Source organism: uncultured Gilvimarinus sp. (assembly GCF_963972205.1).
Taxonomy (GTDB): domain Bacteria; phylum Pseudomonadota; class Gammaproteobacteria; order Pseudomonadales; family Cellvibrionaceae; genus Gilvimarinus; species Gilvimarinus japonicus.
Map to the genome: position 1 here is coordinate 171720 of NZ_CAXAUC010000004.1, position 57671 is coordinate 229390.

The 57671-nt window shown below is 53.7% G+C and carries 45 protein-coding genes (2 of these 45 cut by a window edge); 28 read left to right on the forward strand and 17 right to left on the reverse strand.

All coding sequences use genetic code 11. The features are described 5' to 3' along the window. Positions 1–2269 carry the 3' portion of a DNA polymerase II gene (locus tag AACY82_RS09195; protein ID WP_339616499.1) on the forward strand. 83 nt of this gene lie to the left of the window's left edge, so only the last 2269 of its 2352 coding nucleotides appear in the window; its start codon lies beyond the left edge, outside the window; the stop codon is at positions 2267–2269. A gap of 15 nt (positions 2270–2284) precedes the next feature. Here the strand turns inward: AACY82_RS09195 and AACY82_RS09200 are convergent, their stop codons facing one another. Then, positions 2285–3385, reverse strand: coding sequence for a CAP domain-containing protein (locus AACY82_RS09200; protein WP_339616500.1), 1101 nt, complete (start codon positions 3383–3385; stop codon positions 2285–2287). A 1-nt stretch (position 3386) separates the two neighbouring features. On the opposite strand from AACY82_RS09200, the gene AACY82_RS09205 reads away from it, so the two are divergent. Both AACY82_RS09205 and AACY82_RS09210 read left to right on the forward strand, forming a co-directional pair. Further along, complete coding sequence (locus tag AACY82_RS09205) at positions 3387–3794, forward strand: hypothetical protein (RefSeq protein WP_339616501.1); 408 nt, start codon at positions 3387–3389, stop codon at positions 3792–3794. Positions 3795–3946: 152 nt separating this feature from the next. Then, positions 3947–4348: an SMI1/KNR4 family protein gene (locus tag AACY82_RS09210; protein ID WP_339616502.1), complete on the forward strand. Its 402-nt coding sequence runs from the start codon at positions 3947–3949 to the stop codon at positions 4346–4348. A gap of 90 nt (positions 4349–4438) precedes the next feature. Here AACY82_RS09210 and AACY82_RS09215 read toward each other — a convergent pair whose 3' ends face one another. The 6 genes from AACY82_RS09215 to AACY82_RS09240 form a co-directional block, all read right to left on the reverse strand. Next, positions 4439–6529: a histidine kinase gene (locus AACY82_RS09215; RefSeq protein ID WP_339616503.1), complete on the reverse strand. Its 2091-nt coding sequence runs from the start codon at positions 6527–6529 to the stop codon at positions 4439–4441. Between the two features lie 254 nt (positions 6530–6783). After that, positions 6784–8619, reverse strand: coding sequence for a hypothetical protein (locus AACY82_RS09220; RefSeq protein ID WP_339616504.1), 1836 nt, complete (start codon positions 8617–8619; stop codon positions 6784–6786). Between the two features lie 99 nt (positions 8620–8718). Further along, positions 8719–9279, reverse strand: a complete 561-nt coding sequence (locus tag AACY82_RS09225; protein ID WP_339616505.1) for a PA14 domain-containing protein — start codon at positions 9277–9279, stop codon at positions 8719–8721. Beyond that, positions 9279–10772 (reverse strand): phospholipid carrier-dependent glycosyltransferase, encoded by a 1494-nt coding sequence (locus tag AACY82_RS09230; protein WP_339616506.1) that lies wholly within the window; start codon positions 10770–10772, stop codon positions 9279–9281. Before AACY82_RS09230 ends, AACY82_RS09225 begins: the two co-directional genes overlap by 1 nt. 208 nt (positions 10773–10980) lie before the next feature. Continuing rightward, positions 10981–12150, reverse strand: coding sequence for an FAD-dependent oxidoreductase (locus AACY82_RS09235; RefSeq protein WP_339616507.1), 1170 nt, complete (start codon positions 12148–12150; stop codon positions 10981–10983). A 183-nt stretch (positions 12151–12333) separates the two neighbouring features. Continuing rightward, complete coding sequence (locus tag AACY82_RS09240; RefSeq protein WP_339616508.1) at positions 12334–12660, reverse strand: DUF1820 family protein; 327 nt, start codon at positions 12658–12660, stop codon at positions 12334–12336. 190 nt (positions 12661–12850) lie between these two features. On the opposite strand from AACY82_RS09240, the gene miaB reads away from it, so the two are divergent. The 5 genes from miaB (at position 12851) to lnt (ending at position 18331) form a co-directional block, all read left to right on the forward strand. Beyond that, positions 12851–14209, forward strand: coding sequence for a tRNA (N6-isopentenyl adenosine(37)-C2)-methylthiotransferase MiaB (miaB, locus tag AACY82_RS09245; protein WP_339616509.1), 1359 nt, complete (start codon positions 12851–12853; stop codon positions 14207–14209). Between the two features lie 166 nt (positions 14210–14375). Next, on the forward strand, positions 14376–15410 hold the full coding sequence (locus AACY82_RS09250; protein ID WP_339616586.1) for a PhoH family protein: 1035 nt from the start codon (positions 14376–14378) through the stop codon (positions 15408–15410). After that, the gene (gene ybeY, locus AACY82_RS09255; protein ID WP_339616510.1) at positions 15376–15939 is read left to right on the forward strand and encodes an rRNA maturation RNase YbeY; all 564 of its coding nucleotides are present in this window, start codon (positions 15376–15378) and stop codon (positions 15937–15939) included. Before AACY82_RS09250 ends, ybeY begins: the two co-directional genes overlap by 35 nt. Then, positions 15936–16796 (forward strand): transporter associated domain-containing protein, encoded by an 861-nt coding sequence (locus AACY82_RS09260; protein ID WP_339616511.1) that lies wholly within the window; start codon positions 15936–15938, stop codon positions 16794–16796. The genes ybeY and AACY82_RS09260 overlap by 4 nt, the downstream gene beginning before the upstream one ends. Then, entirely contained in the window at positions 16793–18331 is a 1539-nt protein-coding gene (lnt, locus tag AACY82_RS09265; RefSeq protein ID WP_339616512.1) for an apolipoprotein N-acyltransferase, read from the forward strand. The genes AACY82_RS09260 and lnt overlap by 4 nt, the downstream gene beginning before the upstream one ends. Positions 18332–18349: 18 nt before the next feature. Here the strand turns inward: lnt and AACY82_RS09270 are convergent, their stop codons facing one another. Beyond that, entirely contained in the window at positions 18350–19246 is an 897-nt protein-coding gene (locus AACY82_RS09270; protein WP_339616514.1) for a DUF2971 domain-containing protein, read from the reverse strand. A gap of 249 nt (positions 19247–19495) precedes the next feature. On the opposite strand from AACY82_RS09270, the gene AACY82_RS09275 reads away from it, so the two are divergent. After that, positions 19496–20512, forward strand: coding sequence for an aspartate carbamoyltransferase (locus tag AACY82_RS09275; RefSeq protein ID WP_339616515.1), 1017 nt, complete (start codon positions 19496–19498; stop codon positions 20510–20512). A 9-nt stretch (positions 20513–20521) separates the two neighbouring features. Here the strand turns inward: AACY82_RS09275 and AACY82_RS09280 are convergent, their stop codons facing one another. Together AACY82_RS09280 and AACY82_RS09285 are read right to left on the reverse strand one after the other, a co-directional pair. Next, positions 20522–21793: a diguanylate cyclase gene (locus AACY82_RS09280; protein ID WP_339616516.1), complete on the reverse strand. Its 1272-nt coding sequence runs from the start codon at positions 21791–21793 to the stop codon at positions 20522–20524. 144 nt (positions 21794–21937) lie between these two features. After that, positions 21938–22342: a YchJ family metal-binding protein gene (locus AACY82_RS09285; RefSeq protein ID WP_339616517.1), complete on the reverse strand. Its 405-nt coding sequence runs from the start codon at positions 22340–22342 to the stop codon at positions 21938–21940. A gap of 190 nt (positions 22343–22532) precedes the next feature. Between AACY82_RS09285 and AACY82_RS09290 the strand changes: the two genes are divergently transcribed. The 5 genes from AACY82_RS09290 to AACY82_RS09310 all read left to right on the forward strand — a co-directional run bounded on the left by AACY82_RS09290 (position 22533) and on the right by AACY82_RS09310 (position 27395). Beyond that, the gene (locus tag AACY82_RS09290; RefSeq protein ID WP_339616518.1) at positions 22533–23696 is read left to right on the forward strand and encodes a 1-acyl-sn-glycerol-3-phosphate acyltransferase; all 1164 of its coding nucleotides are present in this window, start codon (positions 22533–22535) and stop codon (positions 23694–23696) included. Positions 23697–23701: 5 nt separating this feature from the next. Continuing rightward, positions 23702–25837 (forward strand): ATP-dependent DNA helicase DinG, encoded by a 2136-nt coding sequence (gene dinG / locus AACY82_RS09295; RefSeq protein ID WP_339616519.1) that lies wholly within the window; start codon positions 23702–23704, stop codon positions 25835–25837. An 11-nt stretch (positions 25838–25848) separates the two neighbouring features. Further along, entirely contained in the window at positions 25849–26169 is a 321-nt protein-coding gene (locus AACY82_RS09300; protein WP_339616520.1) for a YqcC family protein, read from the forward strand. A 123-nt stretch (positions 26170–26292) separates the two neighbouring features. Next, positions 26293–26973 carry a DUF3313 family protein gene (locus AACY82_RS09305; protein WP_339616521.1) on the forward strand — a complete coding sequence of 227 codons (681 nt, stop codon included), beginning with the start codon at positions 26293–26295 and terminating at the stop codon, positions 26971–26973. A 65-nt stretch (positions 26974–27038) separates the two neighbouring features. Then, positions 27039–27395 (forward strand): DUF202 domain-containing protein, encoded by a 357-nt coding sequence (locus AACY82_RS09310; protein WP_339616522.1) that lies wholly within the window; start codon positions 27039–27041, stop codon positions 27393–27395. A 9-nt stretch (positions 27396–27404) separates the two neighbouring features. Here the strand turns inward: AACY82_RS09310 and AACY82_RS09315 are convergent, their stop codons facing one another. Continuing rightward, positions 27405–28835 carry a multidrug effflux MFS transporter gene (locus AACY82_RS09315; RefSeq protein WP_339616523.1) on the reverse strand — a complete coding sequence of 477 codons (1431 nt, stop codon included), beginning with the start codon at positions 28833–28835 and terminating at the stop codon, positions 27405–27407. Positions 28836–28863: 28 nt separating this feature from the next. Here AACY82_RS09315 and AACY82_RS09320 point away from each other — a divergent pair, with 28 nt between their 5' ends. The 6 genes from AACY82_RS09320 (at position 28864) to AACY82_RS09345 (ending at position 39623) form a co-directional block, all read left to right on the forward strand. Further along, positions 28864–29892, forward strand: a complete 1029-nt coding sequence (locus tag AACY82_RS09320; protein WP_339616524.1) for a GGDEF domain-containing protein — start codon at positions 28864–28866, stop codon at positions 29890–29892. Positions 29893–30288: 396 nt separating this feature from the next. Then, positions 30289–31875, forward strand: a complete 1587-nt coding sequence (locus AACY82_RS09325; RefSeq protein ID WP_339616525.1) for a glycosyl hydrolase family 18 protein — start codon at positions 30289–30291, stop codon at positions 31873–31875. 165 nt (positions 31876–32040) lie between these two features. Next, entirely contained in the window at positions 32041–33180 is a 1140-nt protein-coding gene (locus AACY82_RS09330) for an aldose epimerase family protein (RefSeq protein ID WP_339616527.1), read from the forward strand. Between the two features lie 325 nt (positions 33181–33505). Then, positions 33506–35011 (forward strand): glycosyl hydrolase 53 family protein, encoded by a 1506-nt coding sequence (locus AACY82_RS09335; protein WP_339616528.1) that lies wholly within the window; start codon positions 33506–33508, stop codon positions 35009–35011. Between the two features lie 122 nt (positions 35012–35133). Continuing rightward, entirely contained in the window at positions 35134–38016 is a 2883-nt protein-coding gene (locus AACY82_RS09340) for a TonB-dependent receptor (protein WP_339616529.1), read from the forward strand. Between the two features lie 101 nt (positions 38017–38117). Next, the gene (locus tag AACY82_RS09345; protein ID WP_339616530.1) at positions 38118–39623 is read left to right on the forward strand and encodes a tryptophan halogenase family protein; all 1506 of its coding nucleotides are present in this window, start codon (positions 38118–38120) and stop codon (positions 39621–39623) included. 50 nt (positions 39624–39673) lie between these two features. Here the strand turns inward: AACY82_RS09345 and AACY82_RS09350 are convergent, their stop codons facing one another. From AACY82_RS09350 to AACY82_RS09360, 3 genes are all read right to left on the reverse strand, one after another. Then, a complete protein-coding gene (locus tag AACY82_RS09350; protein WP_339616531.1) occupies positions 39674–42046 on the reverse strand; it encodes a glycoside hydrolase family 2 TIM barrel-domain containing protein in 2373 nt (790 codons plus the stop codon). A gap of 13 nt (positions 42047–42059) precedes the next feature. Further along, positions 42060–43262 (reverse strand): arabinogalactan endo-1,4-beta-galactosidase, encoded by a 1203-nt coding sequence (locus AACY82_RS09355; protein WP_339616532.1) that lies wholly within the window; start codon positions 43260–43262, stop codon positions 42060–42062. Positions 43263–43363: 101 nt separating this feature from the next. Then, on the reverse strand, positions 43364–46096 hold the full coding sequence (locus AACY82_RS09360) for a TonB-dependent receptor (protein ID WP_339616533.1): 2733 nt from the start codon (positions 46094–46096) through the stop codon (positions 43364–43366). A gap of 387 nt (positions 46097–46483) precedes the next feature. On the opposite strand from AACY82_RS09360, the gene galE reads away from it, so the two are divergent. Genes galE through galK form a run of 4 tightly spaced genes read left to right on the forward strand, consistent with a single transcriptional unit; the run spans position 46484 to position 51384 of the window. Then, positions 46484–47536 (forward strand): UDP-glucose 4-epimerase GalE, encoded by a 1053-nt coding sequence (gene galE / locus AACY82_RS09365; RefSeq protein WP_339616534.1) that lies wholly within the window; start codon positions 46484–46486, stop codon positions 47534–47536. A gap of 48 nt (positions 47537–47584) precedes the next feature. Then, a complete protein-coding gene (locus AACY82_RS09370) occupies positions 47585–49141 on the forward strand; it encodes a sodium/sugar symporter (RefSeq protein WP_339616535.1) in 1557 nt (518 codons plus the stop codon). A gap of 21 nt (positions 49142–49162) precedes the next feature. After that, on the forward strand, positions 49163–50221 hold the full coding sequence (locus AACY82_RS09375) for a UDP-glucose--hexose-1-phosphate uridylyltransferase (RefSeq protein WP_339616536.1): 1059 nt from the start codon (positions 49163–49165) through the stop codon (positions 50219–50221). 17 nt (positions 50222–50238) lie between these two features. Further along, entirely contained in the window at positions 50239–51384 is a 1146-nt protein-coding gene (gene galK, locus AACY82_RS09380; protein ID WP_339616537.1) for a galactokinase, read from the forward strand. A gap of 210 nt (positions 51385–51594) precedes the next feature. On the opposite strand, the gene argS is transcribed toward galK, so the two are convergent. Beyond that, positions 51595–53328, reverse strand: a complete 1734-nt coding sequence (gene argS, locus AACY82_RS09385) for an arginine--tRNA ligase (protein ID WP_339616587.1) — start codon at positions 53326–53328, stop codon at positions 51595–51597. A 175-nt stretch (positions 53329–53503) separates the two neighbouring features. Between argS and AACY82_RS09390 the strand changes: the two genes are divergently transcribed. From AACY82_RS09390 to AACY82_RS09405, 4 genes are all read left to right on the forward strand, one after another. Next, entirely contained in the window at positions 53504–54286 is a 783-nt protein-coding gene (locus AACY82_RS09390) for an enoyl-CoA hydratase (protein WP_339616538.1), read from the forward strand. Between the two features lie 11 nt (positions 54287–54297). Beyond that, positions 54298–55110 carry an SDR family oxidoreductase gene (locus tag AACY82_RS09395; protein WP_339616539.1) on the forward strand — a complete coding sequence of 271 codons (813 nt, stop codon included), beginning with the start codon at positions 54298–54300 and terminating at the stop codon, positions 55108–55110. A 168-nt stretch (positions 55111–55278) separates the two neighbouring features. Beyond that, a complete protein-coding gene (locus tag AACY82_RS09400) occupies positions 55279–56013 on the forward strand; it encodes a cytochrome b/b6 domain-containing protein (RefSeq protein WP_339616540.1) in 735 nt (244 codons plus the stop codon). Beyond that, positions 56006–56785, forward strand: coding sequence for a molybdopterin-binding protein (locus AACY82_RS09405; RefSeq protein ID WP_339616541.1), 780 nt, complete (start codon positions 56006–56008; stop codon positions 56783–56785). The genes AACY82_RS09400 and AACY82_RS09405 overlap by 8 nt, the downstream gene beginning before the upstream one ends. Positions 56786–56933: 148 nt before the next feature. Here the strand turns inward: AACY82_RS09405 and AACY82_RS09410 are convergent, their stop codons facing one another. Together AACY82_RS09410 and AACY82_RS09415 are read right to left on the reverse strand one after the other, a co-directional pair. Beyond that, positions 56934–57293: a VanZ family protein gene (locus tag AACY82_RS09410; protein WP_339616542.1), complete on the reverse strand. Its 360-nt coding sequence runs from the start codon at positions 57291–57293 to the stop codon at positions 56934–56936. Next, a protein-coding gene (locus tag AACY82_RS09415) for a universal stress protein (protein WP_339616543.1) crosses the window boundary here: on the reverse strand, positions 57293–57671 show its final stretch. The gene runs 476 nt beyond the window's last position; the window shows 379 of its 855 coding nt (coding positions 477–855); its start codon lies beyond the right edge, outside the window; it ends in the stop codon at positions 57293–57295. Before AACY82_RS09415 ends, AACY82_RS09410 begins: the two co-directional genes overlap by 1 nt.

Genomic DNA, 57671 nt, shown 5'->3' on the forward strand with positions numbered 1-57671 from the left:
GGGTGCGGTGTGCACCCGCTTTACTGAGCAAGAAGCCGTTTTTTTTATCGCTACCCGCAAGCTCTCGCAGGCGTTAGAGATCTTGCAACCATTGAGCGGTTGGCGCCACCGAGATTTACCCCTGAAAACCCGTGACGGCAAAGCGGTTTCCGCACTTTATTTTCGTACTATGGGGGGCGCCCGCGAAGCCGAAAAGCGTTTAACCTCGCACACTATCCCTTGCTGGGAGGCCGATATTCGCCCGCCCGAGCGTTTTTTGATGGAGCGTTTTATAACCGCGGCCGCTTGTATAGATGCGGTGCCCGGTAAGCCTCGCACATTGTTTAACCCCAAGCTCGCGCCCGCTGATTTTCGACCCAAGTTACGTTTGGCCTCCATTGATATCGAAACCACGATGGATGCCAAAACACTGTATTCCATCGGTGTTTATTCTGCGCAAACCCGCTGTGTGTTTATGGTGGCGGAGCAGACATCTACCCAGGTGCTAGACGATGGCACCAGCTTAATCGGGTGCGTGGATGAAAAGGCTTGTTTGCAAAAATTTCTCGCTTGGTTAAAGGAGGAAGATCCCGATGGCCTGATCGGATGGAATGTTGTGCAGTTTGATTTGTGGGTACTGTGCGACATTGCCGCACGCCTTAAGTTGGTGCTTGATATAGGGCGCGGTGGGGCGCGTCCATTTTGGCGGCAGGAAAAAGGTGAGGGCGGGCGCCGATTTGTGTCGATACCGGGGCGCGTCGTGCTCGACGGTATTGAGCTTTTAAAGCAGGCCAATTATCAGTTTGATAGTTTTGCGTTAAATAATGTTGCCGCCGAGTTGTTGGGTGAGGGTAAGTTGTTACACGGTGCTGATCGCGGCGAGGATATCACTCGGTTGTTTCATGCGGATAAGTCGGCGCTGGCGCGCTACAACCTAAAAGATTGTCAGCTCGTATGGGATATTTTTGCTCAGCAAGAGCTGCTGGAATTTGCGATAGAGCGCAGTCAGCTTACCGGCTTATTGCTTGATCGGATTGGCGGCTCGGTGGCGGCGTTTGAATACAGCTATTTGCCACGACTGCATCGCAACGGTTTTATTGCCCCTAACCTCGGAGAGCTGCGCTCGGACATTGTCAGCCCCGGTGGTTTTGTGATGGACTCCGACCCGGGAATATACCAACATGTTTTAGTGTTGGACTTTAAAAGCCTGTACCCAAGTATTATTCGTACGTTTTATATCGACCCCTGTGCTTTTTGGTGCGCCGAGCAATCGACGACTAAACGACACTTGGTGGCGGGATTTAACGGGGCATCGTTTGATCGCGATAAAGCAATTCTGCCGGATATGATTGAGTCTCTGTGGCAGGCGCGAGATCGGGCGAAAGCGCTCAACAATACGCCGTTATCTTACGCGATAAAAATTATTATGAACTCGTTTTACGGTGTGCTGGGCTCTACCGGCTGCCGCTTTTTTGACCCGCGGGTGGCCAGCTCTATTACTCTACGCGGGCACGATATTATTCAATCGAGTAAGCGCTGGATTGAGACTCAGGGTTATAAAGTGATTTATGGGGATACCGACTCGGTGTTTGTCTGGCTGTGTACAGATGCTCCGATGCCCGACGAGGAAGCCGCCGGCGTAGGTCGACATTTGGCCGAAGGATTAAATGTTTGGTGGCAAGAAAAGCTCCAGGATGAGTTTGGTATTGAAAGCGCTTTAGAAATTGAATTTGAAACTCACTATAAAAAGTTTTTAATGCCTACTGTGCGCGGCTCCGATGAGGGTAGCAAAAAACGTTATGCCGGGTTGGTGGGTAAGGCCGGTGCCGAAACGCTGGTGTTTAAAGGGTTGGAATCGGTGCGCACCGACTGGACATTGTTGGCGCGTGAGTTTCAACATGAACTGTACCGCCGGGTATTTGCCGACGAGCCCTATCAAGCTTATGTGCAGCAGTGTGTGCGCGCTTTGATGCTGGGCGAGAGTGACGATAAGCTGGTGTACAAAAAACGTTTGCGCCGACGCTTAAGCGATTATCAAAAAAATGTGCCGCCCCATGTGCAAGCTGCGCGCAAACAAAAAGAGTGGGGGCTGGGGGAGTTAAAGCGCGGCGATTGGGTCAGTTACGTGATTACCCTACAGGGCCCCGAGCCGGTCCCGGGGCGGCGCAGCGAGCTCGACTACGAGCACTACCGAACTCGGCAACTGGCCCCGGTGGCCGATTCTATTTTGTATTTTTTGAATGACTCGCTGGCAGCGATTACCGATCGGCAAATGTCGCTGTTCGGTTAATCGCCGCGGTTAGTGTTACCACACGGTTAGCTGGGCGTTTGTCCCGTTGATGATGATATCGAGCTTCTTGTTGCGATTATTCAGCGTGACTGAGTCGGTTGTCAGGCCGATATCGTCACCAAATGCGGCAACGTTGTAGGTGCCTTTGGTGCGCGCGATAGTGTATGCACCCGCAGCGCCGCTGGTCGTGCTGGCGTCGCCAACGCTTACGGTAACCCCTTCAACTCCTTCGCCGGCGCTGTAGCGGCCGTTGTTGTCGCTATCGCGATAGACCACCCCCGAGACAAAATAATCGCTGCCGTGACGCGCAAAATTTTGGCTGATCATCGAGCTGGGAAATGCGCCGGAGCTAAACGTAAACTCACCCGAACGCTGCCCAACGCCCAGCTCGCGGTAGCTTGCATTGAGAATATTTACCCGGTGACCGGGCGACTTGAATAGCCCTTGATGCTGACTAATGACCGCATTCACTGGGTCTGGGCGGCGGGATGCGCCGGATACGGAAATATTTTCGCCGGCGGTCCAGCTGCCGCTTAACGTATAGCCTTCGGCAGCAATGCGATCCGTTACGCTGCTGTTAGCTGCCCCGCTGTGAGAGAAAGTGTCGGTGTCGAGCATCCACTGGCTGTGGGTGCGTGCGGCGAACATCAATAGTTCGTTGTAGGCCAATGGTGGTCGCCGTTCGTTAGAGAGCGTGCCGGGCGTGAGGCCTTCGTTCAGGTCAATGCCAAAACGTGTGGCTTCGGCGCTGGGATTAAAGCGCGCTCGGTTGATCAGCTCGACCATTAAAGTTTCGGCGGCACTGACGCTAAGAGGAGCACTGGGCCGAGACGGGGTGGCGCTGACTCGCGCACTCGCATCGCTTTCCTTACCTGATCGCACCGCGGTTATGACAAAGTAATAAGTCGTGCCGTTATCCAGCCCGCTTACTGTAAAAGGTGGTTGCTCGGCTTGTTGCCAGTCGCCATCGCGATAGGCGCCAATATTGAGAGGGTCGAGGTTCGCCTCGGAGGCGAAAAAAACCAGATAACGATCGGCGTTATCGACCGCTTGCCAGTCCAATCGTACTTCGCGGTTGCCGGCACCTGCCTTGAGGTTGTCAGGGGCAGAGATCACATTGTCAGAACTAGAACTAGAACTAGAACTAGAACTAGAACTAGAACTAGAACTAGAACTAGAACTCGGCACGCTGCTGATTGGCGACGATGAGCTTGCCACGCTGGAGCTGCTAGGGGCAATTGATGAGCTTGACGAGGGTACGGTACTTGAAGTGCTGCTAGAGGTTACGCTAGACGTTTCGGAGCTTGCCTCGGATGCGGAGCTGCTGGTGTCGGTATCGTTGCTGCTACTTGAGTCGCTGTGGTCAAAGCTGCTGGAGCTGCTGTTAAGCTCTGGGGTGCTACTTTGCGAGCTGGCGTTATTGTCGCTCGGGCTGTTATCGCTTGCGCCCCCTGCTGAGCCGCCACAGGCGCTCAGCAGGCTAACAAGTAACGTAAGGGTAATGAGTTTCACGGGCTACACCTGATGGATAGAAGCTGTTTAGCGGCCTAGATTAGCGCTTTGGAAGACGCTAGACGTTTAACGAGCACGCAAAATTAGCCATTGACGCGGTGCTTGTTTGCCAGAGGTGACGGCGGTAGCATTGCTTACCTGCTGATTCGCAAAAATGAGATAACGATGGAAGACGTTTTAGATGAACTGCGCGAGCAGAATATCTCCGTTCCGGTACCGCTAGAGTTGCCTGATGAGGATAGCCTTGTGGTCGTGGAGGAGGAGTTATTGCTGTCGCTACCGAGAGATTTGCGCGACTACTTACTGCAAGCCAGTGATGTGGTCTACGGCTCGCTGGAGCCTGTAACGGCGGCCGATCCCTATGCTCATACCTATTTGCCCGAGGTGGCGGCGGTAGCATGGTCGCGCGGTATGCCGCGGCACTTGGTGCCGCTTTGTGAAGTGAACGGCCACTATTACTGTGTCGAGCCTGAGGGTGAGGTGCAATTTTGGCGCGATGGCGATGTCACTGATGAAACTTGGCCTTCGGTATGGCATTGGGTAAGGGATGTGTGGCTGGAGAGTTGACAAATAGCACGCTATTTACGCGAGCGACCTTTGCCCATAAAAAAACCGAGCCTGGCTCGGTTTTTTTATGGCGTGGATGAATACTTTGCGTTAGTAGAGACGCACAGCACCGGCGGCATCGGCCGTATTGTCGCTGGAGTCGGCCTCGGTACCTGTGCCGGCACCTGCCTCGCGATAAGCGCTGGCGGCTAAACGAGCGCCATCACCCGAGAGCGACAGAGCACGTCCCAGCCGATCCTGCGCGTCGCTTTCGGAAGCTTTAACATAGCTGCGTTGCGCCCATTCACCTGCCGAATCTCGACCGAACAGGTAAAGCGCGCCGCTGTTTTCGGCATTGTTGTCGGACTCGTCGCCATTGATACCGAGAGCGGCACTGTCTTCAAGGTAGGCGCCCACGGCTAAATAGCGGCCGTCGCCTGACAGCCGAACGGTGGTGCCGAAGGCGTCCTTTGGCCCTGGGTTGGAGGCTTTGATGTAGGTGGTTTGTTCCCAACCGTCGGTTAAGTTTTCAAAAATATAGGCAGCACCCGACTCTATAAAAGATACCATGTCGCTGGAAGCGTCGGAATCTAACTCGGTATAATCGGCCGGGTCGCCATTGACGCCTGTGGCTCGGCTACCGTCGCCAGGTGCCCCTACGGCTAGGCGCTTACCGTCGCTCGACAAGCTTACGCTGGTGCCAAAATATAAGTAACTGACGTAGCCCTCCTGTGAAAGAAGGCGCACAGAGTAGCCAGGTTTAATGTAAGCCGACTGCTCCCATTCAGTACCGCTGCGCGCAAAAGTAAATACCGCGCCTGAGTCGCCTTTGGGATTAACGTCAGTGGGAATTTCTTGGTTGACGCCATTGCCGGCAAAATCTTCACCCCGAGCGCCTACCGCTAGCGTATTACCGCTGTAGTCTAGGGCGACCGAGTAACCAAATCGATCGCCGGCGCTGGGTGTTTCGGCTTTAATATAAGCTTGCTGTGTCCAGTTGTTCTCGCTTTTGGTGAAAACGTAGACCGCGCCGGATGACGCTGTGCTAGGAGCATCAATGCTCTCGTCGCCATTGATACCCCCAGAACTGCTGTCTTCTCCAATAGCGCCTACCGCGAGGGTCTTGCCATCGCCGGAGAGGTTAAGGCTGTGACCGAAGCGATCACCCACAGTGGTACCAGAAACCGAACTGCTACTTGACGAGCTGCTGGAGCTGGACGAAGAGCTGCTGCTGGATGCTGTCTCTTCCTGCGGGGTGTTGGAGGCCTTCACGTAGGCGGCTTGTGACCAGTTGTTGTCGGTGCGTTCAAATAAATAAACGGCACCCGCATCCGATGCCGCGTTATTATCGCCATCACCGTTTATCCCAGTGGCGTTGCTGTCCTCGCGTAATGCGCCCACGGCGAGAGTGTTGCCGTCGTCGGACAGTGAAACTGAGTAACCAAAGCGGTCGTTGCGGAAGAGAAATTCGTTGCCGTCTTCGTCCTCGAAGGGTGCCTCAGTGTTAGAGGCTTTGAGGTAAGCTTGCTGTTGCCAGCTGCCGTCGACTTGAGTGAATACATACACAGCCCCCGCGGCGAAGGTGGTGTTGTCGGCTTGGTCGCCATTAATACCCTGTGCCATTGAGTCCTCTTGTGGTGTGCCCACGGCGAGGGTGGTGCCGTCGTTTGATAGGTCTAGGCTCCAGCCAAACCAATCGCTCGTTTCCGTATTAGAGGCTTTGAGGTAACCGATGGTGCTCAGCATGGCGTCTATCGCGACGGCCTCATTGGAGTTACTGCAATCCGAGGCGCTGCTGCAGGCTTCAACCATATAACGCGCTTCTGGCCAGTTGGCGAGATGAACGCTGACGTGGTCAAAAGCCTCAGGGCTGGTTAGGTCGCCCCCTACTTGACTAAAGCCGCTGGCGCCGTCTGGATCTTTGTACAAACGGTAAAAGCTGGTGTCTGCGACTTCGTCCCAGTAAATGCGCAACGTCCCGGTACCTGTACCTTCAATATTAATGTCGGGCCATTCGCTGGCAGAGCTAGAGGATGAGCTACTGCTGCTAGAACTGCTGGATGAGCTGCTCAATACACTGCTGGAGCTGGAGGACTGGTCGTTATCATCATCGTCGCTACCACAGCCGACCAGCGTTAAAGTCGCCATCAGACAGGGTAATAGGCTAAGTTTTTTAACCGCGTGCAGAAGCTCGTAACTCATTCAATAGATCCTGAAGTTTATCGTGTGCGGGGATTCTGTCCGGCCCTGACAGGTGTGTCAATGCAAAGGCGGAAATTAAGCGATGTGCCAATCTTGTTAGTATCCCATAAAAAGCGGCTGTTTTGACCATCAGGATAGTCGCCGGTTCCTCGAGTGCAGTGATACTCGTTATCTGCTGGGGCGTACAACGCTAAAAGCTGTGCAAGAGCCTGCGAGGGCTTTTGCACAGCTTTTGAACGCGCGGCTCCAGCGATCTAGTAAAGGTATACAGCACCGCTGTCGGTGACGCTGTTGTCGCTGCTATCGCCGGTAGTATCAGTGCCCTTGCCGTCTTCACCGGAGGCGGTGACTGCGAGGGTTTGGCCGTCCCGGGTTAATACCAAGGTTCGGCCAAAGGTATCGTTGGCATCGGTATTACTGGATTTTATATAATTACCCAGCTGCCAACTGCTGCCATTGTGCTGGTAGAGGTATGCCGCACCAGCGCTGGGGGCGAGGTTGTTGTCCCAGTCAGTGCCGATCGCTTGCGCGTCAGAGTCGTCCCGCGGTGCACCGGCGGCTAACACAGTGCCGTCGCCGGATAAGGCCACCTGCCAACCGAACAGATTGTCCTCGTCGTTGGCCTCAGCTTTTATGTAGGCCTGTTGTTGCCAGCTGCCGTCAAACGCAAACAGGTAGGCGGCGCCAGAATCGGCCTCACCAATAGTCGTGGCGTCGGCATCAAGCCCGGATCCAGCGCCATCTTCATAGGGGGCGCCAACCGCAAGGCGGCTGCCATCGGCCGAGAGGGCAAGGCTTAAACCGAACTCGTCGTTCATGCCGGGAGTGGCGGCTTTAATGTAATCGGTATGGCCCCAGCCTGCATCGGTATAGCGCAAAATATGCACGGCGCCAGAGCTGCGGGCTTTGAAGTCTTCCTCGTCGCCATTAATACCACCACTGCTGGAGTTATCGCCCGGAGAGCCCACTGCTAATAGGTTACCCTCGTCGGCAAAGGCTAGTGCGTAACCGAAACGTGAAGGGGTAGTTTCGTAGCACTCAATGCTTGGCGGACGCGGGTCAAAGCACGGTGAGTCGTGCCAGGATTTGGTGCTGGGTTTGATGTAGGCTTGCTGGTTCCAGTCCTCGTCCGAAAGGTCGAACACATAAACGGCGCCAGCCAAGTCGACACTATTATCATCCTGGTTGCCATTTACACCGGCGGCGTTACTGTCTTCGTAGGGTGCGCTGGCTGCGAGTCGTGAGCCGTCAGCTGACAGTGCCACTCGCACCCCAAAGAAGTCTTGTTTTTCGGCGTTGGATGCCTTGATGAGTGCTTGCTGCTGCCAGTTGCTATTGGTGTTTTGATAGACATAGACGGCACCCGAATCGGCGAGAGAGTTGTCCTCTGCCGCCGCACCTTTAGCGCTGTCTTCATAAGGGGCGCCAACAGCGAGTGTCGCCCCATCGTCTGACAACCCCAGCGAGTAGCCAAACAGGTCATCCTCGCCCATATCGGGTGATGGGTTGTTCAGGGTTTGGCTTAGTTGCCAGCCCGAATCGCTGGCTTGAAATATAAATACGGCGCCACTGTTGGTGCCAGCGTCTTCGGCGATGTCAAACCGGGGGGCGCCCACGGCGAGTGTTGTGCCGTCGGCAGAGGCTGCCATGGCAAAGCCAAAAGTGGCTTTCTGTTGTGGCGCGCCCGCTTTTAGATAACCGATGGCACCGGCTACTTGGTCGTCTAGGTAAATGTCTTCGCTGGCGGTGCAGCCTTGACTGTTACAGGCCTCGACAATAAAACGTCCGTCTGTCCAGTTGGTGAGATGGGCCGCGAGAGGCGCGGTAAATTCTGTGCCGTTTACTTGTCCGCTAATATCGCTAAAACCAGTATTGCCGTCAGGGTCTTGTGACACTTTGTAGTAATCGGCCCCGCTCACGCTATTCCAGCTGAGTGTCAGCGCCTTTGGCGCAACACTGGCGCTAGCGGTAGGTGCCTCTGGGGCTTGGCCGTGATCGTCATGGTCGTCGCTACCACCGCAGCCTGCCGCGAGTAATGCGCCACCGATGCTCAGCCATAAAGCCGTGCGGGGAAAAAGTTGCTTGGACATGCTTCACTCCGGTCGTTATCAGTTTCATTGTGTCACTTTAAGGTAACCAGAGGGTCGGCCTTGTACCAGCTGTAATTTGTTAAAAATATTTACCCCTTGTTACTTTGTTGGTGGGTGATAGCTAATACCTTTAATGTCCTCGCCCCAAAACCTCAGTTTGCTGACACCCTCCGGCGCGGCTTTGAAGGTTAGCCCGGCATTACCGTAACCCTGAAAGTAGCGCAGGGTTAACTGATGCTGACCAGCGTTAAGTGGTTGCATGCAGGTGTTGCGCTGAAACGGGCGGTCGCGCTTGTGCTCGCAGATGATGTTGCCATCGATTTCCAGTTGATAACCGTCATCGCTGCCGACTTCAAAGCGATAGCGGGATGCCTTTGTCACCTCAAACTGGGTGTTAATATCGGCATAGAAGTACTCACTCCAGCCTAAGATACCTAGAGTTGGGTGTTTAAAGTGGTTGTCGGCATTGAACTCGACGCGGTCAATCAAGTGGGTGCGGGTATAGGATATGTGACGCGCCTGATCAATCCGGTTGATTTGGCCGTTACTTTTGCTCAGTACCATCGTCAATACTGGGTCAACAGATGGCGGAATGAGCTTGTTGACCGTGAGAGCTATAAGCAATGCGAGCGCCACAGAGAAAACCGTATTCTTAAGCATTAGCGCACCACCTGTAACTTCCAGTAAGCAAACCAGTTTCTTGTTTCAAACTGAGCTTCGGTTAACTCCCAACTGTAGGTAAAAGGGGCAAATACAAAGAACACACCCACCACAAATGCGACCAGTACGGTTAGATTAATATAGGTGTGGCGACTTGATGCCATCAGTTGTTCGCGGAAGATATAACTAAACACCAACGCCAAATTAATAATGCCAAACAGCAGCGGTACTAAATAGTGGTACATGTACATCACCCGCTCGATCTGCAAAATAGCGATCATGTAGCTGACGTATAAACCGGAAAACGTACAAATCCAATAAAACAAGGCGTTGTCTTTGACGGGGTTATTGTAAATAAAACGGCTAATTACTAGTCCGATAGACAAAATGACACCGACCAGCACGCTAAACCACACCACAGGGTTGGCTACTAGGTTGTGATAGCGAACATAGGTTGTGCCATCGAGGGTGCGTTTTGACCAGCGGTAATTGATGGTTTTGGTGGCCAGAGGCCAGCCGATGGCAGCACTGCCGTTTTCACCATCTTTACACACATCCAGCCTCGGTACGCCATCGGCGTAGTTGGACATATATTTAAGATTGTCCTGCATGGCGATGACGAACGTACTTGGGGCCCATGTGTTGCCCGCTTTTATTTGTGCCTGATATTCACTGCTGGCACTGTAATTTTTGTGGGGCGGTATTTTTTGGCCCAAGCCGATGTGAATGTAAAAAATCGCCAAAAATGTCAGTGCGAGCGGTATTACCCCGGCGGGTACGGTGGTGGCTAAACGTTTGAGCAAGGCGACAAGATCAAAGGCTTTAATGGCGTGCCATTGGTCGACGCCGTAAACCAATACAAACAATAGCAACAATACTAGGGCGTTAACTTTAACCGCCACCGCCAGACCGATCAAAACCCCCAGTAGCGCGTATTGCGTAAGCTTGGGGCCCTTTTCTAACGTTACAATACGCACCGCGTAATAAATCGCGGCTAGAATAAAAAATAGCTGGATGCCTTCGAGCATCGCTGAGCGGGCGTGTATCACCAGCGCATTATCAAAAATCAAAAAGCAGCAAAAGGCTAACGCTACATGAGAGTTGTGGGTGGTGCGCCGAATAATGCCAAACATAAACAGTACCGACAGCGCCATCAATACCGTAGAGGGGAGGCGAAAGCCGTAGTAGCTGATGCCGCCGTCAGGCATATGGTTATCGCGGACGTAATCGGTGCGGGTGAATTTTGTCTTGTCTTTATCCGCGTTAGCCCCCAACAGTTTTTCGCTGGCGGCCATCAGCAATTTGCCTAGCGGTGGGTGGGGCTCCATGTACATGACGCCTTCGATGTACTTCTCGGCGGAGGAAATATGGTAATTCTCATCCCAAAAAAGTGCGTTCGGCTGACCGTAACCCGTGAGGTAAACCGCTCCCGATACGATCAGCAGTAGCAATAAATAAAGGCGATTAAGGTGGTGTTTGACGAATGAGCGCATAACAGAAACTTAAACCGTTGTTGATATTCTGCGTTATTGAAAATTTATTTTTATGGTCTCAGGCTGCGTGCCCGTTAATCGGTACGGCGGCATTTGCGAGCCAATCATACCGCAATGCGTCACGTCTGTCTGGCACCCGGACACACTTTGCGCGCGGATACGCAGAGGGCCTTGTTGGCATCTATGGCTCGCGCTGTTTTATTGCCTGTTAATGGATTGGTGTTAGCGCAAGATCTCGGGTGTCTGCTTGTCGTGTGCGTGTTGGGAGCCGCGGCGTTATTTGCTTGAGCACTTGCTCCGCGGTCGCGCGGTAGGTTGTCAGTTTGCCGCCCATTAGAGTGAACACACGATTATGTGGCTCAGGCCCCAGCTCCATAATGGATTCACGGCTGCGACCAAAAGCTTGGCCGGTGGTGCGTGGCAGCACCCGCAAACCAGCAAAACTCTCGGCGCTGCTGGGCAGTAGGTGCTGCTCGGGAAAGTAGTGTTTCAGAACATTTAGCAGGTAGTGCATTTCACTGGGATGACAGTGGGCCTCGGCCGGGTCGCCAGTGTGAGGTGTTTCGGTGGTGCCGATTAGCAATTTACCTTGCCAGGGCAGGGCAAACACGGCGCGGCCATCGCTGGGCGATTCCAGATAGTAGTGGTGCTGCAAGACTGGTGGCAATAGTAAGTGGGCCCCCTGAATTAGCTCCACCTCGGGCAAGGTGGGGGTGGGGGTGATTCGCCGGTTAACCTCGCTCGCCCAGGGGCCTGCGCAGTTGACCAGCATTGCTACCCGCGCTTGCTGTTCGCGACCATTTAGCAGGTAACGTAGGTCGCAGTGCTCAGGTGTTGTTTCGGCGCCCACAAACGTGGCGGGCATGGCGAGCTCTGCCCCCAATTGCTGGGCCGACTGCACCACTGCTGCGGTGAGCGCGCGGTCATCGGTTTGCGCCTCTTGGTAGCGGAACACGGCTTTTAGACCGTCGGGTTTGATACCGTCAAGCTCGGGCCACTGGCTTTTGTGAAGGCGCGAGAACTGTGTGGTCTGATCAAAACCGCTGAGCAGTCGGTACAGGCTTAGGCCTGCCATGATCGTCAAGGGCGAGCGCTGCGAGTCGCGATACACAGGTATATGCAGTGGTGCCAGCTTGACCAGATCGGGTGCCAATTTTAAAAGTAACGCGCGCTCTTGCAGAGATTCTCGCACCAGTGAGAATTGCGCACTCTCTAAGTAGCGTAAGCCGCCGTGGATCAGCTTGCTAGAGCTGCGCGAGGTAGCGCAAGCGATGGCCGTTTGCTCTAGTAGCAAAACTTTGTAACCGGCGGCCGCCGCCGCTTGCGCCACGCCAGCGCCGCTGATACCAGCACCTATTATTGCAATATCATAATCCATTGAGCGCCCCTAATGATGCGTTATGGGCGACCGACGGCCGCGCCAAGGTTGTGCGTTAAGCGTAAGCTAAAGGGGGTGGCGAGTAAATCGTGGTAAAAGAAGGTGCCGCCGAGCGCGCCTGCAAAAGGTGGCGGGTGTTTTGGCCCCTTAGCGGCGATGTTGGAGCTCGACCAAGGACTTGGGCTAGTCGCCGCTGGGTATCATGCCGCCGTAAGGGAAGGGTGTCACGGTAGCGCCTTTGGACTCGCGCACTTTGGCTTCACCTTCTTTTTCGACTTCGTCGATACGAATAATAGAGTGCATAGGGATATACGAGCGCTTAACGCCGGCAAATTCGCCTTTTAGCTTTTCTTCACCCGGATCTACCAGTAATTGGCTGCGCTCGCCAAAGACAAACTCTTCTACCTCAATAAAGCCGTACATGTCGCTTTGATAAATGGCGCGTGCAAAGACCTCAAAAATTTGATCTTGGTTGTGGAAGATGACCTTGTAGATGGGTTTGCCGATCATAGTGCCTCGATGGTGTGACGTTGCTGCGATTCCGGCGGTTACCGGGGGCGCGAAGAATAGCATATTCTGGCTAAATGCCAACAAAATTGCACAAAAAATAGCCGCTTTTTGCGGTTAAGCTCTGTGAATTGCGAGGTGAGATGGCTATAATGCGCTCCCAAATTTATCGTCCCGCAAAGGTTTTCAGCGAATGTCAGCAACCGAGACACCGGTTAAAAAGCTCTATATCAAGACCCACGGCTGCCAGATGAATGAGTATGATTCATCGCGTATGCGCGACTTACTGGGTGATTCCCACCAGATGGTGGCGACCGAGAACCCGGAAGAGGCCGACGTCCTGCTGATCAACACCTGCTCGATTCGCGAGAAAGCCGCCGACAAGCTGTTTCATCAGCTGGGCCGCTGGAAGCAGCTTAAAGAGAAGAACCCCGATATGATTATCGGTGTGGGCGGCTGTGTGGCGAGCCAAGAGGGTGCGGCCATCGCCGAGCGCGCGCCGTTTGTCGATTTGATTTTTGGCCCGCAAACCTTGCACCGCTTGCCCGAGATGATCGAGCAACCCCGTGACAACGGCGCTGTGGTGGTGGATATCAGCTTTCCCGAGATTGAAAAGTTCGACCGCTTGCCGCAGCCCGATGCCGATGGCGTGAGCGCGTTTGTCTCGATTATGGAAGGCTGCTCAAAGTACTGCACCTTTTGCGTGGTGCCTTACACACGCGGTGAAGAGGTCAGCCGGCCAATGGCCGACGTGATGGCCGAGGTGGTTCACCTGGCCGGCCAAGGTGTGCGGGAAATTAACCTGCTGGGGCAAAACGTTAACGCCTATCGCGGTGAGTCTGACGATGGCATTGTCGATTTGGCCGAATTGATCACTTATGTGGCGGCGGTGGATGGCATTGACCGCATTCGTTTTACCACCTCGCATCCGGTGGAGTTTTCAGACTCACTGATTGACGTTTACGCCGAAGTGCCCGAGCTGGTGAGTCATTTGCACTTGCCGGTGCAAAGCGGTTCCGATCGCATCTTGATGGCAATGAAGCGCGGCCACACGGCGCTCGAGTACAAATCTAAAATGCGTCGTATACGTGCGCATCGGCCTAACATCAGCTTTTCGTCTGACTTTATTATCGGTTTTCCCGGTGAGACCGAAGACGACTTTGAAAAAACCATGAAGCTGATTGCCGACATTGGTTTTGATATGTCTTTTAGCTTTATTTACAGTGCGCGGCCCGGCACTCCAGCGGCTGATTTGACCGATGACACCCCGATGGAGACCAAAAAGCAGCGCCTGAAAATTCTACAGGATCGCATCACCCAGCAATCGCAGCAGATTAGCCGCCATATGGTGGGTAATACCGAGCGAGTGTTGGTCAGTGGTTACAGTAAAAAAGATCCCGGTCAGTTGTCGGGCCGCACAGAAAACAACCGCGTGGTGAATTTTCGCGCCGATAACCCGGCGCTGATTGGTAAGTTTGCCGATATTCGCATCGACGTCGCGCTGCCCAACTCGCTGTTGGGCACCCTTATCAGCTCTGAGCTGGATGAGTAGTCGGGCAATTGCGCGGTCGCCGAGGTAGGTATAACCGGCAGTTTTTTAACTGACTTTGCTAATAAGCAAATGACCGGTTACTTGCCTTCCCTCGGCGGCGCGAATGGTTTACGCTTTGTTTAATGAACGCGAGAAGAGTGCTGACACATCCTTGAATAAACACGTCATCCCCGATTCCTCTCAGGTTACCTGTGAGGTCACCTTGGAGCCCAACGATAACCGTCGTCTCGCCAGCCTGTGTGGTCAGTTTGATCAACATCTGCGTCAGATCGAAAATCGTCTTGATATCGACATTCGCAATCGTGGCAACCAGTTTGCACTGGTGGGTGATCGCGGTGTCACGGCGGCTGCCGCAGCGGTACTGCGCCAGCTGTACCGCGAGACTGACAACGGTGAGCTCACCCCCGATGAAATTCACCTCGCCCTGCAAAGCGCGGGCATAGAGGAACTTATGCAAGAACAAAGTTTGTCCGATACGTTAGTCGACGAAGAGGACGACGGTCAGCCAGTTCCGGCTGGCACCGTGCTGATCCGCACCAAAAAAGCCACTATCAAACCTCGTGGCGCCAACCAGCAGCGCTATGTGCGTGCCGTGCAAACCCACGATATTAACTTTGGCGTGGGCCCAGCTGGCACCGGTAAAACCTATTTGGCGGTAGCGTGCGCGGTCGAGTCACTGCTGCGTGACGATGTCGAACGCATTTTGTTGGTGCGTCCGGCGGTCGAGGCCGGCGAAAAACTCGGCTTTTTACCAGGCGACTTGGCGCAAAAGGTCGATCCTTACTTGCGCCCCTTGTACGATGCGCTGTTTGAAATGCTCGGCTTTGAAACCGTAGGCAAGTTGTTGGAGCGCGGTGTTATTGAAGTGGCGCCGCTCGCGTATATGCGCGGTCGCACACTGAACAACTCGTTTGTGATTTTGGACGAAAGCCAAAATACCACCTGCGAACAAATGAAGATGTTTTTGACCCGTCTTGGGTTTGGCTCGACAGCGGTGATTACCGGCGATCCGTCGCAGATCGATTTGCCGCGCGGGCAAAAATCTGGCCTGAAGCATGTTATCGAGGTGTTAGACGGCGTAGAGGGCATTAGCTTCACTCACTTTGGTGCTAAAGACGTGGTGCGTCACCCATTAGTGCAAAGAATCGTGCAGGCGTACGATGTCTATGAGCAAGCCAACCCGTCGGATGATAGGCGCTAATCAGATGAGCAGCGTTCAGGTAGATGTCGATATACAAGTCGACGCTGAGGCCGTCCCCGGCGAAGACGAGGTACACCGATGGGTCACGGCTGCTTTGCGCGATGAGCGCGAGGTAGCCGAAGTCAGTGTTTGTATCGTCGATGCGGCCACCAGTGCCGATCTCAATCACCGCTATCGCGGTAAAAATTACCCCACCAACGTCTTGTCCTTTCCCGCCGACTTACCTGCCGAACTGGGTCTGCCTTTACTGGGCGACTTGGTTGTATGCGCGGAGGTCGTCGCGCGCGAAGCGGCCGAGCAGGGTAAGGCCGCCAACGCCCATTGGGCCCATATGCTTGTGCACGGCACCTTGCATTTGCTAGGTTACGATCACCAGGACGATCAAGAGGCCGAGGCTATGGAGGCGCTGGAAACCGACATTGTGACAACCCTTGGTTTTGCGGCGCCCTACACCGAAATCAGTCAGGGCAACTCTCAGTCGCCCACCCCAAAATCTATATCGCCCACACAGGAATCAACAGTGCCATGACGGACGACCCATCGAGTAGCAGCGTTACACGCACGCAAGAGCGCTCTTGGTTAGAACGATTACTACATTCGTTTTCTACTGAGCCCAAGTCGCGCGATGATTTGCTCGAAATCATTAAAGACGCGGCCGAGAATAAATTGTTGGATCAAGAGGCGCTTAACATTATTGAGGGCGCACTGGACGTATCCAGCCTGCAAGCGCGCGAAATTATGATCCCGCGCACGCAAATTGTGGCCGTTAAGCTCGACGATACTCCGCAAGAATTTCTGCCTAAAATCATCGAGTCCGGCCACTCGCGGTTTCCGGTGATCGGCGATTCGATCGACGATATTAAAGGTATTTTGCTGGCTAAAGATTTGCTGCGCATGATGCTGGAAGGAACCACCGATTTTAGCCTAGATAGTATTATCCGCACGGCCAACATCGTTCCCGAGAGCAAACGCGTCAATGTCCTGTTGCGCGAGTTTCGCGAGCAGCGTTATCACATGGCGCTGGTGATTGATGAATACGGTGGTATTTCGGGCCTGATTACCATTGAAGATATTCTTGAAGAAATCGTCGGAAATATTGAAGATGAGACTGACGAGGAAGTTAGCGATGAGCTGATAAAGCGTGTTAGTGATACCGATTATGTGATTAAAGCACTGACACCGATTGATGATTTTAACGATTACTTTAATGCCGGCTTAAGTGATGAAGACTTCGATACCATGGGTGGTATTTTAATGCAGTCGTTTGGGCACTTGCCTAAACGCAATGAAGTTACCGAGATCGACGGTTTTACCTTTCGCGTGCTCTACGCCGATAACCGACAAATTCATTTAGTCCGTTTAACCGTTGGCGCCTCTGACACTTGATCAGCACTGAAACGATTATAACCGGCCAGGTAAGGCGCGGGCTCAACCGGTTGCGCAGCTACAATGCTGCCGCCGCCGCACTGGTGGCCGGTGCTTTACAGCCACTGGCGCTGGCGCCTTTCAACCTGTGGCCGCTGGCGCTGGTTGGTCTGGGTATATTCTCCCTGTTGTTATTTAAAGTCACGCGCCGCCGCGCCGCTTTGGTGGCGGGGAGTTTTGGCGTCGGCTTATACGGCGTGGGAGTGTCGTGGATTTACGTCGCCATCCATCAGTTTGGCGGTGCGTCTATGCTGTTGGCGGGCTTGCTTACCCTTGTGTTTGTGCTGGCGATGGCGGCGATTTACGCGGCGCCGTTTATTTTAAGTTACAAAATTCTAGGTTACGGGCGTCTTGGTATCCTTATGGTGTTTCCCGCCTGCTGTTTGCTGGGCGAGTGGTTGCGCTCTTGGTTGTTGACGGGCTTTCCTTGGTTGTACACCGGTTACGGACATATCGATACCCCGCTGTCGGGTTGGGCCCCTTTGTTGGGGGTGATGGGGGTTGGCTATCTCGCGACTTTTAGTGCCGCCACGGTAGCGGGTTGGTGTTTCTTTGTTAGACCCTCGGGCAATTTAATCGTCGCCACTGTTATGGTGGTGGGCATTTGGTTTACCGGCTGGCAGCTGCAAGGTGTGCAGTGGGCGCGCGTGAATCACGATGCCCCCATTTCCGTGGCGATGGTTCAGCCCAATATTGCCCAAGAAGTAAAGTGGGATCCAGCCCACGCCCAGCCGACCCTTGAGCGGTTGCAACACTTAAGCGAGCCGCTCTGGGGCGCCGACTGGTTGATCTGGCCCGAAGCGGCGGTGCCGTTAACCTATCATCGGGCGCTGGATTTTTTAAATACCGTTAGCCGGCGCGCGAGCGAAACCGATACCGGCTTGATTACCGGCATTATCTACGATGATCAGCAACAACGGCGCTATTACAACTCACTGGTGGGGTTGGGGGACGCGCTGGGTATTTATCACAAGCGTCGTTTAGTGCCGTTTGGTGAGTATGTGCCACTGGAGCAATGGCTGCGCGGTTCTATCGAGTTTTTTGACCTGCCGACCTCCTACATTAACATTGGCCCCGATCATCAAAGTGGGTTGGCGGTTAATGGCATTGCCATCGCCCCGACCATTTGCTACGAGGTGGTGTATCCATCGCTGGTGGCGAAAAGTGCCCACAACAGCAATGTGTTAATGACGGTGAGTAACGATGCTTGGTTTGCCGACTCGATCGGTCCGCTACAACACTTGCAGATGGCACAAATGCGCGCACTGGAAACCGGTCGTTATATGATTCGCAGTACCAACAATGGTGTGAGTGCGATTGTCGACCCCAGCGGAGACGTCGTGGCGAAAACCCGGCAGTTTGTGGCGACTACTCTGGCGGGCACTGTTTATCCGGCTTATGGCCAGACGCCTTTTATGCGCTGGGGCAGTGGCCCTTCGGTGATTTTAGCGTTGTTGTTATTGATTGGCGTGTACAGCGCCCGGCGGCGTTTTTAATGACCCAAGGTGATGGCGTTATACGCGGGTAAACTCCACCTCGTACTTCCCGGCCACGGGCAACGCCTGAAATACTTTGGTATCGGGGTTATGTTTTTTGACCGCATCGAGTAAGGCTTTTTTGTCCGATACCGGCATAAAGGCGCCGAGGTAGACGGATTTAAGTTCATCCTGTGCAAACGGCCGGTCGATATACCAATGTTGTTCGTTGTTGTCTCGCAAACCGTCTTCGTCGCCTGCCTCGGTAAAGCAGCGCCACTCTTTTTCGCCTTTGGCGGTGGGCGGCTTACTCAAAAATTTATCTTCAAAGGTGTCCTGTGGGCGCAGCTGCTCGTTGTGCAACACCGCATTAAGTTGGTCTTTTAAGCTGGAAATCTCGGGCCGTATCGGGTTGTAGTTAACGGCTTTAGGGTGCGCGAGTGAGGTGTTCTCGCCACAGGCAAATTTGAGCACCGCCCCGCGATGACAATCGGCGTAATATTGCCAAGCGGTTAGGTTGTCGGCTTTGGTGCTGAACGAGCAAATACGCAGTGCGCGGGTGTACTGGCGCCACTCGCTCATCATTTCATCGATGGCGCTCTGGCGTTGGTCCACCATCCGTGCCATTAATTCGTGCAGAGCTTCCTCGGCCTCCTCGGGCGAGGCGAAGCGCTCTTCGTCGCGCCAGCGGCGAATCACCGTCGACAGCGGTGAGTTACCTCGGGGCTCATCGCGCGCAAAGATCATCCCGCAGGCGGCGCGAATCACACTGTCGAGCAGCGAGTGTGGGTCAAACGCGAGCGTGGTGCGGTGATTCAGCTCAAACGGATCGGCGAAGAGCGCGGGAGCACTCCAGCGCAATGCCTGGCTCTCGACAATCGCGAGTGCCGTTTGGGTGGGGCAGTATTTTGCCAATGTATCGGGATGATCGGGCACAGTTTGTCCTTATTCTTGCTGCCGGGCGGTGGACTCACGCCCGTCGATTCCTGATGTAATAATAGTTAAGGTATAACCATTATCGGCCGCGGGACGATTTTATAAAGCCTTTTTAACATCGGTTCAAGGCGCGTGAATCATTTTTTGCAAAATCTCTTGGTTTTGTCGTTTGCCATCGCCGCGAGGGGCGTTAAAATAGCCGCGGCAATCTTCTCTCACCCACCTGCGGCCCCGCCCTGAGGATTCAACGTGATATTTACCGGCTCCCACATTCTCTCTATTGCTCAGTTTGATCGCGCCGATATACAGCGCATATTTGAGGTGGCGGACGCCATGGCGCCCTATGCCCTGCGTCGTCGGGTAACCCGTGTGTTAGAGGGCGCTATTCTGGGTAATATGTTTTTTGAGCCGAGTACCCGCACCCGCATTAGCTTTGGTTGCGCGTTTAATTTGTTGGGTGGTGAAGTGCGCGAGACTACCGGTTTTGAAAGCTCGGCTATCACCAAGGGGGAGTCTCTGTACGATACCGCGCGGGTGTTGTCGGGTTTCTCTGATGTGATCTGTATGCGCCACCCACAAGAGGGGTCGGTGGCCGAGTTTGCCGATGCCAGCCGCGTGCCGGTGTTAAACGGCGGCGATGGCGCAAACGAGCACCCCAGCCAAGCATTGCTAGACTTGTACACCATTCGCAAAGAGCTGGCCTCCAAGGGGCGTGAGATAGATGGGTTGCGGATCGCGCTGATTGGCGATTTAAAATACGGTCGCACAGTACACTCGTTGTGTAAGTTGTTGAGCTTGTTCAAGAATATTCATATTACGCTGGTGTCGCCGGTGGAGCTGGCGATGCCCGAGTCGATTGTCGAGCAAATGCGCGAGGCCGGGCACACCGTGGTGGTCACGGATGATTTACCTCAGAGTATTTCCAGTGTCGATATCGCCTACTCCACGCGAATTCAGGAGGAGCGTTTTGCCACGAAAGAAGAGGCGGATATGTATCGCGGCCGGTTTCGGTTGAATCAGGCCATTTACACCCAGTACTGTGAGCCCAATACCGTCATTATGCATCCGCTGCCGCGCGATTCTAGGGCGGGCGCCAACGAGTTGGACAACGATTTAAATCACAACCCCAATCTCGCGATTTTTCGTCAGGCCGACAATGGCGTATTGGTGCGGATGGCGCTGTTTGCACTGGTGTTGGATGTGGTGGATCAGGTGGATAAGTACGCGCGCGACGTTAATTGGTATAACTCGGCGCGCACCTTGTAGCGGGTTGGGTTAAGTACCGTCAATGAGACGGGCGGCCATGGCGGGCAGTCGGGCTCGCTCGCTGGGTAGCGATAGCGATGAGGTGCCGGGCGGGGTATCAAAGATACTGTCGTCGCTCAGTATAAACAGCAGCGGAGTTGTCTGAGTCCGTGCGGCCTGGGCCAATCGCTCGGTTAACGTTCGGCCTTTTACGTCCGTCATCGCCGGGCTGAGTACCACTAAATCGGGGCGAATATTCAGCGATAGCTCCAACGCCTCGTCGGTGTTATCGGCGGTGATTAAATTGTAGTGAGGTTGCAGTGCTTCGCAGGCTTGCAGCTGGATCTCGGCGTCAGGGTACGCCACCACGACCGTGCGGTGGGCGGTCATCTCATCGATCTCAAAGCAATCGCGGCCCGAATGCTTTGCGCGATACAGTGCTCGGTCAGCGGCTTTTATCACCTCTTCTAGCGAGTAGCCCGCCGTTTGCGAGCAGCTGGCACCGCCAATCGACACAGTGACATGAGCGCTGGTGGGCGATGCCTCGTGGGGTACCGCCTGATTGGCGACGGCGCGGCGGATCGACTCCCCCACTCGTGTGGCGCCACTGACGTCGGTGTCGGGCAGTAGCACAACAAACTCCTCCCCCCCGTAACGGCCCAGCAAATCGTAAGGACGTTTTAGGCAGCTTTTTATGGCGTTACCCACTTGCACCAAACAGCGGTCCCCAGCGGGGTGGCCATAGTGGTCGTTGTAGAGCTTAAAGTGGTCAACATCAAGCATCAGCACACAGGTGTGGGTGAGCTGGCGCCCGGCCAGTAGCCACTGCTTTTGCGCGTACTCGTTAAAAGTGCGGCGGTTGAGCAGCTGCGTCAGGCTGTCTAATTGGCTGAGCTCTTCCAGCTCGTTGTTGAGCTTGCTGAGTTGATCGCGCATATCGGCGATCCGCTCCATCGCGCGGATCTTGGCGTTGATGATCATCTTGCTGACGGGTTTGATGAGGTAGTCATCGCCGCCCGCCTCAATACCTTGACGGTAATCCTCGTCGTCACTCATGCCGGTGACAAAAATGATGGGAATCCAGTGGCTGCCGAGCCACTCGCGAATCAGCGCGGTTGTTTCAAAACCGTTTAAGCCGGGCATCTCGACGTCCATGATAATCATGTCCACCGGGGTATCTTCCAGCAGCTGCAACGCGGCCTCACCACTGTCGGCCACCAGCGGGGTGTGGCCGGCTTCAGTGATGTACTGGCTCATCGCGTGGCGCAGTGTAGCGCTGTCTTCAACCAACAAAATTTTCATTCAGTAACCCAGAGTGCCCTTGTGCCCTATGTGGCACCCGAAGTATAAAGTGTAACGACTTTTGGCGCCGAAAACATCATTACGTGTCACAGAATTTGGTTGATTTATCGGCCAGTAGGCTGTTTTAACGCACTTCTTGAGCGGCTATGGCGCGTGATCAAGGTAGCGCCACACGCCATTTTCACGCCGAAATAGCGACTTCTCTAAGTGTTGCTGCTCCCGCCCCGCCAGCCGGTAATGGGCACAAAAGGTTACCGTGCCCTCATCATCCCCAAGACCACCGCGCTCACAGGCGAGGATCTCAAGCCCTAGCCACTCGCAGCTGCTGGCCCACTCGCGGATCGCCTCGGGTGAGCTGTGCCCCCGTACCGAGGGGCTCCAAGTGTGCCAGAGGTAGTCTACCGCTAACAAAACGTGTGCGCTGTAGCGCGAGCGCATTAATTGCTCGGCGGTTTGCGGGTTGCCACCGTGCAATATAAAAGGGTTACAGCAGTCCATAGGGCGTTTGCCCGAGCCACAAGGGCAGGTTTTACTCGCTGTGAGTGGCATTTTGCACCTCTTTTGGGTATGTTGTGCGCCTTATTTACGTGCAAGTTTTATGCGCTAATTTTGCCTGCCGTAGAGTCGGGCCAAGCCTTACCGATAATCGCGGTTTAGGCTACCTAGTTCGCTGATGTTTGCAAGCGACTAACGATTTCTACTGACTTCTTTATGATGACTAACCGTTAGATATTTGCCCATGACTGATTTTGACGATATCCGCCCTTACAATGACGATGAAGTTCGCCCGGTACTCGACCGGATTTTAGCTGACCGGGAGCTGGCCGATGCGGTGATGCGCTTAAAGTTTCCGCGCCTGGCCGGGCCTTTAGGCTTCATCTTACGCCCGCTGGTGGCTCGGGTTATGCGTCGCGAACTGGTGGGGGTGGACAGCGTCGATAAGTTTCAGCTGGTGGTCGAGAAGTACATGCGCCATATGATTGAAAGCACCACGACTGAAATCACCCACTCGGGGCTGGATAAACTCGACCCGAACCGCGCTTATTTGTTTGTCAGCAACCATCGTGATATCGCCATGGACCCTGCGTTTGTCAATTGGAGCTTGTACCACGCAGGTTTTAAAACCTTGCGAATTGCCATTGGCGATAACTTGCTTACCAAAGAGTATGTGTCGGATTTAATGCGCCTGAATAAGAGCTTTATCGTCAATCGCTCGGCCAAGGCGCCACGGGAGAAGTTAAAAGCGGCGAAAAAGCTTTCGGCCTATATTTACCATTCGTTAACCGCCGAGAACGCCAATATCTGGATTGCCCAGCGCGAGGGTCGTGCTAAAGACGGCAATGACCTGACGAACTCGGCCGTGGTGGGTATGCTGACGCTCAATCGTCCGAAAACGGAAGACTATGCCGATTACGTGCGCGAGCTATCGATTGTGCCTGTGTCTATCTCTTATGAGTTGGACCCGTGCGATGAGGCAAAAGCCCATGAGTTGCACCAGCAGCGTACCTCGGGCGCTTATCAAAAAGGCGATCAAGAAGATGTGCAAAGTATTGCCCGTGGCATTGCCGGGCAAAAGGGTCATGTGCACGTTGCGTTTGGTGACGTGCTCAGTGGCGACTTTGCCGATACCGATGCGGTAACCGCCGAAATTGATCGTCAAATTTGGAGTAATTACGTCCTGCACTCAAGCAACTGTATGGCGTTTGACCAAGTGGGCGAAGAGGCCCGCTCGCTGCCTTACTCGGACAAAAGCCTGTCTTACGAGCCGAGCAATGTCAGTGACGAACGCGCCAGTTTTGATTTGCGTTTACAAGCGGTGCCGTCGGATTATCGCGATATTGTTCAGGCCATGTACGCCAACCCGGTGCGCAATAAGTTGGCGGCCACCGGCGGCGGTCAGTAACGCGAATGTTAACCGATGAGTTAAAGCAAAAAATCCAGCAAACCTACTCGGCGTTTTTGCAAAGCCGCGAGTTGGGGCCGCGCCACGGCCAAAAACTGATGATTGCCGAGATTGCCCGCACCCTCGGCGCGATTGGCACTGACGCCGAGGGCGTGCGCAACACCGGGGGCCATGTGTGCGTGGTCGAGGCCGGGACCGGTACCGGTAAAACCATTGCGTACCTTTTGCCCGCCATTATTATTGCCAAAGCGCTGGGTAAAAAGTTGGTGGTATCTACCGCTACCGTCGCGTTGCAAGAGCAAATCGTGCACAAAGACTTACCCGAGCTGCGCAACCACACAGACTTATCGTTTAGTTTTGCCCTGGCCAAAGGTCGCGGCCGCTATGTGTGTCTGTCTAAGCTCGACAATTTGATGAGCGAATTTGCATCGGCGGTTGATCCGACCCGGGCACTCTACGAGGACGAATTACCCAGCGTTGATGCCGAAGGGGTAAAGTTGTACGAGTCCATGATGGATGCGTTGGCAGGCAATAAATGGGATGGCGAGCGAGACTCGTGGCCGACCCGGTTAGAGCCTAACGACTGGGCGCGAGTCACGACCGATCACCGTCAGTGCACCGGTCGGCGCTGTTCCAATGTGTCTGCCTGTAGCTTTTTTAAAGCCCGCGATGCGCTGCATACCGCCGATTGTATTGTCACCAATCACGATATGGTGTTGGCTGATTTGGCGCTGGGTGGTGGCGCGATCTTACCCGACCCGGAAGAGACGATTTACGTCTTTGACGAGGGGCATCATCTTCCCGACAAAGCGCTTAATCACTTCGCCCACCACAGTCGTATGCTCTCGACCAGTCGCTGGTTGGAGCAATGCAATAAAGGCTTGGGGACAATCCTCGGGCAGATCAGCGGTGCCGGTCGTGTTGATGATTACGCCGAGCAATTGCCTGGCCAGCTCATTGAGTGTAAACGTGAGCTGGATATGTTGTATCCGGTGCTGGATGAGCGCATCCAATCGTTAGAGGACAGTTCGCGCGATTGGAAAACCAACCACTACCGGTTTGTCGGAGGGGTGGTGCCCGATAATATCGTCGCGCAAGCCGAGCAATTGCATTCAAGCTTTGATCGTTTAACCGACCTGTTAAGTAAAGTTGCCGCCGAGTTAAACGAGGCGATGGAGGATGCCCATTGCCGCGTGCCTAAAGTTGACTTGGAAACCAATTACCCAATCATCGGTGCCTGGCATGCGCGTGCTGAGGCCAATGCGGGTTTATGGTTAAGTTACGCGCGCAGCGATGGCGATAAAAGTATTCCCAAAGCGCGCTGGCTAACGCTGATAGACTTTAACGGCAATTACGATATCGAGGTTTGCTCAAGCCCCATTTTGGCGGCCCGTACCTTAGAGTTTAGTTTGTGGAATCGCGCCTATGGTGCGGTGCTAACCTCGGCGACCTTAACCGCGCTGGGTAAGTTTGATCGCCTGCAGATGCGCACCGGCACCCCCGATGACAGCCGCTATGCGGTGGTGCCCAGCCCGTTTGACTTTGCCAAAGGTATTTTGCATGTTCCTAAAGACGCGGTTGATGCCGGTGACAGTCGCGCCCACACCGCCGCGTTGGTACAGCAACTGCCCGAGCTGCTGCAACCGACTGAAGGCTCGCTGGTGTTGTTTTCATCCCGCCGGCAAATGCTTGATGTTTACGATGAGCTGCCCGCGCTTTGGCAGAGCAAAATTTTGTTGCAAGGCGAAAGCTCTAAGCAAGAAATGTTGGTGGCTCATCGCAAAAAAGTTGATAAAGGCGAGGGCAGTGTGCTGTTTGGCTTGGCAAGCTTTGCCGAAGGGGTCGACTTGCCCGGCGATTACTGTGCCCATGTGATAATTGCTAAATTGCCGTTTGCGGTGCCCGACGACCCGATTGAAGCGTCTGTTGCCGAGTGGGTCGAGCAGCGTGGCGGCAACCCTTTTATGCAAATTACTATCCCCGACGCCTCGTTAAAATTGATTCAGGCCTGTGGCCGCTTGCTGCGCACCGAAGGTGATACCGGCCGTATTACTTTACTGGACCGGCGCGTGGTCACCAAGCGCTACGGCAAGGCTATTTTAGATTCGTTGCCGCCTTTTACCCGACACATTGAAGCGTAAGCCCGTCCCGTATGAGTGATAAACACATAGCCGTCGCCGATATCTTGATTGACTTAGAGGTGGCGTTACGCGAGCTAAATTTATGGCATAGCGAGTCACCCTCGGCCGAGGCGCTCGCTAGTACCGCGCCCTTTGCGGTAGATACCCTAACGTTTACCCAGTGGCTGCAATTTATGTTTTTGCCGCAGATGCAAGAGCTGGTTAAGCATCGTGGCCCCCTTCCGGCGAACTGCGCTATTGCCCCTATGGCCGAGGAGTACTTTCGCCCGCAAGTGATCGACGGCGCCGCCGTGGTATTGCAGCTGCGCCGAGTGGATACATTGTTGAGCTAGTGTTGTCTAACGAGCCATGAGGCCTTGCCGCCTTAGGCGGTGTGGACTACATTTAATCCGTTAACGTACGTCGAGACGCGGCACTGTTGCCGATGTCTATACCCACTGGATGATGGAGGTTTTATGGCTGTACATAGGGTTTATTCGTTGCTGGCTGCCGGCGCCGCTAGTTTACTACTGCTTGGCGGCTGTGCCACACCGCCACCGGCTGTGTCTCACGATGGCTTGCACTTAGTGCCGCAAAAATCACTTGATCAGATGTATATAAAGCCCGAGGTGTCGTTATCGCAGTATACGGCTATCCGTCTCGAGCCTTGTACCGTGGCATTTAGAGCCGACTGGATGCGCAACCAAAATATGAGTCGCACCGTGGGGCGAGACCGAATTACCGAAGAGGATATGCAAGTCATCTCCGATCGTTTGGCGCGCTCTTGCGATGAGCACTTTTTAGAGGCCTTAGAGAGTGAGCCGGCCTACAAAATCGTCGGTGAAGATGCCAGCGGTGAGACGGTGCTGGAGGTGCGCCCCAGCATTATCGATCTGGATGTCACCGCCCCTGACACCAATGATGTGGGAATAACCCGCACTTATACCACCTCATCGGGGGAGATGACCTTGTTTCTCGAGGCCTACGATAGTGCGAGCGGTGAGATTATCGCTCGGGTTGTGGATGAGAAAGAAGACTTTGATGACATGCAGCTAGAGTGGACTAACCGCGCCACCAACATGGCCGACGCCAATCGTTACTTGCGCAGCTGGACCAAGTCTTTGCGCGAGAGTTTGGATGCGGCCCGCGCTCAGTAGTGGCTTATGAGTCTATAGGTGCGGCGCAATCGTTTGGTTGCGCCGTTTTTTTATAGGTTATTGATATGCAAGACCCCCGAGTGTTACTCGCCGCCGAACGCACCTTGCTGGCTTGGAGCCGAACGGCGCTGGGATTAATTGGCTTTGGCTTTGTTTTAGAGCGTGCCGGCTTGCTGATGGGCGCCTTCGGTCTGGCGCCAGCGGCGGATGAATCCCTGACGGCTGCCCTTGGGCTCGCTTTTATTTTTTTGGGCGTGGTTGCCGCGGTAGGCGCCTCGGTGCGGCACGCACGTTATGTGCGCTATCTGATTGACCGAGACGGTCCGGTCGATTATCGCTCGCTCTACAGCGTAGCTTTGACTATGGCGCTGGGCTTACTTGGTTTGGCGTTATTGGCGGTGTTGCTATTTATTGGGCATTAATCCTACTGTTTATTTCTCTTGGTGTTCCAGTGCTGATGCCTCACTCTGATGTAAAGGACGCAACGTTAGCAGCAGCGCCATACTGATCGCCACCGAGATTAACATAACCGCCAGTACAGGCTTTAAGGTCCCATCGTAAAACACGCTTCCCAACGCGCCCATTCCAGAGCCCAGTGCGAACATTGCTACTGTCTGTATCGCCGCCGCACTGCCGCCGCGATGGGGCGGGAACATCGCCATAAAGCGAGTCATTCCCGCCGGGTTGCTGATGCCGACGCAACCAACGCTTAAAATAACCAGCGGCACCGCCAGCCCTAAGGTTAAGGTGTTGCTCCACGTCAGTAGCGCCATTACTACCACCAGAACGGCTTGAATAATGACACTGATGCAGAATAGCCGCATCGGGTTCATGACGCTCAGTAATCTGGCGCTTAGCGAGTTTGCGGCAATTAAACCGATCGCATTTAAACCAAATAAAATAGAAAAGGTCGTCTCGCTCACGCCAAAATACGTCATGTACATAAACGACGAGTGAGTGACAAAAATAAGCAATACACCAGCGGCGGAGCCGATACACAAAGCAAAGCGCAGAGCGAGCAACCGGCCCTGATGCCGGTGTAATAAAATGGCGTTGTACTGCGAGACAATGCGCCCAAGAGATAAGCGCTGACGTGGCTCGGTTAGCGTCTCGGGAATCATACGTAACATAATGGCGAGCATAGTCACGGCGTACAGTACCTGAAATATAAAGATACTGCGCCAGCCAAACTGTAATAGCCCCGTGCCGATCAGTGGTGCCACCACCGGGGCGATCATCATCACCATCATTACCGTGGCAAAACGCCGGCCAATCTCTTCGGCGGGGTAGGAGTCGCGCACTTGTGCCATGGCAGTAATAGTGGCAAAACCGCCGCCAAATGCTTGCAGTAATCGCCACAAATTAATGACGCTCGCCGAGTCTGATAGCGCGATAGCGCTACTGGCGATGACAAACAAACCAGTTCCGACAACGCATACCGTTTTGCGGCCCACTTGGTCAGAGATTGGCCCGCCCATTAGCTGGCCCAAGGCAAAACCCACCAAAAAAGTACTGATTGACGCGTTGAGCGTAGCAATAGGAACATTGAGCGCGTCGGCCATCGACGGTAATGCCGGCAGGTAGGCGTCCATCGCTACCGGGCCCAGCGCAACCAGTGCGCCGAGGTACAGTAAAAAATAGCGTGGCAATGCCGTTGTTTGCATTGAGTTTTGATTGTTCATACAGCGCGAGCGAGTCAGTTGCGGGATTTTGTAAGTGTAACGCACCCACGTTAATAGTGGGGGAACAATAGCGTTAATGGTCCCAAATACGGTGGCGAAGTTGAGTATAGCCGTTAAGCTTAGGTGACAGGTTTCTGATGTGGGATAAAGGTTTATGCCGCTCGCCAATTGGTGGTCCACTGCGATCCGTACGACAACCGCCACAATTATGAACCCCCTCAGCCGCAAACACGTAGTGTTGTTAGTGGCTGTAGTTGTAGGGCTGGTGTTACACACTGTTTTGCTCGGGTTGTTTATCGCCTTGCGGGTTGATGTGTTGGTGTGGGTCAATATTGGCAGTGTGGCGCTGTGGTTAGGTGCCGGGTATTGGTTGCGTCGCGGCCGCTACGCGTTGGCGGCCTATGTGATGTTTGCCGAGCTTATTGCGCACAGTGTGGTGGCGACTCTGGTGTTGGGGGTGGGGCTGGGCTTTCAGTTTTACCTCTGGCCCGCGGCGTGTTTAGTGGTGGCAAATCCCAGTGTCAGCGTGCGTTATGCGGGTGTGCTGGGTACCGTGTGTATCGCCGTGTTTGCAGCGCTGGAGTTAACCTTGGTTGAAATCAGCAATCGCTATGGCCTTGGGGGGTATCAACATTGGGTGTACCTTGGCAATGTGCTGTTTTGCGGGGTTGCCTTGATGCTTTGCATCATCAGTGTACGTGTGGTGAATGAATATCAACAGCGGCAACTGATTGCCTTGGCCACCCACGACCCGTTAACCGGTTTATTTAATCGCCGCTACATGACCGAGCATATGGAGCAGCTTAAAGCTCACGCCGATCGTGAGTACAGCCATTATTGTGTGGCGTTACTTGATGTCGATCATTTTAAGCGAATCAATGATGTTTATGGGCACGATATCGGCGACCAAGTGTTGCAGTGCATTGCCCTCACCCTAAAGGCGCGACTGCGCAGTACTGATTTATTGGCGCGCTGGGGCGGCGAAGAGTTGTTAATTGCGCTGAGTGGCACCGAGGCCCAAAGGGCATTGCTGTTAATGGATAACCTGCGCCAGCGGGTTGCTGAATCGAGCGCAATTAAGCCGCTGTGCGGCGGCGTCACATTAAGCTTTGGCGTGGCGGAATATCAGCCGGGGGAGTCTAATCAAGCACTGATTCGGCGCGCGGACGCCGGTCTGTATCGGGCCAAGGCTCAGGGACGAGATCAAGTCGTTCTCGAAGCGCCCACTAGCCCATAGGGCTTGATGCATTATTTCGTTACGTTCCTTGTGGGGATCTCTGATAGTCCAGTTCGAAATCAAACGCGGAACGGCGTCACACTTTTTGTTGATCCCGTTGTTTAAGTGCCACAGCCGTGATATCTCTAGTGCTTCTGACAACGTTGTCCTCGGTGGGTTTGCCAGCGAGAGCACTATTGCTCTGCCGGGGCAGTATTGCCGTGTCAGTTGTTCCGTTTTGCGCATGACGCGCGTCAATCGGGGAGGACCCCCAGTGATACATTTACCGTCAAAACATTTTGCCGCGGTAGCCTTCATCGAAAGGTGGAGTGCATTAAATGCGGTGCAGGCGCGCATGGGGTAGCACAGTAATCCCTCGAGCCTGAGCTGCGGCTAACAATAAAAGAGGGATTGACCATGCTTCAGAAAACGCTCCTTAGTACCGCCGTGTTGTGCGCCAGCTCGTTAGCTGCCACTGCGCAGGCCTACGAATGCAGTAATTTAAATGCGTGGGATAGCAGTACCGCCTACACCAATGGCATGCAGGTGCAAGACGCCGGCAGTGCTTACAACGCGAACTGGTGGACTCGCGGGGACGTGCCAGCGCAGCATTCGGCACCTTACCAGCAGTGGACTTTACTGGGAGTGTGCGGCGATGCTAGCTCATCCAGCATCTCGTCTTCCAGCGTATCGTCCAGCTCGCTTTCAAGCAGTAGCTCCTCGTCAGTTTCGTCTAGCTCTTCATCCGTGCCCAACGGCAGCTGTGGCTCAGCGCAGTACGTGGCCGGTACCACTTACCGTGTAGGAGATTTGGTTGACAACGTTGACAGTGAGTACCGCTGCGATGTGGCTGGCTGGTGTTCATCAAATGCGGCCTGGGCTTATGAACCAGGTGTCGGAGCCCACTGGCAGGACGCTTGGTCGTTGGTGCAAAGCTGTGATGACGGCTCATCAAGCAGCTCGTCGACAAGCTCCAGTAGTAGCTCCAGCAGCTCGTCCAGTTCAAATCCTGGCGGTGGCTACACCGGTAGTTTCCCCGATCACGCGTTGGTGGGTTACTGGCACAACTTCCAAAACCCCGCCGGCTGTCCGATTCCGCTGTCACAAATTCCCGATGCGTGGGACGTGATTGATATTGCTTTTGCCGATAACGATCCGGCCAGTAACGGTACCGTGCATTTCAATTTATTTGACGGCTCGGGCTCAAGCTGCGCAGGTTTAGATCCCGCCCAGTTCAAGCAAGAGATGGCGGCGATGCAAGCGCAGGGCAAAATCTTTGTGCTGTCGTTGGGCGGTGCCGAAGGCACTATTACGCTTAATACCGACACCGATGAAGCCAACTTTGTCAGCAGCCTGACTGGGCTGATTAACGAGTGGGGGTTTGACGGTATTGATATCGACCTTGAGAGTGGCTCGCAGCTGTTACACGGCACGCAAATTCAAGCGCGTTTGCCGGGCGCCATTCGCGCGATTGATACCAACGTAGGAGGTATGGCGTTAACCATGGCACCAGAGCACCCATACGTTCAGGGTGGCCAAACCGCTTACAGTGGTATCTGGGGGGCGTATCTGCCGATTATCGATCAGACCCGCGATCTGCTCGATTTACTGCATGTGCAGCTCTACAACAACGGCGGCCTGCAAACACCCTACTCGAACCAGTCGTATCCAGCCGGCTCGGTGGATATGATGGTCGCCTCGGCTCGTATGCTGATAGAGGGCTTCCAAACGGCGGGCAACTTCTACTTTGAAGGGCTCGATCCGCAGCAGGTATCGCTCGGTTTACCTTCCGGCCCAGCGTCTGCAGGCTCTGGCCAAGCGACCAATCAAGCGATTATGGACGCGCTCGATTGTATTACCCGCGGCACCCAGTGTGGCTCGATTGACGCCGGTGGTATTTACCCTGACTTTAGCGGGGTCATGACCTGGTCGATTAACTGGGATATTTACGATGGTTACATCTTCTCGGGCCCCATTGGCGATAAGGTGGACAATCTGCCGTAGGTAACTCGGTAGTTAGCTACTTAAAGGCGGCTGTTTAAAACAGCCGCCTTTTTTGTGGCTAATCCGTCAGTGCTTAATCGGCCAGAGGGCATAGACAACGCCGCCTAGCTGGGAGACAATCTCGCCACCATCAGATTGTCCAAAAGACTATAACGAGAGGCCGTCATGTCCCCAGTATCCGCGCGTAGTATTGCACTGTATTTATGTTTGTTGGCTACGTTGGCCGCGCCGACTATGGCTGAGGTGGTGGTGAGCGAGTTTGGTGTACTTGATGATGGCCGCACAAGCCACTTATACCGCCTGACGAATGCCAGTGGTAGCCACGCCGAGCTAACTGATCTAGGGGCTTTGCTGGTTAGCTTGAATGTGCCTGATCGCGATGGCGAATACACCGATGTAGTGCTGGGCTTTGATAACCCCAAACAGTATTTAACCGACAGCCCGTTCTTTGGAGCGACGATCGGCCGTTATGCCAACCGCATTGCCCGTGGCCATTTTAGCTTAAACGGCAAAGATTACCCGTTGGCCCATAACAATCCGCCCAATCATTTACACGGTGGCGCTGTGGGGTTTGATAAGCGCTTATGGCAGGGTGAGGTGCTGGACGACTCCGGTGAGCCGGCGGTGCGCTTTAATTTGTTAAGCAAAGCTGGCGACGAAGGGTATCCGGGAAATTTGCAGGTGACCGTGACCTATCGGTTAACGGCCGGCAACGCATTAAAGATAGATTATCGTGCGACATCCGATGCCGATACCGTCATTAATCTAACTCATCACAGCTACTTTAATTTGTCAGGTCACCGCTCGGGTGATGTGCTTGCGCATCAACTGCAGATAAACGCCGACTTTTATACCCCGGTGGACGACACTGGGATACCGACCGGCGAAATTTTATCGGTACGTAATACTCCGTTCGATTTTACCGAGGCTAAGGCTTTAAGCGCGGATCTTAGTGCCGACAACGCTATGTTAAAGGCGGCGCTCGGTTACGACCATAACTGGGTGCTGCGGGCTGCGGAGTTTGCTGGCGAGTTGGCGTTAGCCGCCACCCTGACCGACTCCGCTAGCGGGCGCCAGCTGCGAGTATCGACCACGGAGCCCGGCTTGCAGGTTTATACCGGTAACCATCTAAGCGGCACAGTGCCGGGCAAAGAAGGGTTTGCCTATGCCAAGCACGCCGGCGTCGCGTTAGAGCCACAGCATTTTCCCGACTCGCCCAACCAGCCGCACTTTCCGCGCACGACGCTAAAAGCCGGTGCAACGTTTCATTCGCGCACCGTGTATCAGTTTTCAGTAATCGACTAACAAGCCTCTTGCCTTAATATGTGCCGCTACAAATTTGTACGGCACTTAGACCCCCTGCATTTATTTCTGGTTCTGCTCAGAGCTTCATCCAAGCCATAGTTTGTTGCTAATGCGCGCTGCCCCTCTTTTGTCGCCTCCTCATAGCCTTTGCTAAAAGTGTCGCTCGTCAAACATGTTAGTGTTTGCACCCCTATGTAATATAATATAATTTACGTATTTATATTATATATGTTACTTTGTGCCTGGATTTGAGTAAAAGCTCTTGTGCCCTGAGCTAACTCGGATGACTACTCCACCAATAAAGATAAATGAACGGGAGTCCCAAATGATTGATTTTATAAGCGGTAAAACCCTTGCGGCGCGGTCGATAGCGGCAAAAGTCCTGGTTCTACTGGCACTGACGCTCCTGTCGGGCCATAGCCTCGCGCAAAACTTGCTGAGCAATTCAGGTTTTGAAAACGGCACTAATGGCTGGACACTCGGCGGCGACGCCTCCGCCCAGTTGGTTGAATCCAGTGGCCGCAACGGCAACCGTCTGACCCATTGGTCGTCGAGCGCGTCTTATTCTGCTAATACGAGTCAAACCGTCACTGGCCTGCAAAATGGTACCTATCGCCTGACGGCTTATACCGTTGGGGGGGATTCCAGCCAGGCCCGGCTGTACGCCACAAACTGTGGTGGTAGTGACAAGCAGTCACCTATTGTGGCGAGTGCTTGGGGTAGTTGGACGCCAGTTACCGTGGACAACATTAATGTCACAGGCGGCAGCTGCACCGTCGGTATTTACACCGAGAATAGTGAGTGGACCAGTATCGATGATGTCAGCTTTGAGTTGGTGAGCGCATCGTCAAGCGGTTCAGCCATTGAGGTGCTTGCAGGTCACGGTTTTAACTACGCTCGTATTCGTTTGCTGGTGAATCCCCCGGGCGAGTACGCGTTGCATCAAGATCTTGATTATGTAATCGCCACGGCCCAAGAGGCAAAAGCCCAGGGTATGAATATTTTGTTGGATATTTTCTACTCCGATTGGTGGGCAGATCCGGCTCAGAATTGGGCGCCGACGGCTTGGAACAACATGAACATCAATACGCTGCAAAGCACCGTTTACGATTACACCCGCGATGTTCTACTGCAAATGCAAAACGCCGGTGTGTTGCCCAACATGGTGCAGGTGGGCAATGAAGTTAACCCAGGCATGTGCTGGGAGCTGGGCCGGTTGGCGACCAATGGTTGGGGTAATTTTGTCAGCCTTACTAACTCAGGCTACGACGCTGTTAAAAGTGTGGGCAATATTCCGGTGATTATTCATTATGCGGGGGTGGGCTCTGAGGCTACGGCTTGGTATTCCAGTTACGTTAATAATGGCGGAAAAATGGATGCACAAGGTTTGTCGTTTTATGAGATGTGGCACGGCAACATCAGCGACGCCGTGTGGACCATTAACACGCTTTATAACACCTACGGCCAAGATGTCTTTTTAGTCGAGACGGCCGCTTACTGGACGGCCAGTGACGCCGGCAGCAGTACCAGTTACCCCCACACCAAACAAGGTCAGTACGACTACCTTTACGATCTAACCCACTCGGTAAAAAACCTTAACGGCTTTGCCGGCTTGTTTTACTGGGGCGCGACTTGGACGCAATCGAGCCTTTGGCTTAACGCACCGGCCTGGTCTGATGACGATGCCGCAACTCGCAGCTTGTTTGACAATAACGCACAGCTGACACCCGCGGCCGATGCCATTACCGGCGCGGGCGGTCTGTCCATTATGGGCGTCGATGTCTCCGAAGCGCATAACGCCGAAGCCAATGGCGTGGTGTATCAAGACTGATAGCAAAGTGCTGCCGGGCTTAGCTTAAAAAATTAATAGATGTTTGTGATTTGGGTCGTCTTATTCACCGATAGGGCTGCCCAGAGTTTAGATAATAATGATTAATAATAGGGGATGCATGTATGTTCAAACCAAACAAACTTTCTATGGCTGTTTTAGCATCAATGACGACGCTATACGGCAGCTGTGTTCTAGCGCAATCAGAGCCTCAGATTGAAGAAGTTGTTGTGCAGGGGATTCGCGCCAGCTTAAATCGCGCGACCGATCGTGAGCGTGCCGCCGCAACGATTCAGAACAGTATCGTCGCTGAAGATATCGGTAAATTTCCAGATCAGAACGTTGCGGAATCATTGCAACGTATTACCGGTGTATCTATTTCGCGGGTGAATGGCGAGGGCTCGCAAGTCAGCGTCCGTAGTTTTGGGCCACAGTTTAATATCGTTAAACTAAATGATCGCACGCTGGCCACCACTACGGGCGAGCGCAGCTTTGATTTTCAGGTGTTGCCGTCTGAGCTGATTGCCGGTGCCGATGTTATTAAATCCCCCTCGGCCGATCTCGCCTCGGGCAGTGTGGGTGCATACATTAATGTGCGTACCGCACGGCCGCTGGACAGCCTCGGTTTTACCGCTACCGGTTCGGTTAAAGGTAATTACCACAGTATGGCCGAAGAGCTGAGCCCGGAGTTGGTGGGTTTGGTTAGCAACACCTTTGCCGATGACACTATGGGTTTTATGGTGGGTGCCAGCTTTAAAGAGTCCGAGGCGCGTACCGATCGTTACCGCACCAATAACTGGAACCAGTACTCTAGCGACGGCAGCGGTTACGGCTTGCCGCTGGGCGAAAATACCTTGGGCGAAAACGGCGAGCCTACCGATCTGGCTGGCAGTCGCGGCCCCGGTCGTACTATTTACAATATGATTGACGAAAGCCGTGAGCGCACTGGCGTGAACGCGGTTTTTCAGTGGCAGCCTAACGAGCATTGGTCCACCACCGTTGATGTGCTGCGCACTGAACTTGACCGCGAGTATCTGGGCTCTGGCCTGCAGGTACCCAACCAAACGCTGTCGCGTTACACCGAGGCGGTCGTGAGTGATTCCGGCACATTGCTGGAAGCTTCTATCGCTGACACTGATGTTGAGATGAACGTAACCTACGGCTTAGAGGAGTCAATAACCACCGCCTACGGGTTTAATACGATCTTTACCCAAGACCGCCTAACGCTGGAGTTTGATGCCTCGCACTCCACCGCCGAGCGCACCTTTGAAGGCGACGATACCACCGCCTTACATTACACTCGCTTTGATCAAAACGGTGATCCGCAGCCCAGTGAGATTGTCCTCGATTACCGTAACGATGTGCCGGATTTGCAAACCAATGGCAGCATCGACGTAACCGATATTTCTAAAGTGCGTGCGGCGTGGCAGCGTTACATGGCAGAAGAATCCGAAGATGAAGTCACCGAGCTCAAGCTAGATGCAGAGTATGAGATCGACGCCGGCGTTGTAAAGTCGGTTCAGGTGGGGACGGCTTATTCTGATCGTGCAATTAGCTTTGATTTGTACGGCACCGAGTTTAATCCCGAGACTGGTGGCGAGACCTGGGACGGCGCGGGTATGTATATCGGCGACGCATCTACCTGGGGCAGTGATGCCAGCTTAGGTGTTTTGCCCGATTCTGTTTTAACCTTGAGCGATGGTAACTTCCTTGATGGTGTTAGCGGTAATTTTCCGCGTCAGTGGGTGCAAATTGCCGATCATCAAGCGTACCGTGACGCCACTCAGGCCTACCTAGAACAAGCGGTGGCCAACGGCGATGCCTATCGTGCCGATATTGTAAATGCTGGCTGGGATACCGTTTATCCAGGTCCGGGCGGCAGCTACGAAAATGAAGAAACTGAGTTTGCCACTTACTTACAGGTAAACTTAGAAGGCGAGGTGGGTGATATTTTCTGGTCCGGTAATATTGGTGGCCGCTACGTTGCAATCGACAACACTGCTCAGGGTACAGCTTCGACTATTGAGCTGTTGCAGCTCAATGAAGAGTCCTCCGATTTGCCCGAACAGGTGGACAACACCGCCACCACCAGCCCTGAGTATCTTGAGGTCGAAACCAGCGAAGATTACTTTTTGCCCAGTGCTAACCTCAAACTGGATTTTGGCGGTGGCCACTCTCTGCGTGCCGCAGCGGCCAAAACCATTACCCGTCCGTCACTTAGCGACTCTGGGGTAAACCGCCAGGAGAGTGCCGGTGTGGATAGCCCCACCGTGGCCATTACCGGTGGTAATCCTTATCTAGAATCTTACCAAGTCAGCCAGTTTGATTTGTCTTACGAGTTTTATGCAGACGATGACAGCACTTATTCGGTGGCCTACTTCTATAAAGATATTTCTAACTTTATCTCGACACTAACCACGGTTGGCCCCTGGGAGGGGCCGATAGAGCAATCGTTGGCAGATGCTTACGCGGCCAACGGTCAGACCGTTACCTACAATTCTTCGCGTAAAGAAAATCGCGCGGGTGGTACTGTGCAAGGCGTAGAGTTGGGCGCACTGCATTACTTTAGTTATCTGCCGAGTTTTTGGAGCGGCTTTGGGATACAGGCCAACTACACCTATGCCCATAGCGAAGACGAAAGTGCCGAACCCATCAACCTGCCGCTGGTGCCAGAGCCCGGAGCGGTGCTCGAAGGCTTTGCCGAAAACTCTTACAACTTTGTAGGCTTTTACGATCAGGGCAACTTTCAGGCGCGCCTAGCGTATAACTGGCGCGACAACTTTATGAACAGCCGCAGCGGCGACGGCCTGCAACCCGAGTACACGGATGCGTATGGGCAGTTGGATATGAGCATGTCCTATGACTTTACCGATAACCTGACCGGATCGTTTGAGGCGATTAACTTAACCAATGAGACGCGCCTGCAGTACTTTGGGCAGCGCGACCGTGTGAGCTTGTTAGAGATGACCGGCGTACGTTATCAAGTGGGCTTGCGCGCGAGTTTCTAGCAAGAGGCGAGCTGTTATACATGGACTGAACGCTTGGGGGCTCTGATGAGCCCCCTTTTTTGTATAGTGATACGATATCGCAATAACCATTGAGAGGGCTTATGCGTAACCCACACAATCCTGTGCAAACCTACGTTATTCTGGGTGGTGGTAGCGCCGGTTGGATGGCGGCGGCGCTGTTGGGGCGTATCCTCAAGCCCACCGGCGCTCGCGTGATATTAGTGGAGTCGCCCCATGTGAGTACCGTGGGTGTCGGCGAGGCGACGGTGCCGTCTTTTGTGGATTTTATCGACATTCTCGGCATCGATAAAAAAGACTTTATCGCCAAGACCCAGGCGACGTTCAAGCTGGGTATTAAGTTTACTGGCTGGAATGGCCCCGATCATCACTACTGGCACCCGTTTGGCAATGTGGGCGCTAAAATTGACGCACAACCGTTTTTTCAACAGTGGCTCAGATGCTGGTACGAAGGCAATAAAACGACCTTTACCGATTATGCCCCCTCGGCGGCTATGGCGCAGGGCAATAAGTTTTATATTCCAGACCCGAACAAACCCAACAACCTAACACGAATGGGTTACGCCCTGCATTTTGATGCGGTATTGGTTGCCGAATATTTGGCCGATTACGCTCGTCGTTATAAGGTTGAGCATATCGTCTCGCATGTGGCGCAGGTACATCGCACAGCCGATGGCAGCATTAAGGCTTTGCAGCTGGAAGATGGCAGCCAAGTTGAAGGCGAATGCTTTATCGACTGCTCGGGCCAGCGGGCGTTGTTGCTGGGCGAGACGTTGGGCGTCGGCTATCAAGATTGGAGCGATTATCTGCCGGTTAATGCCGCGGCGGTCGTGCCGTCTGAGGTGGCTGAGGATTTTCCGCCCTATACCGAGGCGATTGCCGAGCTCAGTGGCTGGCGCTGGCGCATTCCGTTGCAAAACCGCACTGGCAACGGCTACGTATTTTGCGACCGTTACTGCACCGAACAACAGGCGAAAGAGCAGTTGTTAGCGGGCGTGAAAGAGCCAGTGTTGTCCGAGCCAAGAGTGTTGCGTTTTATCACCGGCAAACGCAAGACTATGTGGGAGAAAAACTGTGTCGCTATCGGCTTGGCCTCGGGCTTTTTAGAGCCACTAGAGTCCACCAGTATTTATCTGGTAATGCGGGCGCTGTTAAATTTTATTAAGTTACTGCCCAGTCGCGATTTTTCTGAACCGACTCGGCGAGAATTTAATCGCTTGATGGATATTGAATATCACAGTCTTCGCGACTTCTTGGTGATGCATTATAGTACGGCCACGCGCCGCGACTCGGATTTTTGGCGCAGCTGGGCAGGCCGAGCCATTCCCAATTCGTTACAACTTAAACTGGATTTATACCGCTGCCAAGGGCGGCTGGTACACAATGATTTGGACTTGTTCGCCGCAGATAGTTGGTACGCGGTACTGAGCGGAATGGGTGTGCTACCCGCCGATTATGACCCGGTGGTGCAAGCGTCCAATCAACAGCGAGTGGCACAACTGCTCATCGGCGTTGAATCTTCTTTGCAACACTCGGTCGGGCAATTATTGTCTCATCGAGCGTATTTACAGCAGTTTTTATCCTTGTAGGCCGTCATGCTCGCTATTGTGAGCATGACGGACCTCCGTGATTTTACGGCTTAAAACAAATCATCTCGCTGCTCGGAGCCGACCGATTCGTTACTGGCGCTCACACCTACTTTGGTTGGGTTGCCAGTGATTTTTAGCAGGGCACTGGCAATGCCGGCTTCGGTATGTGTCGTCGTCGGGCCAACAAGCTCGGCTGGGCCGTTCACCTGAAACCTTACCTGCGAGCCGTTTACGCGGGTCGGCTGGCCATTGCTGTCGAGTAACTGAGCGTGAACAAACACTAAATCGTCGTGGCTAGCCTTTTTACCTGCCAAGTCGGCCGCTAATGTCAGGCGTGTTGGTTTGCCTGGAGTGGTTACGCGGTGGCGAGCCACCTCTTTGCCGTCGGCGTAGGCAATGGCCTCTAGTGTGCCGGGCGCGAATTTATCCAGCTCAAAGTGAAACGGCGGGTGGGCTAAGTTTGGGTAAGCCTCACTCGGTTTTTGTCGCGCCAGAACTTTACCGTTAAGAGTCAGTGCGACCTCATCGGCATTACTGTAAACATTAAAGCTTAAGCTAGAATCAGGTTGCCAATAGCTGGCGATGAATACGTTGTAGCCCGAGCTTAGCGGGCCGGCGTAATCGTCGGCGTCGCGCTGGCTTTGATAAACGTAGTAGCTGAATTTAGGTAACCGCTCAAGGTTCATTAAACCCGATGCTTCTAGATCATCGGCGTAACCGCGGTTGTAATCAAACATCACCCAGTAACCATCGGCTACCGCCGGGGTATTAAAATTGTCGTCGTGGGCTTCGGTCACATTGGCCGCTTGCTGTTGTAGCCGTACCTCGCCGTCGCTTAAGAGCTGTCGGCTGGAGCGCTCAGCTTGCAGTAAGTCGCCCCAGGTGTCTTGGTTTAAGCCGGCATTCATCGCGTAATATTCCCAATCACCGTACTCCGATACGATATAAGGCTTGGTGGGCTTCTCGTAATGTTCTAAGCGGTGTTGGCGCGCCTGTAAATAAATATCGTAGCCGTACGATTGCCAGCCGGCGGAGTATACTTGCTCGCCGGGGTACTCTTCATGCACGGCTGCCTGTAACCGGTCGATAAAAGGCTCGGGCATCCAGGACTCGTTCAACGAACATTCCCACGCCAATACAGACGGATGGTTGCGGTCACGTCGAATTAAATCGCGACAGGTTTGTACCACGTGATCTTTAAACGCTGGGTCGTCTGAGTAATATTGCCAACCGAGTACCGCATCAATTAACACCAAGCCTAGTTCGTCGGCGGCTTGCATAAATGATGTTGAGTGGGGGTAATGGGAAAGACGCACATAATCGAAGCCGGCAGCTTTAATTAATGCCGCGTCGCGGTAGTTGGCGTTGTCTGATAGTGCGTAACCGACGTAGGGATACTCTTGATGACGATTGACCCCTCGCAAAAAAGTTTGCTTGCCGTTGATGTAAAGCGCACCGGCCTCGACCCGAAACTCGCGGATGCCGATTGCGGTTTGCTCACGATCAAGCAATGTATCGCCGTCGAATATCTCGGTCGTTAATTGATATAAGTTAGGCGAAGCGGGCGACCAGAGCGCGGGGTCGTTTACGGTGAGGTTAACTGCTGCGCTTTGCTCTTGTCGTGGTGCGATCGTCAGTGTTTGGTCCGCTTGAGTAATTAAGGTATCGCCTTGCCATAGGCTTTGGCGAACTTGTACGGTGTTTTGTGTATTCTCAGTGTTAGCAATGTGTGTCTCGATAGCCACACTCGCCTGTGAGTCGGTCACGTTTGGGTAACGCACAAAAATTCCGCCTGAGGCGACTTTACTGGCATTAACGGCATCAGTGATATGCACTGAGTTTTCGACCCGCAACCAGACGTGACGATAGAGCCCGCCGTACATATTAAAATCGAGTGAGGCCATAGGTTTGGGGCCGGTAATCTTGTTGTCGCGATTATCGAGACGCACCAGCAGGGTGTTGTCGCCAGGTTTTAGCGATTCGGTAAGATCGGCCGAAAACGGCAGGTAGCCGCCTTGATGTTGAGTGATTTTTTCTCCGTTGAGCCAAACCTCGGCGGCGTTCATGGCGCCTTCAAAGTCGATCAGTATCCGCTTGTCTTGCCAGCCGGTCTGGTAAGAGATTGTTTTTTTGTACCAGGCATCGCCTTGAAACTGATCGTTAACCACACGCGGTTCAATTTTGGCCGTATGGGGTAAGTTAACCTTTTGCCAGTCGTTGTGGGTTTGTGCCTGCGCCAATGTGAGCTCCTGGTCGGCGCGAAAGAATTGCCAGTTGGCGTCCCAATTAATAGGCGCCGTAAAGGTTTGTTGCTGCGCCGTGTTAGACGCTTTCCCAGCGGCTGTTGAATGGCTGGTGGGTTGGCAGCCGCCCAGTAGTAGTGCTGCCCCAAAAGTAATTAAACCGGTATAAAGTGTTTTCATTGTGTTACCCGTATTATTGGTCTTTGGCAAAAAAATCCATTGCCGGTAAAGGGTTGTTGTTATTGGCTGCATCAAAAAGGCTGGCGTTCTCCCAGTGGGAGCCTGTGCCCCATAGCGTTGAGCAGGCGCTGCTCACCCACGCAGGCTCCCAATAAATAACGCCTAAGCCGCCAGCTTTTTGTACGATGTGTTTTAAATCTAGCAAGTATTGGCGTTGCCCCGATTTGGTGGCAGGGTAGCCGGAAATTAAGCTGTCGCTACCGAGAATATTGTTGGCTTGGTCAAAATTTTCCAGCGTCCAAGGGTAGGCGGTTTCGACAATCATCACGGGCTTTTGGTAGGTGTCGTGCAGATCAATCAGCGATACGTCAAGCTCGCTTAAGGGCACCTCTGACCACTTGGGGTAATAGCTCAAACCAATCAGATCAAAATTATCCAGCCCGGCCGCCGTTGCTTGGGCAAACCAACGAACGGCGTTTTCGGGTTGGGCGATATGAATCATGGTTTGGATGTCGGCCTCAAAGCGCGTGTTTATATCGTCCACCGCAGCCAGACCGCTGTGAAACAACGCAATCGAGCGGGGCCAGTTAATACTCGCGGTTTCATCTTGCGTACTGGCGGGTTTTAAAATTTCGATATTGGTTTCGTTGCCGATTTGCACATACTCGGGTAACTGGTCGTCTTCAGCTAGTTGCGCGAGTACCTCTTGAGTGTAATCGTTTAACGCTTGGGCAAGGGCCTCGGTATCGCCGTACAAATGCTCCCACGCGGCGGGAATAATTTGCTTGTGCGGGTCGGCCCAGGTGTCAGAGTAATGAAAGTCCAGTAACACTTTTAACCCGGCGGCGTGCGCTCGCTCGATGGTTTTACGGACATCCGCAAAGTTAGAGTATTGCGTCCAGTCGGGGTTGTGCCAGAGCCTCACGCGAACAATATCGGTGCCAGCGTTGGCAAACAGCTGGTATGGGTCGGTGATGACATTGTCGTGGCGGTATTGTACGCCGCAGTCCAATAGCTCGTTAACGTATGATAAATCGGCGCCGGTATAAAATTCACCATCGCGAGATTGACTAGACGACGACCGATCAGATGATGACTGGTTAGAGCGAGGCTGACTGGACGATAGGCTGGTGTGAGTGTCGGGTGCTGAGGTGCTACCGCTACAGCCTGCTAAGAGGATCGTCAGTAGACACAGAGAAAAGGGCCTTAAGTGCATGATGGCTCCTGTATGTAACAAGGTGCGCTATTTTACAGCGCGAAAAAGTGCACCGACGAAGCCGTAGGTGCACAAGCTTGGATCATTCAAACGTTAGTGAGTTACAGCTTCCAGTTAATGCCCACCACATAACGCTGGCCAAACTCTTCATACTTGTTGTAGTGATCGGGGTTGTTGGATTCTAATCCGTACACCTTGTAAGGTTCGTCTGTTAGGTTTTGCACTTGCAGCAACACTTTTATGTTGTCGTTTACCTCGTAGGACAAGCTCAAGTCGAGATAGCCCTCGGCCGCATTAACACCCTCTTCACCTTGTACCCGATTAACGTCGCGCTGAAATTCACTGCGGTAGTTGTAGGATAAACGGCTTTCAAAGCCTTTGTGGTAGTGCCATAAGGTGGCGGTGCCGACATGCTCGGATAAACCGGTTAAACCAAACGGCTCGGCGTACAGCGGCGTGCCTTGTTTGATGTTGGACTCGGTGTAAGCATAGTTTGCGTATACGCCTAAACCGCCGAGAATACCCGGCAGAAAATCAAACGCCTGTTGATACATTAGCTCGTAACCGCGAATATAGCCGCCCGAGCCATTAACCGGCAGTGACAGCGAGTATTCCGAGCCATCTACTACAATGGTTTTGGCACCGGCCTGGCGGGCGATGTACGAATCCATATGCTTGTAGTAAACCGTGGCGGCAACACTGTCACCCTCGGCAAAGTACCACTCGTAAGATAGGTCCACCTGTGTGGCGCGGAAGGGTTCTAGCTCTGGGTTGCCCGAACCGGACTCGCCGGGGTTAGGCGCATACTGATCTTGGCTGAGATCTACCGCCGGGCTTAAGAAATCCAGCGGCGCACGGGCAATGGTTTTAGCGGCGGCAAAACGGACGATGGTATCGTTGGTTAGATCGAGCGCTAAGTTAAGGCTCGGTAAAACATCGTCGTAGCTGTTGTCAACCGTAACTGGTGAGGCCGTGGGTGGCACCTCTACCCAGTTGCCGGAGCCCGGCGGCTGCTCGACCCAAGTACTGGCGTTTAATAATTGGTAGCCGCTGGAGCTATTATCGGTACTGACGGCACGAACCCCGATATTACCGGTTAGCGGTAAGCCGGCGACACTGGTGGCAATGTCTAGCTGTACAAACGCAGCGGTAATTTCCTCGGTGACGTTCCAGCCCGCGAGCAAGTCGTTGTTGTCGCCCGGTGTGGGGTTGGCAAGGCCGCCAAAGTATTGGTTAATCACCGCGTCGCGATCAAGGGTTAGGTATTCTGGTAAATCGCTCCAATAATCGTCGGCGTTGGCGTCGATCACTAGGCTCGGATCAATACCGCTGCTGTTAGCGGTTACAAATTGATCCCAAATTTGCGCATCTTGAGATTTCTCGCGGTCCGAGTAGCGCACACCAAAGCTAACCCCGTTGAAGATGCCGGCATCGAGCTCGCGGCGTGCTTCTAACATAATAGCGCCGATAGAGTCGTTGCCCGTAGCGCGTGGTTGTACGGTGATGTTGTCGATTTGGTTTTGCGATAGATCGGTCAGGCTTACGCCTGAGTCTAAACCGAATACCAAACGACCGTCACCATCGTCAGAAAACGTGGCGAATATATCGCTAGAGGTATTGCTGGTGCGCACAGAATGCCATTCGCGGTCGCGGTTGGTTTCGGAGTAAGAAATGTCGGCGGCGAGATCCCAGCGTTCGAGATGCCAATCGAGCTTTAAACCGTTGCTGATTAACTCGTCGGTTTGGCTAAAGTGCTCGTTTAGGTTGCGCAGTGAGCTTAAACCCACGCGGCCGGCAATTAAATCTTGTGGCCCGGCATCGTCGTTGGTGTAGCGGGTCGGTACGCTGTCCAGTACTTGCCATTGGCGCTCGTAAGCAGGGTCGATGTTAAAGTCAAAACCGCGTTGCTCTTCGTCAATTTCAAGGCGGGAGTAAAAGAAGTCGTAGGCCAGCTCGACGTTGTCGCTGGGTTGCCACTGTATAACAGCCATGCCGCCGATGCGCGAATCTTCCCCGCCGCGCACTAATGCCGAGCCACCCCACGGGGCGTTATAGCTTTGGCCTTCGGCCTCGTTCCACTGCGTGTTGTGCCAGGTGTCGCCGTAGTTCCACAGCTCTGCCCGCTGGGTGGCGATGGGTTGATCCTGGCCGGCAATACCGATGGCAACGCCTAACGTTTCGTCGGCAAACTGATCAATGTAAGAGGCGCTGTAACGGGTGCCGACACCACTGTTAGCGGCATCGTCAATGGCGCTGCCCAGCTCGTACACGGAGCCGCGTACACCAAGGGCGACGACGCGATCGTCGTAATCCAGTGGTGCTACCGTTTCGAGGTTGATCGTGCCCGATACGCCGCCTTCGGCGAGCTTCGCCTGAGGGGTTTTGTACACTTGGGCGGCGTTAATCAGCTCGGCGGGAAACTGATCGTAGCGGATGTTGCGGTCTTCTTCTACGGTGGCCACTTCGCGACCGTTGAGGGTGGTCAAGCCCAATTGCCCGCCCATGCCACGAATCGATATCTGGCTGCCGTTCCCGCGGTCGCGGTCTTGGGCAAGGCCTGGCAGCCGCGCCAAGCTTTCGGTAATAGAAACGTCTGGCAGCTGGCCTATATCTTCGGCCGAGATTGCCTCAATTAAACTGGCAGAGTCGCGTTTTTGCTCCAGCGCCGATTGCAAGCTTTTTTGATAGCGGCCCATTACCACGACTTCTTCCAGTGCTGGAGCTGAGGCTTCATCGGTATTGGACTGTTGTGCAAATGCGGATTGAGCGGTTAGGCCCACCACGGTTGCAAGAATGGTGTGACTGGCATAGTGCTTTAAGTCGACGGGATACATGGGTGTCTCCGTTGTTTTTATGTAAAGGTTGTGTGCAAGTATTGGCCGAGCTTGACTCACCAAGAGCTGCCCGGTTTTGTGGTTGTGTGCTCGCTAATGTTGCTCTTAAGGCTGTTGCCCTGATTAGGGTAAGTTTTTGTTATGTTAATATAGTGAGATATATATTATAAATTAAAGTGTCGGCGTGTAAACACTTCTCAACGCCTTTATCTGTGCTGTGAGCGGGTGGTTGCCATTGCGCGTTGGCGCCAGTGTTGACGATTTAGGTGCCATGCGTCTTTTAAAACCGGAAAAAGCGGCGGACTGCTGAGTTGAATCAACCTTTGGCATTCGAGCGAAATTCGATTACTATAGTATTTATATTATATATAAAAGCTTGGAGTTTTCTTGAAAGAGCCACAAGAGATAGGTGAGTTGCCTGCCATTTTGGTCACCGGGGGCGCCGGTTATATTGGTAGCCATGTGTGTGTTGAGTTGATTGCGGCGGGCTACCGGCCGGTTATCGTGGATAATTTTTGCAATAGTAAGCCTGCGGTACTGGATCGTATTGCGACTATTTCTGGTTATCGCCCCAGCTGTTATCGCTTAGACATTAATGATCGCGCGGCTTTGAGCGAGGTGTTTGTCGCCGAGGAAATTCAGGCGGTGATGCATTTTGCCGGCTTAAAAGCCGTGGGCGAGTCCACCCAGATTCCGCTAACCTACTACCGCGATAACGTTGCGGGGACTTTGACCTTATGCGAGGTGATGGCCGAGCACGAGGTGTGGAATTTGATTTTCAGCTCGTCGGCGACAGTCTATGGCGACCCACAAACAGTACCGATCGACGAGTCGTTTCCCCGTCAGGCTACTAACCCATACGGGCGCAGCAAGTTGATGGTCGAGCAAATGCTAGAAGACACTGCTGCGGCCCCCGAGGCCCGTTGGAATCTTAGCTTGCTGCGTTACTTTAACCCGATCGGGGCTCACGCCAGCGGCTTGATAGGGGAAGATCCATCCGGCATTCCCAACAATTTAGTGCCCTATGTGGCGCAAGTGGCTATTGGTAAGCGCGAGGCCGTGAGTGTGTTTGGCCACGATTACGACACGCTTGATGGCACCGGTGTGCGCGATTATATCCATGTGGTGGATCTAGCCGGTGGCCACGTGGCGGCACTTAACACTTTGTTAGGCTTGGCGCCCGGTTGTCGGGCGTATAATCTGGGTACAGGTATCGGTTACTCGGTGTTGCAAGTTATCGCTGCATTTGAGCAAGCCTGTGGCAAAACCATCGAGTATACCTTGGCCCCACGCCGAACCGGCGACATCGCCGTCTGTTATGCCAACCCTGAACACGCCGAGCAGGCGCTGGGTTGGCGGGCGCGCTTTGGGCTGAATGAGATGATGCGTGATACCTGGCACTGGCAAAGCAATAACCCTGAGGGTTACCCCAACGCTTAAGGGTACGCTTGTTATAACAATAACGGTAAATATTAAAAGGTTGATCCCATGAATATTAGCAGTATCGATATCGGCGTGTTTGTCGCCTATTGTCTATTCCTTCTCGTGCTCGCTTGGTGGGTCTCGCGGGAGAAAGCCGGCCATGACAAGAACAGCTCGGATTACTTCTTGGCGAGTAATTCACTGCCTTGGTGGGCGGTAGGTTCGTCGTTGGTGGCGGCTAATATCTCGGCCGAGCAGATTATTGGTATGTCCGGTTCGGGCTATGCCATTGGTTTGGCCATCGCCTCGTATGAGTGGATGGCGGCCATTACTTTGATTGTAATCGGCAAGTGGTTTTTACCGATACTGCTTGAGAAAAAAATCTACACCATGCCGCAATTTTTAGAACAGCGCTTTGATAAACGCGTGCAGCTGGTGATGGCGTTTTTTTGGTTGGCGGTGTACACCTTCGTTAACTTAACGGCGGTGTTGTACTTAGGCGCGCTGGCCATCAAAACCATCGTCGGTGTCGACATGATGTACGGCATGCTGTTTTTAGCGGTGTTTTCTATGGCGTACTCGCTGTACGGCGGCTTAAAAGCGGTGGCGTTAACGGATATTGTGCAAGTTGTATTGCTGGTTTTTGGCGGCTTGTTGGTCAGTTACCTGGCTTTGGTGGAGGTTTCTGGTGGCCAGGGCGTGGTAAGTGGTTTTCAGACGTTGCTTGAAAAAACACCCGAAAGTTTCGATTTAATTCTCTCGCCCGAGCATGAAGATTACATCAGCCTTCCCGGTATCTCGGTGTTGATTGGCGGCATGTGGATTATGAACTTGTCCTACTGGGGGTTTAACCAATACATCACTCAGCGCACCTTGGCGGCTAAAAGCCTACGTGAGGCGCAAAAAGGTATGGCGTTTGCCGCTTTCTTAAAACTCTTGATGCCAGTTTTGGTGGTGTTGCCTGGTATTGCCGCGTTGGTGTTGGCTCCCAACCTGGAGCGCCCCGATATGGCTTACCCCGAGATGATGAAGTTGGTGCCCGCCGGTTTGATGGGGCTGACATTTGCCGCCTTGGTCGCCGCCGTAGCCTCATCGCTTAGCTCGATGGCAAATAGTGTGTCGACGATTTTCACCATGGATATTTACCGCCAGTTAAGCCGCGGCGAAACGTCCGAGAAAAAATTGGTAATGATTGGTCGTGTGGCCGCGGTTACCGCGATGGTGCTTGCAATGATTATTGCCGAACCGCTACTGGGTAAGCTGGATCAGGCCTTCCAATACATTCAAGAATTTACCGGCTTCTTTACGCCCGGCATCGTCGCTATCTTTATTTTGGGCTTTTTTGTGAAGCGTGCTAACGCAAACTCGGCGTTGTTGGCGGCGATATCGTCCGTGGTGCTGTCTATTTTGGCACGACTGTTTTGGCCCGAGTTGCCGTTTATGGATCGTGTTGGCTTGATCTTTATTATCTGTATGGCGCTGGGGTTGGCGGTTCGCTCTAAACAAAACAGTGAAAAAGCCATTGAGTTGGGGCATATGGACTTCTCCACCAGTACCGGCTTTAACATTGCGACGGCTTGTATTGTCGTTATTTTAACCGCGCTGTACGCGGCTTGGTGGTAATCGGTTTTTGAGGTAAATAACGTGACGGAAACAAATCAATCCAATAAAGCGGCGCTCGATGATCAGAGTCATCGCCGCTGGAACCCGCTGCTGGACGAGTGGGTTCTGGTGTCGCCCCATCGGGCCAAGCGGCCGTGGCAGGGGCAGCAAGAAGCGCCCGCCACGTATGTGCCGCCAAGCTATGATGCCAGCTGCTATCTCTGCGCTGGTAATAAACGTATTACGGGGGATATTAACCCCGCGTATCAGGGCACTTTTGTGTTCGATAACGATTTTCCGGCACTGCAAAATAACGCTGTCGAGCTAGATGTGCCAGATGACTCGTTGTTGGTGGCTCGGTCGGTTCAGGGCGCAGCGCGGGTGATTTGTTTTTCTCCCGATCACAGTAAAAGTTTACCGCAGTTGAGTGAAGCGGCCTTGGTGGGTGTGATTGATACTTGGGTAACGCAACTGTTAGAGCTGGGCGCGCAGTACGAGTGGGTACAAATCTTTGAGAATAAAGGCGCGGTAATGGGATGCTCTAACCCACACCCGCACGGCCAAGTTTGGGCGCAAGATCAACTGCCCACAGAGGCGGCTAAAATAGACGCTAACCTCGCGCGTTATCAACACGAGCACGAACGCAATTTATTACTGGATTACGCCGAGAAAGAGATCGCTCTGGGTGAAAGGGTCGTGGAGCAAAACGATCACTGGGTGGTTGTCGTGCCTTTCTGGGCTTGCTGGCCCTTTGAGACATTGTTGTTGCCGCGTATGCCGGTGACTCATTTAGATCAGCTCAACGTCGAACAGAAAGCGTCGTTAGCACAGATATTAAAGCGCTTTTTAACCCGCTACGACAATTTGTTTCAGTGTAGTTTTCCCTACTCAATGGGGTGGCGCGGCCGCGCGTTTAATAACCAGGACCAATCTCACTGGCAATTGCATGCCAGCTTTTTTCCGCCGCTGTTGCGCAGCGCTAGTGTTAAGAAGTTTATGGTGGGGTATGAAATGTTGGCTGAGGCGCAGCGGGATATCACCCCCGAACAGGCGGCCGAGCGCTTGCGTGCATGTTCGACGACACATTTTCTGAGCGAGTAGGGGGATTGGTAGCGTTAATGCAAACAGATGTAAAAAATGGGTTCGAACGCGTTTTTGGTGCGCCTCCTACCGCTTTGTTTTTTGCCCCCGGCCGGGTGAATTTGATTGGCGAGCACACCGATTACAATGACGGGTTTGTCTTGCCTTGCGCTATTGGCTACGGCACTTATTTGGCCCTTAGCCCACGAGAAGATACCGTCGTTAAAGTGGTTGCCGGTAACTTTGATGACGCTGTAAGTGAGTGGGACTTAACCACCAGTATCGCGCGCGATGCTGTGCAGTCTTGGTCAGATTACTTGCGCGGCGTGTGTGCGCATTTCGCGCGTGAGCGTGCTTTTATTAAAGGCATGAATATTTACGTGTTGGGTAATGTTCCCCGAGGCGCAGGCCTTAGCTCTTCGGCATCTTTGTCGGTTGCGTTTGCCACCGCGTGCAGTGAACTAAACCAGCTGGGGCTGGACAAGCGCGAGGTCGCGCGTATTTGCCAGCACGCCGAGAGTGAGTTTGCCGGCTGTAACTGCGGCATTATGGATCAGCTCGCATCGGCGGCGGGCGAGGCGGGCAATGCGTTGCTGCTCGATTGTCGCGATTTGTCGTATCGATCTGTTTCCATGCCGGCGGACTTGAGTTTGATGATTATCGACTCGAAGGTGGAGCGACAATTAGTGGGCAGTGAATACAATGATCGCCGCGAAGACTGCGAGCGGGCGGCGAGAATCATGTCAGTCGCAAGTTTGCGCGAGGCCGACTTGGCCATGCTCGCGGCGCACAAAGACGCGCTGGACGATGCGGCCTATCGGCGTGCTCGGCACGTGATTACCGAAAACGAGCGCACGGTCAATGCGGCAAAGGCTTTGGCTGACAATGATTTGTCGAGCTTGCATGGGCTAATGGCGGCGTCCCATGTATCCATGCGTGATGACTTTGAAATAACCGTGCCGGAGATCGACTTTTTGGTGGCAACCGTCGAGCAGATGCTAGATAACAACGGCGGCGTGCGCATGACGGGCGGCGGCTTTGGGGGCTGCGTGGTAGCCTTGGTGCCTAACGATCTGAGCGCCGCCATTGCCGAGCAAACCCGTACCCGTTACCTTGAGCACTATAATCGGCACGCCGAAGTTCATATTTGTCACGCCAGCCAAGGTGCCCAGCGCATTGGCTAACTAAAGAGCGCGGACAAAATGCCCACCCGCGTCGTTGCTCTTTTTGCCAAGGGCTACGGCCATTGCCTGCAAAGAGCGCCTAGCGGTTGAACGTTTTGGACTCGCGCAGAGACAATTCAGAATTGATAGCGGCGCCCTTAAGGTTTCGCATAAAAAAACGCCCGATTATTACTCATAACCGGGCGTTTTTTTGTAGCGCTACACGCGAGTTTACATTCTTTCGCTGACTTCAATGCCCAGCATATCTAAACCTGTTGCCAGTGTACGCGATGTTGCGTGGCACAAGCGCAAGCGACTGGCTTTAAGCTCGGCCGGTACATCCGATTTTAATATTGGGCAAGCTTCGTAAAAACGCATGTACAAGCTGGCCACATCGTACAGGTAAGTGCATAACAAATGCGGCAGGGCGTCGCCGGCCACTTGCTCCAGTACCTCACCCAGCTGTAGTAACTTAATCGCCAAGGCTTTTTCTTGCTCGGTGCCCAGAATAATATCGCCGGTTAACTCGTCTGGGTTAATGCCGGCCTTGCGAAAAATACTCTGAATCCGCGTGTACGCGTATTGCAAATAGGGGCCTGTGTTGCCTTCAAAGCTGAGCATGGTGTCCCAGTTAAACACGTAATCGTTGGTGCGGGTTTTCGATAAGTCAGCGTATTTAACCGCACCAATACCCACTTTGCGGGCAATCTCGCTTGCGCCTTCAAGCTCGGGGTTTTTCTCGGTAATGACCGCCGCGGCGCGCTCTACCGCTTCGTCAAGCAATGCTGATAATTTAACGGTACCGCCCGAGCGAGTTTTAAAGGGCTTGCCATCGGCGCCCATCATAGTGCCAAACGCGTGGTGCTCTAAGCTCACGTCGCTGTCGACAAAGCCGGCTTTGCGAGCGAGGGTAAACACTTGTTGCATGTGCAGTGATTGGCGCGCATCGATAAAGTATAAAATGCGGTCGGCACCCAGTTGACCCGCACGGTAGCGAATGGCCGCCAGGTCGGTGGTGGCATACAAAAAGCCGCCACCTTGCTTTTGAATAATGACGGGCGATGGGTTGCCTTCTTTGTCGGCCAACTCATCCAAAAATACAACTTGCGCACCTTGATCTTCTACGGCCAGCTGCTGATCTTTTAACTCTTGCAGCAGCGGCGCTAAGTCTTCGTTGTAAAAGCTCTCGCCGCACACGTCTTGCTCGGTTAGGGTGACATTAAGCTTGCGGTAAATATCGGCGCTGTGCTCTAGCGAGACCTGCTTAAATTGCTCCCACAGTTTTAACACATTGGCGTCGCCCGATTGCAGCTTAACCACGTACTCGCGGGCTTTGTCAGCAAAGGCTTGGTCGGCGTCAAAGTGCGCCTTTGATTGCTGGTAAAAAACCTCTAAATCTTTTAGGGCCATTGCGGCGCTGGCATCGGTTTGCAGGGTTTCTTCCAGCTCGGCGATCAGCATGCCAAATTGGGTGCCCCAGTCGCCCACGTGATTTTGCCGAATGACTTTGTGGCCCAAGCGGCTGAGTATACGCACCAGCGCATCGCCAATAATACTCGAGCGCAAATGGCCCACGTGCATCTCTTTGGCGAGGTTAGGGGATGAGTAGTCAATGACAATGGTTTTGGGCTCGGCGGCGGGGTTAATGGCAAGCGCATCGTCTTGCTCCGCATCGGCGACACACTCGGCTAACCACTCGGGCTTTAAATGAATATTGATAAAGCCGGGCCCGGCGATTTCCAGCTTATCGGCGATATCGTCCAGTTCAACTAACTCGACAATCTTAGCGGCGAGCTCCCGTGGGTTGGTGCCCATCTTTTTGGCGGCGCCCATGGCGCCGTTGGCTTGGTAATCGCCAAAACCGGCTTTTTTGGCCGCAGCCACCATGGGACGACATTCAATAGGGATACCGGCCAGGGTCATGGCGGTTTGGATTCGGGCGGTAAGCTGTTCGCGGATGTTCATAGTGCCTAGGTCTGTCATTGTGTGAGGCGCAATTGTACCGGTCAGGCGCGAGGGTGTCATCTGCGCAAATCCGGTCTGCGCCGCTAAAACTGTGACATTCTCAGGTTTCGGCCCGGCGACAGAAGGTCTACACTCAATGGGTATTGTGTGAGGTACCCAAACTTTGGAGGTGAGAGTGAATCTGCCGTTGCAGCTGTGTCAGGAAGTACACGCCGAGTGTGTCCGCTCGGTGCTTAAAATCCAAATTAACCGCCCCGCCCAGAAAAACGCCCTGTCGCTGGCGATGTATCAATCTTTAGCCGATGCGCTCGCGTGGGCTCAAACCGCCGACGAGGTGCGGGTGGTGCGTATTACCGGCAGTGGCGATAGCTTTACCGCGGGCAATGATCTGGCTGATTTTATGTCGGCCCCCGAATTAACCCAAGATCATCCGGCGCGTCAGTTTATGCGGGCAGTTATGGGGCTGCATAAACCACTGGTGGCCGAAGTAAATGGAGCCGCCGTTGGTATTGGCACCACCTTATTGTTGCACTGCGATTTAGTCTACGCCTGTGAAGATGCGTTTTTTCAGTTGCCCTTTGTCAAATTGGGCCTGTGCCCCGAGTTTGGCGCAAGCGCCTTGCTGGCCGAGCGGGTAGGCGTGGCGCGAGCGCGTGAGATGCTTATGCTGGGCGAGCCGATACTTGCGTCGGATGCCCACCGGTTTGGCTTAATTAATGAGGTGTACAGCGATGAGCGTCTTGAAGGTGAAGTCGACTGGGTGTGCCGCGAATTGGTTAACCGCCCACCACAGGCGCTGGCTGTGACCAAACACTTACTGCGCGCGGGCGATCAAATCGACTTAGAGGCAGTTATTGAGGCTGAGTTGGTTGAGTTTGCCAAGTGCTTAAATGGCGACGAATGCCGTGCGGCGGTACAAAAAATAATGTCGGGTAATAAGGCCTCCGGCAATAAATAAGGAGTAAGACTGTGTCTGTAACCATAGATTGTGCAGGAAAAACCGTATTAGTCGTCGGCGGCACCAGCGGCATTTGCCGTGGTATTGCCGAGCGCTACGCCAGCTGTGGTGCCAGCGTGTGTGTGATTAGCCGCTCGCAAGACAAAATCGATGAGACCGTAAAAGCACTTAAAGAGCAAGGTGCCCAAGACGCCTGTGGCTACAGCGCTGATGTTCGCGATGGCGAGGCCGTGCGGGAAGCGGTAGGCCAACTCAATGCACGTTGGGGGGCGCTCGACGTTGTGGTCTCGGGCGCTGCCGGTAATTTTCCCGCATTGGCGCGACAGTTGTCTGACAACGGCTTTGGCGCGGTGGTGGATATCGACCTTAAAGGCACCTGGCATGTGATGAGCGCGGTGTATCCGTATTTGCGCAAGCCGGGTGCGTCTATTGTTAATATCTCGGCGCCGCAAGCGCAGCTCGCCATGGCCGGCCAAATTCACGTGTGTGCGGCCAAAGCCGGTGTCGATATGATTACCCGAACGTTAAGCATCGAGTGGGGTGGTGAGGGCGTGCGGGTTAACTCCATTATTCCCGGCCCCATCGAAGGCACCGAGGGTATGGACCGTTTGGCCCCGGGCGAGCAGATGCGCGATAAAATTTTGCAAACTGTACCGCTTAAACGCATGGGCCGCCCGCGGGATATCGCCGATGCCTGCTTGTTTTTAAGCTCCGAGTTAGCCGGGTTTATTACCGGCGCGGTGATTCCGGTGGATGGCGGCTGGCAGTTAGGAGGGGCGGCCTCCATCGGTACCGCGCTGGGTAAAATGCTAGAGGACAAATAGTGCGCGGGTGACAAAACAAAACCGAGTGGTCGGCTCTGTTCACTCGGTTTTGTTGGTCTTATAACGCTCGTCTTACAATGGACCGGACAACACGTGCTGGAATTATTTTCAGCTGGCCAGTGCTGTCCCCTAAGGACACAATAAGAAACGACTATGGATTGACTGCCTATGTCCCGCACCCATGCCACAACGTATAGTTTTTACCGTCACCGTTTGCCGGTGCGTATCACCCATTGGGTTAACGCTTTGTGTCTGCTTATTTTATTGATGAGTGGACTGCAAATCTTTAATGCTCACCCCGCGCTCTATTGGGGCTCAGCGTCCGATTTTGACTCGCCTTGGCTCGCCCTAGGTAGGTTTCCCGGTTGGCTTACTATACCTAGCTGGCAATCGCTGGCGACCGGTCGGCAGTGGCATTTCTTTTTTGCTTGGGCGTTGGTGTTTAACGCAGCCTTATACCTTATCTGGTCTGCCTGCACGGGTCATTTGCGTGACCTGACTCCCACGCGTGCCGATTGGCGCGGCTTTGGCCGCTCGGTAATCGACCATATTAAATTGCGTCACCCCAAGGGCGAGGCCGCCAAGCGTTATAATATTTTGCAAAAGCTGGCGTACTTGATTGTGATTTTTGGTCTCGGCGGACTGATGGTGGTGACCGGCTTGTGCATGTCGCCGCGTATGAACACGGTTATGCATGGTGTACTAGAGCTTTTGGGTGGCCGGCAAAGCGCCCGCAGTTTGCATTTTTTAGCGGCGGGCGGCTTGGTGTTGTTTGTAATGGTGCATTTATTTGAAGTTGCCATAACCGGTTTATGGAATAACCTGCGCTCTATGATTACCGGCCGCTACCGTTATCATGCAAATGGCACAGAGCAAACAAAACCAGAGGCGCGTCATGAGTGATTTTAAAAAAGATCAAAAAACTCGCCGTACGGCACTTAAAAGCCTACTGGCCATCGGCGGCGCCTCAGTATTAAGTGGCTGTGATCGGCTGTCGCGCTCCAGTTGGTTTAAAGGGGTGCTGGGCAGCGCCGAAACGCTCAGCAGTAGGGCGCAACATGCGCTTACATCTCGTCAGAGTATGGCTCGCGAATTTCCTCCGGAGGCCATTTCGCCGCAATTTCGGGCCAACGGTAATACCAACCCAGATACTCCCGCTTACCGACGGTTGCTTGCCGATAATTTCTCCAGCTACCTGTTACAAGTCGGGGGGCAGGTACAAAACCCCATGAACTTGAGCTTAACGGATATTAAAGCCTTGCCGTCACGCACCCAGATTACCCGGCACGATTGCGTAGAGGGCTGGAGTGCAATTGGCCAGTGGACGGGGGCTCAGTTGAGTGCATTGCTCGCTCAAGTACAACCGCTGCCGCAAGCACGCTATGTGGTTTTTCACTGCGCCGACCGCTGGGGCTCAAGCCAAGATCCGTACTACGAAAGCATCGATATGGAAGACGCGCTGCATCCACAAACCCTGCTGGCCTACGAACTTAACGGCGAACCCTTGCCCGTTGCCAATGGCGCTCCGCTGCGTTTGCGTGTAGAGCGGCAACTGGGTTACAAAATGGCCAAATACGTTATGGCGATTGAATTGGTCGAGAGTTTTGCCGACATAGGCAGTGGCAACGGCGGCTTTTGGGAGGACCGTGGTTATGCGTGGTATGCGGGGATTTGATGCTTATCGGGCGGGTGATGAGGATATACGATCTACTAGAGTGTAGCTTTCGTCTTACTCGACCTTTGATTTTTGAACAGTAATAACGACTTAATCTAGAGTAATCAAAACGCCGAAATGAGCATGCAACTGGCTCTTAGAGGTTTGGTTAGCGTTTAACAGCCAATCTCCCCAACCACCAAAGCAACAACCCCAACAAAGTCCCCATCGTATTGGCGGCAATATCGCGCATATCAAAGCTGCGCCAAGGTAGGGTGTATTGAATACACTCGATGCCGGTGGAGAATAAAAACAGTACCGCGAAGCGCCATATCACCGAACGCTGGCCGAAGGCAAAACCGATGGAGACTCCCGCGATTACGTAGCCACTAAAGTGCATGAGTAAGTCGTTAAAGTCGCCCACTACGGCGCCCGGGTTTTTGGCAACCCCGAAGCCGATGTAGATGACCAGCATGACAAAAAACTGCGTGACGCAGAGTGTGCGCCACGCTGAGTGGAGGGCATTCATTAGCGCAGTACCAGTAGTGATACCCGTGTGCGGCAGATCATCGCGGTGGTGGTGGAGCCGACAATAAAGTGACGAATACGCGAGTGACCGTAGGCGCCCATAATCAGCAGGTCGATGTTCTCTTGCGCTTGATAGTCAGACAAGGCTTTCTCGGGGTCGCCCGTTACCAGGGTGGCGGTGGTATCAAAGCCGGCGGTGTTTAGAATCGCCTTGGCTTTATCAAGCGGCGCGCGGTTGTCGGCGGTATCGGCGGCGGCCATCACTAAGTGACAGGGTATGCCTTTAAACAGCGGGCTGGCGGCGACCATCTCAACGCCCTTAAAGGCGGTGGCGCTGCCATCAAAGGCAATCATCACGCGTTTGGGTGCGCTAAAGCTT

Bases quoted from the DNA above. Each gene is read 5' to 3' on its own strand.
- AACY82_RS09345 (WP_339616530.1), top strand. From the start codon at position 38,118: ATGCGTAACCCACACAATCCTGTGCAAACCTACGTTATTCTGGGTGGT.
- AACY82_RS09240 (WP_339616508.1), bottom strand. From the start codon at position 12,660: ATGATCGGCAAACCCATCTACAAGGTCATCTTCCACAACCAAGATCAA.
- AACY82_RS09400 (WP_339616540.1), top strand. From the start codon at position 55,279: ATGTCCCGCACCCATGCCACAACGTATAGTTTTTACCGTCACCGTTTG.
- AACY82_RS09325 (WP_339616525.1), top strand. From the start codon at position 30,289: ATGCTTCAGAAAACGCTCCTTAGTACCGCCGTGTTGTGCGCCAGCTCG.
- AACY82_RS09350 (WP_339616531.1), bottom strand. From the start codon at position 42,046: ATGAAAACACTTTATACCGGTTTAATTACTTTTGGGGCAGCACTACTA.
- ybeY (WP_339616510.1), top strand. From the start codon at position 15,376: ATGAGCAAGCCAACCCGTCGGATGATAGGCGCTAATCAGATGAGCAGC.
- AACY82_RS09280 (WP_339616516.1), bottom strand. From the start codon at position 21,793: ATGAAAATTTTGTTGGTTGAAGACAGCGCTACACTGCGCCACGCGATG.
- AACY82_RS09305 (WP_339616521.1), top strand. From the start codon at position 26,293: ATGGCTGTACATAGGGTTTATTCGTTGCTGGCTGCCGGCGCCGCTAGT.
- AACY82_RS09290 (WP_339616518.1), top strand. From the start codon at position 22,533: ATGACTGATTTTGACGATATCCGCCCTTACAATGACGATGAAGTTCGC.
- AACY82_RS09230 (WP_339616506.1), bottom strand. From the start codon at position 10,772: ATGCGCTCATTCGTCAAACACCACCTTAATCGCCTTTATTTATTGCTA.
- AACY82_RS09370 (WP_339616535.1), top strand. From the start codon at position 47,585: ATGAATATTAGCAGTATCGATATCGGCGTGTTTGTCGCCTATTGTCTA.
- AACY82_RS09320 (WP_339616524.1), top strand. From the start codon at position 28,864: ATGAACCCCCTCAGCCGCAAACACGTAGTGTTGTTAGTGGCTGTAGTT.
- galK (WP_339616537.1), top strand. From the start codon at position 50,239: ATGCAAACAGATGTAAAAAATGGGTTCGAACGCGTTTTTGGTGCGCCT.
- AACY82_RS09405 (WP_339616541.1), top strand. From the start codon at position 56,006: ATGAGTGATTTTAAAAAAGATCAAAAAACTCGCCGTACGGCACTTAAA.
- dinG (WP_339616519.1), top strand. From the start codon at position 23,702: ATGTTAACCGATGAGTTAAAGCAAAAAATCCAGCAAACCTACTCGGCG.
- AACY82_RS09215 (WP_339616503.1), bottom strand. From the start codon at position 6,529: ATGAGTTACGAGCTTCTGCACGCGGTTAAAAAACTTAGCCTATTACCC.
- AACY82_RS09360 (WP_339616533.1), bottom strand. From the start codon at position 46,096: ATGTATCCCGTCGACTTAAAGCACTATGCCAGTCACACCATTCTTGCA.
- AACY82_RS09260 (WP_339616511.1), top strand. From the start codon at position 15,936: ATGACGGACGACCCATCGAGTAGCAGCGTTACACGCACGCAAGAGCGC.
- AACY82_RS09235 (WP_339616507.1), bottom strand. From the start codon at position 12,150: ATGGATTATGATATTGCAATAATAGGTGCTGGTATCAGCGGCGCTGGC.
- AACY82_RS09335 (WP_339616528.1), top strand. From the start codon at position 33,506: ATGATTGATTTTATAAGCGGTAAAACCCTTGCGGCGCGGTCGATAGCG.
- AACY82_RS09300 (WP_339616520.1), top strand. From the start codon at position 25,849: ATGAGTGATAAACACATAGCCGTCGCCGATATCTTGATTGACTTAGAG.
- AACY82_RS09310 (WP_339616522.1), top strand. From the start codon at position 27,039: ATGCAAGACCCCCGAGTGTTACTCGCCGCCGAACGCACCTTGCTGGCT.
- miaB (WP_339616509.1), top strand. From the start codon at position 12,851: ATGTCAGCAACCGAGACACCGGTTAAAAAGCTCTATATCAAGACCCAC.
- AACY82_RS09285 (WP_339616517.1), bottom strand. From the start codon at position 22,342: ATGCCACTCACAGCGAGTAAAACCTGCCCTTGTGGCTCGGGCAAACGC.
- AACY82_RS09355 (WP_339616532.1), bottom strand. From the start codon at position 43,262: ATGCACTTAAGGCCCTTTTCTCTGTGTCTACTGACGATCCTCTTAGCA.
- AACY82_RS09210 (WP_339616502.1), top strand. From the start codon at position 3,947: ATGGAAGACGTTTTAGATGAACTGCGCGAGCAGAATATCTCCGTTCCG.
- AACY82_RS09410 (WP_339616542.1), bottom strand. From the start codon at position 57,293: ATGAATGCCCTCCACTCAGCGTGGCGCACACTCTGCGTCACGCAGTTT.
- argS (WP_339616587.1), bottom strand. From the start codon at position 53,328: ATGAACATCCGCGAACAGCTTACCGCCCGAATCCAAACCGCCATGACC.
- AACY82_RS09220 (WP_339616504.1), bottom strand. From the start codon at position 8,619: ATGTCCAAGCAACTTTTTCCCCGCACGGCTTTATGGCTGAGCATCGGT.
- AACY82_RS09225 (WP_339616505.1), bottom strand. From the start codon at position 9,279: ATGCTTAAGAATACGGTTTTCTCTGTGGCGCTCGCATTGCTTATAGCT.
- AACY82_RS09330 (WP_339616527.1), top strand. From the start codon at position 32,041: ATGTCCCCAGTATCCGCGCGTAGTATTGCACTGTATTTATGTTTGTTG.
- AACY82_RS09340 (WP_339616529.1), top strand. From the start codon at position 35,134: ATGTTCAAACCAAACAAACTTTCTATGGCTGTTTTAGCATCAATGACG.